General features: G+C 70.6%; 52 protein-coding genes, 1 tRNA gene and 1 riboswitch (2 of these 54 running past the window's edge). Of the genes, 28 read left to right on the top strand and 25 right to left on the bottom strand.

The genetic code is table 11. The features are described 5' to 3' along the window. The 5 genes from ACIBP6_RS36135 to ACIBP6_RS36115 all read right to left on the bottom strand — a co-directional run. On the bottom strand, positions 1 to 964 hold the 5' portion of the coding sequence (locus ACIBP6_RS36135; RefSeq protein WP_397058311.1) for a Gfo/Idh/MocA family protein. 317 nt of this gene lie to the left of the window's left edge; only the first 964 of its 1281 coding nucleotides appear in the window; it begins with the start codon at positions 962 to 964; its stop codon lies beyond the left edge, outside the window. 16 nt (positions 965 to 980) lie between these two features. Then, a complete protein-coding gene (locus ACIBP6_RS36130; RefSeq protein ID WP_397058309.1) occupies positions 981 to 2267 on the bottom strand; it encodes an extracellular solute-binding protein in 1287 nt (428 codons plus the stop codon). Positions 2268 to 2307: 40 nt separating this feature from the next. Beyond that, positions 2308 to 3174, bottom strand: a complete 867-nt coding sequence (locus ACIBP6_RS36125; protein ID WP_397058307.1) for a carbohydrate ABC transporter permease — start codon at positions 3172 to 3174, stop codon at positions 2308 to 2310. Then, positions 3158 to 4117, bottom strand: coding sequence for a carbohydrate ABC transporter permease (locus ACIBP6_RS36120; RefSeq protein WP_397058305.1), 960 nt, complete (start codon positions 4115 to 4117; stop codon positions 3158 to 3160). Before ACIBP6_RS36120 ends, ACIBP6_RS36125 begins: the two co-directional genes overlap by 17 nt. A gap of 212 nt (positions 4118 to 4329) precedes the next feature. Continuing rightward, complete coding sequence (locus ACIBP6_RS36115) at positions 4330 to 5283, bottom strand: LacI family DNA-binding transcriptional regulator (protein WP_397058303.1); 954 nt, start codon at positions 5281 to 5283, stop codon at positions 4330 to 4332. A gap of 192 nt (positions 5284 to 5475) precedes the next feature. On the opposite strand from ACIBP6_RS36115, the gene ACIBP6_RS36110 reads away from it, so the two are divergent. From ACIBP6_RS36110 to ACIBP6_RS36090, 5 genes are read left to right on the top strand one after another with little or no spacing between them, the layout of a single operon-like run. Further along, positions 5476 to 6369 (top strand): NAD-dependent epimerase/dehydratase family protein, encoded by an 894-nt coding sequence (locus ACIBP6_RS36110; RefSeq protein WP_397058301.1) that lies wholly within the window; start codon positions 5476 to 5478, stop codon positions 6367 to 6369. Next, on the top strand, positions 6366 to 7241 hold the full coding sequence (locus ACIBP6_RS36105) for a 5-dehydro-4-deoxyglucarate dehydratase (RefSeq protein ID WP_397058299.1): 876 nt from the start codon (positions 6366 to 6368) through the stop codon (positions 7239 to 7241). Before ACIBP6_RS36110 ends, ACIBP6_RS36105 begins: the two co-directional genes overlap by 4 nt. Further along, entirely contained in the window at positions 7231 to 8280 is a 1050-nt protein-coding gene (locus ACIBP6_RS36100; RefSeq protein WP_397058298.1) for a mandelate racemase/muconate lactonizing enzyme family protein, read from the top strand. Before ACIBP6_RS36105 ends, ACIBP6_RS36100 begins: the two co-directional genes overlap by 11 nt. Continuing rightward, positions 8280 to 10202, top strand: coding sequence for a DUF6807 family protein (locus tag ACIBP6_RS36095; protein WP_397058296.1), 1923 nt, complete (start codon positions 8280 to 8282; stop codon positions 10200 to 10202). The genes ACIBP6_RS36100 and ACIBP6_RS36095 overlap by 1 nt, the downstream gene beginning before the upstream one ends. Before the next feature lie 33 nt (positions 10203 to 10235). Continuing rightward, positions 10236 to 12185: a beta-galactosidase gene (locus ACIBP6_RS36090; RefSeq protein WP_397058294.1), complete on the top strand. Its 1950-nt coding sequence runs from the start codon at positions 10236 to 10238 to the stop codon at positions 12183 to 12185. On the opposite strand, the gene ACIBP6_RS36085 is transcribed toward ACIBP6_RS36090, so the two are convergent. From ACIBP6_RS36085 to ACIBP6_RS36070, 4 genes are read right to left on the bottom strand one after another with little or no spacing between them, the layout of a single operon-like run. Continuing rightward, complete coding sequence (locus ACIBP6_RS36085) at positions 12186 to 12953, bottom strand: amino acid ABC transporter ATP-binding protein (protein ID WP_397058293.1); 768 nt, start codon at positions 12951 to 12953, stop codon at positions 12186 to 12188. It abuts the gene before it with no gap. Further along, positions 12950 to 13873: an amino acid ABC transporter permease gene (locus ACIBP6_RS36080; RefSeq protein WP_397058291.1), complete on the bottom strand. Its 924-nt coding sequence runs from the start codon at positions 13871 to 13873 to the stop codon at positions 12950 to 12952. Before ACIBP6_RS36080 ends, ACIBP6_RS36085 begins: the two co-directional genes overlap by 4 nt. Before the next feature lie 6 nt (positions 13874 to 13879). Further along, the gene (locus ACIBP6_RS36075) at positions 13880 to 14827 is read right to left on the bottom strand and encodes a transporter substrate-binding domain-containing protein (protein WP_397058290.1); all 948 of its coding nucleotides are present in this window, start codon (positions 14825 to 14827) and stop codon (positions 13880 to 13882) included. 29 nt (positions 14828 to 14856) lie between these two features. Further along, on the bottom strand, positions 14857 to 16428 hold the full coding sequence (locus ACIBP6_RS36070; RefSeq protein WP_397058288.1) for an amidohydrolase: 1572 nt from the start codon (positions 16426 to 16428) through the stop codon (positions 14857 to 14859). A 104-nt stretch (positions 16429 to 16532) separates the two neighbouring features. On the opposite strand from ACIBP6_RS36070, the gene ACIBP6_RS36065 reads away from it, so the two are divergent. Next, positions 16533 to 17432 (top strand): LysR family transcriptional regulator, encoded by a 900-nt coding sequence (locus ACIBP6_RS36065; protein ID WP_397058286.1) that lies wholly within the window; start codon positions 16533 to 16535, stop codon positions 17430 to 17432. Here ACIBP6_RS36065 and ACIBP6_RS36060 read toward each other — a convergent pair. Beyond that, entirely contained in the window at positions 17379 to 18059 is a 681-nt protein-coding gene (locus ACIBP6_RS36060; RefSeq protein ID WP_397058284.1) for a TetR family transcriptional regulator, read from the bottom strand. The genes ACIBP6_RS36065 and ACIBP6_RS36060 overlap by 54 nt on opposite strands. Positions 18060 to 18179: 120 nt before the next feature. On the opposite strand from ACIBP6_RS36060, the gene ACIBP6_RS36055 reads away from it, so the two are divergent. From ACIBP6_RS36055 to ACIBP6_RS36035, 5 genes are read left to right on the top strand one after another with little or no spacing between them, the layout of a single operon-like run. After that, positions 18180 to 19805: an ABC transporter substrate-binding protein gene (locus ACIBP6_RS36055; RefSeq protein ID WP_397058283.1), complete on the top strand. Its 1626-nt coding sequence runs from the start codon at positions 18180 to 18182 to the stop codon at positions 19803 to 19805. Beyond that, positions 19802 to 20740, top strand: coding sequence for an ABC transporter permease (locus ACIBP6_RS36050; RefSeq protein WP_397058282.1), 939 nt, complete (start codon positions 19802 to 19804; stop codon positions 20738 to 20740). The genes ACIBP6_RS36055 and ACIBP6_RS36050 overlap by 4 nt, the downstream gene beginning before the upstream one ends. Next, positions 20733 to 22652 carry a dipeptide/oligopeptide/nickel ABC transporter permease/ATP-binding protein gene (locus ACIBP6_RS36045; protein WP_397058281.1) on the top strand — a complete coding sequence of 640 codons (1920 nt, stop codon included), beginning with the start codon at positions 20733 to 20735 and terminating at the stop codon, positions 22650 to 22652. Before ACIBP6_RS36050 ends, ACIBP6_RS36045 begins: the two co-directional genes overlap by 8 nt. After that, entirely contained in the window at positions 22642 to 23649 is a 1008-nt protein-coding gene (locus ACIBP6_RS36040; RefSeq protein WP_397058280.1) for an ABC transporter ATP-binding protein, read from the top strand. The genes ACIBP6_RS36045 and ACIBP6_RS36040 overlap by 11 nt, the downstream gene beginning before the upstream one ends. Before the next feature lie 35 nt (positions 23650 to 23684). Then, entirely contained in the window at positions 23685 to 24908 is a 1224-nt protein-coding gene (locus ACIBP6_RS36035) for an acyl-CoA dehydrogenase family protein (RefSeq protein WP_132612142.1), read from the top strand. Between the two features lie 184 nt (positions 24909 to 25092). Here ACIBP6_RS36035 and ACIBP6_RS36030 read toward each other — a convergent pair whose 3' ends face one another. From ACIBP6_RS36030 to ACIBP6_RS36005, 6 genes are all read right to left on the bottom strand, one after another. Then, the gene (locus ACIBP6_RS36030) at positions 25093 to 25662 is read right to left on the bottom strand and encodes a DUF6879 family protein (protein ID WP_397058279.1); all 570 of its coding nucleotides are present in this window, start codon (positions 25660 to 25662) and stop codon (positions 25093 to 25095) included. A 552-nt stretch (positions 25663 to 26214) separates the two neighbouring features. Further along, complete coding sequence (locus ACIBP6_RS36025) at positions 26215 to 27117, bottom strand: polyphosphate polymerase domain-containing protein (RefSeq protein ID WP_397058278.1); 903 nt, start codon at positions 27115 to 27117, stop codon at positions 26215 to 26217. Further along, the gene (locus ACIBP6_RS36020; protein WP_132612148.1) at positions 27114 to 27671 is read right to left on the bottom strand and encodes a DUF4956 domain-containing protein; all 558 of its coding nucleotides are present in this window, start codon (positions 27669 to 27671) and stop codon (positions 27114 to 27116) included. Before ACIBP6_RS36020 ends, ACIBP6_RS36025 begins: the two co-directional genes overlap by 4 nt. 70 nt (positions 27672 to 27741) lie before the next feature. After that, positions 27742 to 28404, bottom strand: a complete 663-nt coding sequence (locus ACIBP6_RS36015) for a response regulator transcription factor (RefSeq protein ID WP_397058277.1) — start codon at positions 28402 to 28404, stop codon at positions 27742 to 27744. Beyond that, positions 28401 to 29774 carry a sensor histidine kinase gene (locus ACIBP6_RS36010; RefSeq protein ID WP_397058276.1) on the bottom strand — a complete coding sequence of 458 codons (1374 nt, stop codon included), beginning with the start codon at positions 29772 to 29774 and terminating at the stop codon, positions 28401 to 28403. The genes ACIBP6_RS36015 and ACIBP6_RS36010 overlap by 4 nt, the downstream gene beginning before the upstream one ends. 48 nt (positions 29775 to 29822) lie before the next feature. Next, entirely contained in the window at positions 29823 to 30263 is a 441-nt protein-coding gene (locus ACIBP6_RS36005) for a hypothetical protein (protein ID WP_397058275.1), read from the bottom strand. 181 nt (positions 30264 to 30444) lie between these two features. Here ACIBP6_RS36005 and ACIBP6_RS36000 point away from each other — a divergent pair, with 181 nt between their 5' ends. Genes ACIBP6_RS36000 through ACIBP6_RS35980 form a run of 5 tightly spaced genes read left to right on the top strand, consistent with a single transcriptional unit; the run spans position 30445 to position 34916 of the window. Continuing rightward, positions 30445 to 31122: an ABC transporter permease gene (locus tag ACIBP6_RS36000; RefSeq protein ID WP_397058274.1), complete on the top strand. Its 678-nt coding sequence runs from the start codon at positions 30445 to 30447 to the stop codon at positions 31120 to 31122. After that, positions 31115 to 32299, top strand: a complete 1185-nt coding sequence (locus ACIBP6_RS35995; protein ID WP_397058273.1) for an ABC transporter ATP-binding protein — start codon at positions 31115 to 31117, stop codon at positions 32297 to 32299. Before ACIBP6_RS36000 ends, ACIBP6_RS35995 begins: the two co-directional genes overlap by 8 nt. Beyond that, entirely contained in the window at positions 32296 to 33072 is a 777-nt protein-coding gene (locus ACIBP6_RS35990) for an ABC transporter permease (RefSeq protein WP_397058272.1), read from the top strand. Before ACIBP6_RS35995 ends, ACIBP6_RS35990 begins: the two co-directional genes overlap by 4 nt. Continuing rightward, complete coding sequence (locus ACIBP6_RS35985) at positions 33069 to 34025, top strand: glycine betaine ABC transporter substrate-binding protein (protein WP_397058271.1); 957 nt, start codon at positions 33069 to 33071, stop codon at positions 34023 to 34025. The genes ACIBP6_RS35990 and ACIBP6_RS35985 overlap by 4 nt, the downstream gene beginning before the upstream one ends. 39 nt (positions 34026 to 34064) lie before the next feature. Next, on the top strand, positions 34065 to 34916 hold the full coding sequence (locus ACIBP6_RS35980) for an SDR family oxidoreductase (protein ID WP_132612162.1): 852 nt from the start codon (positions 34065 to 34067) through the stop codon (positions 34914 to 34916). A gap of 95 nt (positions 34917 to 35011) precedes the next feature. On the opposite strand, the gene thiC is transcribed toward ACIBP6_RS35980, so the two are convergent. Continuing rightward, positions 35012 to 36565 carry a phosphomethylpyrimidine synthase ThiC gene (thiC, locus tag ACIBP6_RS35975; protein ID WP_397058270.1) on the bottom strand — a complete coding sequence of 518 codons (1554 nt, stop codon included), beginning with the start codon at positions 36563 to 36565 and terminating at the stop codon, positions 35012 to 35014. After that, a riboswitch (TPP riboswitch) is annotated at positions 36558 to 36668 on the bottom strand. Its footprint overlaps the gene before it by 8 nt. Before the next feature lie 101 nt (positions 36669 to 36769). Between thiC and ACIBP6_RS35970 the strand changes: the two genes are divergently transcribed. After that, complete coding sequence (locus ACIBP6_RS35970; RefSeq protein ID WP_397058269.1) at positions 36770 to 37117, top strand: hypothetical protein; 348 nt, start codon at positions 36770 to 36772, stop codon at positions 37115 to 37117. A gap of 23 nt (positions 37118 to 37140) precedes the next feature. After that, on the top strand, positions 37141 to 37971 hold the full coding sequence (locus tag ACIBP6_RS35965) for a universal stress protein (protein ID WP_397058940.1): 831 nt from the start codon (positions 37141 to 37143) through the stop codon (positions 37969 to 37971). Here ACIBP6_RS35965 and ACIBP6_RS35960 read toward each other — a convergent pair. From ACIBP6_RS35960 to ACIBP6_RS35945, 4 genes are all read right to left on the bottom strand, one after another. After that, on the bottom strand, positions 37961 to 38455 hold the full coding sequence (locus ACIBP6_RS35960) for a YbaK/prolyl-tRNA synthetase associated domain-containing protein (RefSeq protein ID WP_397058268.1): 495 nt from the start codon (positions 38453 to 38455) through the stop codon (positions 37961 to 37963). The genes ACIBP6_RS35965 and ACIBP6_RS35960 overlap by 11 nt on opposite strands. Then, positions 38445 to 38747, bottom strand: coding sequence for an ArsR/SmtB family transcription factor (locus tag ACIBP6_RS35955; protein ID WP_397058267.1), 303 nt, complete (start codon positions 38745 to 38747; stop codon positions 38445 to 38447). Before ACIBP6_RS35955 ends, ACIBP6_RS35960 begins: the two co-directional genes overlap by 11 nt. Positions 38748 to 39151: 404 nt before the next feature. Next, a complete protein-coding gene (locus ACIBP6_RS35950) occupies positions 39152 to 39817 on the bottom strand; it encodes an AIM24 family protein (protein ID WP_187368154.1) in 666 nt (221 codons plus the stop codon). A 226-nt stretch (positions 39818 to 40043) separates the two neighbouring features. Next, on the bottom strand, positions 40044 to 40436 hold the full coding sequence (locus ACIBP6_RS35945) for a response regulator (protein ID WP_397058266.1): 393 nt from the start codon (positions 40434 to 40436) through the stop codon (positions 40044 to 40046). Between the two features lie 114 nt (positions 40437 to 40550). On the opposite strand from ACIBP6_RS35945, the gene ACIBP6_RS35940 reads away from it, so the two are divergent. Both ACIBP6_RS35940 and ACIBP6_RS35935 read left to right on the top strand, forming a co-directional pair. Further along, positions 40551 to 40622: transfer RNA gene (locus tag ACIBP6_RS35940), tRNA-Arg, on the top strand. A 556-nt stretch (positions 40623 to 41178) separates the two neighbouring features. Then, entirely contained in the window at positions 41179 to 42210 is a 1032-nt protein-coding gene (locus tag ACIBP6_RS35935) for a S8 family serine peptidase (protein WP_397058265.1), read from the top strand. Positions 42211 to 42506: 296 nt separating this feature from the next. On the opposite strand, the gene ACIBP6_RS35930 is transcribed toward ACIBP6_RS35935, so the two are convergent. Both ACIBP6_RS35930 and ACIBP6_RS35925 read right to left on the bottom strand, forming a co-directional pair. Then, on the bottom strand, positions 42507 to 43973 hold the full coding sequence (locus ACIBP6_RS35930) for a serine/threonine-protein kinase (protein WP_397058264.1): 1467 nt from the start codon (positions 43971 to 43973) through the stop codon (positions 42507 to 42509). Further along, positions 43963 to 45219, bottom strand: coding sequence for a DUF4407 domain-containing protein (locus ACIBP6_RS35925; RefSeq protein WP_397058263.1), 1257 nt, complete (start codon positions 45217 to 45219; stop codon positions 43963 to 43965). Before ACIBP6_RS35925 ends, ACIBP6_RS35930 begins: the two co-directional genes overlap by 11 nt. Positions 45220 to 45451: 232 nt before the next feature. On the opposite strand from ACIBP6_RS35925, the gene ACIBP6_RS35920 reads away from it, so the two are divergent. Genes ACIBP6_RS35920 through ACIBP6_RS35910 form a run of 3 tightly spaced genes read left to right on the top strand, consistent with a single transcriptional unit; the run spans position 45452 to position 49854 of the window. Further along, positions 45452 to 46807: a hypothetical protein gene (locus tag ACIBP6_RS35920; protein WP_397058262.1), complete on the top strand. Its 1356-nt coding sequence runs from the start codon at positions 45452 to 45454 to the stop codon at positions 46805 to 46807. 9 nt (positions 46808 to 46816) lie between these two features. Beyond that, complete coding sequence (locus tag ACIBP6_RS35915) at positions 46817 to 47773, top strand: hypothetical protein (RefSeq protein WP_397058261.1); 957 nt, start codon at positions 46817 to 46819, stop codon at positions 47771 to 47773. Then, a complete protein-coding gene (locus ACIBP6_RS35910; protein ID WP_397058260.1) occupies positions 47773 to 49854 on the top strand; it encodes a hypothetical protein in 2082 nt (693 codons plus the stop codon). The genes ACIBP6_RS35915 and ACIBP6_RS35910 overlap by 1 nt, the downstream gene beginning before the upstream one ends. Before the next feature lie 315 nt (positions 49855 to 50169). On the opposite strand, the gene ACIBP6_RS35905 is transcribed toward ACIBP6_RS35910, so the two are convergent. Both ACIBP6_RS35905 and ACIBP6_RS35900 read right to left on the bottom strand, forming a co-directional pair. Then, a complete protein-coding gene (locus ACIBP6_RS35905; RefSeq protein WP_397058259.1) occupies positions 50170 to 50403 on the bottom strand; it encodes a hypothetical protein in 234 nt (77 codons plus the stop codon). Positions 50404 to 50699: 296 nt separating this feature from the next. Continuing rightward, positions 50700 to 51317 (bottom strand): TetR/AcrR family transcriptional regulator, encoded by a 618-nt coding sequence (locus tag ACIBP6_RS35900; protein ID WP_397058258.1) that lies wholly within the window; start codon positions 51315 to 51317, stop codon positions 50700 to 50702. 27 nt (positions 51318 to 51344) lie between these two features. Here ACIBP6_RS35900 and ACIBP6_RS35895 point away from each other — a divergent pair, with 27 nt between their 5' ends. The 5 genes from ACIBP6_RS35895 to ACIBP6_RS35875 form a co-directional block, all read left to right on the top strand. After that, entirely contained in the window at positions 51345 to 52109 is a 765-nt protein-coding gene (locus ACIBP6_RS35895; protein WP_397058257.1) for an ABC transporter ATP-binding protein, read from the top strand. Next, on the top strand, positions 52094 to 53905 hold the full coding sequence (locus ACIBP6_RS35890) for a hypothetical protein (RefSeq protein WP_397058256.1): 1812 nt from the start codon (positions 52094 to 52096) through the stop codon (positions 53903 to 53905). The genes ACIBP6_RS35895 and ACIBP6_RS35890 overlap by 16 nt, the downstream gene beginning before the upstream one ends. Positions 53906 to 54018: 113 nt before the next feature. Beyond that, positions 54019 to 55125, top strand: a complete 1107-nt coding sequence (locus ACIBP6_RS35885) for a hypothetical protein (protein WP_397058255.1) — start codon at positions 54019 to 54021, stop codon at positions 55123 to 55125. Between the two features lie 64 nt (positions 55126 to 55189). Further along, positions 55190 to 56740 (top strand): hypothetical protein, encoded by a 1551-nt coding sequence (locus ACIBP6_RS35880; RefSeq protein WP_397058254.1) that lies wholly within the window; start codon positions 55190 to 55192, stop codon positions 56738 to 56740. Then, a protein-coding gene (locus ACIBP6_RS35875) for a hypothetical protein (RefSeq protein WP_397058253.1) crosses the window boundary here: on the top strand, positions 56703 to 56943 show its 5' portion. It continues 38 nt past the right edge of the window; only the first 241 of its 279 coding nucleotides appear in the window; its start codon is at positions 56703 to 56705; its stop codon lies beyond the right edge, outside the window. The genes ACIBP6_RS35880 and ACIBP6_RS35875 overlap by 38 nt, the downstream gene beginning before the upstream one ends.

Here is a 56943-nt window from a genome sequence, read left to right as displayed (position 1 = left end):
ACTCGCGCTCGACCACGTCGAGCTCCAGCCGGCCCTCGGTGCCGTTGAAGGCGACCCGGTAGCCCTCCCACGGCGCGTGCGCGTGCAGCGAGTACGTCAGGATCGCCCGGTTGGTGTAGCGGACGAGCACCGACATGTTGTCGTCGATGTCGATGCCCTCGCCGAAGACGTCCTGGTCGCGGAGGTAGCCGTCCTCGTGCTCGGCGTCCAGGTAGAGGCTCTTGAGCCGGGGGTCCTGGGAGATGTCGAGGATGAACGGGTCGCTGCCCAGGCCCGGCGCGCCCTGCCCGCGCGCGGGCCGCTCCTCCAGGCCGCGCTTCCTGGCGTTGCCGGCGCCGTAGAAGCGCAGGTCGGTCTGGGCGAAGACGAGCTCGGGCGCCGCGCCGAGCCACCAGTTGACCAGGTCGAAGTGGTGGGTGGACTTGTGCACGAGCAGGCCGCCGGAGTTGGCGCGCTCGCGGTGCCAGCGGCGGAAGTAGTCGGCGCCGTGGATCGTGTCCAGCGTCCACTCGAAGTGCACCGACGTCACCTCGCCGATCGCGCCCTCCATCAGCAGGCGGCGCACGGCCGAGTTGCGCGGCGAGTAGCGGTAGTTGAAGGTGACGACCAGCTTGCCGGCGCTGCGTTCGGCCGCCGCGGCGATGGCCGCGCAGCCCTCGGCGTCGGTCGTGAGGGGCTTCTCCACGATGACGTCGCGGCCGGCGTCGAGCGCCGCGCACACGTAGCGCGCGTGCGTGGCGTCGACGGTGGTGACGATGACCGCGTCGGCGAGCTCGAGCACCTTGTCGAACTCCGCGGGCCCGAAGCAGGGCACCTCGCCGCCGATCCGCTCGGCGTAGTAGGCCATGCGGGTCCGGTTCGTGTCGCACAGGGCGACGATGGTGCCGGCGTCGCGCCACTCCCCGAGCAGCGCGTCGACGTACATCTGCGCGCGGTGCCCCAGCCCGACGAACGCGTACTTCATGTCTCTCCTCTTGCTGTCAGCCCGCGATCGAGGCGTTGGCCTCGGCGATGAGTTTCGCCGCGGCGTCGTCCGGGGTCATCCGGCCGAACATGACCTCCTCGGAGTAGCGGGTGAGGATGTCCTCCATGGCGCTGGCGCCCTTCGGCGGGGCCGCCGGCGGGTCCTTCAGCTCGCTCTTGGCCTCGTCGAGGAAGGCCAGGGTCTTCTGGTCGGCTTCCGGCAGTTTGTCCCTGACCGCCGCCAGCACCTTGGCGTTGGCCGGCAGGCCGCGGTCGCTGAGGATGATCTGGCCCGCCTCCGGGTCGTTGATCATGAAGTCGATGAACTTGGCGGCCTCGGCCGCGTGCTCCGACTGCGACGAGGCGGCCAGGAACATCGCCGGCTGCATGAACATGCCGCCGGTCGTGGCGCCCTCCAGCTTCGGCATCCGCAGCAGCTCGAGGTTCTGCCCCGAGGCGCTCGCCGCCGCGCCGAGCTGGTTGCTCCACCACATGCCCATCGCGCCGGTGTTGGTGCCGAGCAGCGACTGGTCGACGCTGGTCGCGCCGACCTCGGCGCTCTTGGCCGCGTCGGGCGAGCCCTTGGTCTCGATCAGTTTCTGCATGATGGCCCACCATTCCTTGATGGTCTGGGGGGACATCGCGAGCTGGTTGCCCTGGTAGAAGGACTCGCCCTTCTGCGCGGCGTAGATCTCCAGGTACGCCGGGTTCCAGCTGAGCTGCGTGCCGGTGACCTTGCCGTCGCTCCCTGCGGTGATCTTGGAGGCCAGGTCGACGTAGTCGTCCCAGGTCCACGTGGTGTCGTCGGGCAGCTTCTGCCCGCTGCTCTCGACCAGGGCGGGGTTGACCATCAGGGAGAAGGCGTTGGCGCCGTTCGGGATGGCGAACTGCTTGCCGTCGATGGCGCCGGTGGCCAGCAGCTTGGCGTCGATGTCGGCGGCGTTGACCGAGCTGGACAGGTCGGCCAGGGTGCCGCGGTCGGCGTATTCGCGCAGGGCGCGGATCTCCAGCTGGATGACGTCGGGGGCGTCACTGGCCGCGACCTTCGTCGACAGTGATTCGTAGTAGCTGTCGAAGTCGGAGAACTCGCCCTCGACCTTGATGGTCGGGTTCTTCGCCTCGAACTTCGCGATGGCCTCTTCGGTCATCTTCTGCCGGGCGTCGCTGCCCCAGTAGGAGAAGCGCAGCGTGACCGTGCCGCCGGCGCCCTCGCCGCCGTCGCCTCCGCCGCCACAGGCCGCGGTGACCGCCAGCAGAGCGGCGGCGAGTAATGCCGCGGACCACTTTCTCTTGCCTGAGCTCACGGCTTGACCTCCTGTAGGGGGTTTCAGTTGGGGGGATGAGCTACTTCAGGCCCGTGGTGGAGATACCACGGATCAGGTATTTCTGGCCGGCCAGGAAGAACCCGAAGATGGGGCCGAGTGCGATGATCGACATGGCGAACATGGGCCCCCACGAGGAGTCGCTGCTGGCGTCCAAGAACGTGCGCAACGCTACCGGCACGGTGAAGTTGTCAGGATTGTTGAGGTACAGCAACTGGCTGAGGAAGTCGTTCCACGTCCAGATGAACGTGAAGATCGCCGTCGTGGCCAGCGCGGGCAGGCACAGCGGCATGACGACCCTGCTGAAGATCCGCCAGTAGCCGGCCCCGTCGATCTCCGCGGCCTCGTCCAGCTCGGTGGGCAGCGTCCGGATGAACTGCACCATGAGGAAGATGAAGAACGCGTCGGTGGCCAGCACCTTCGGCATGAGGAGCGGCCAGATCGTGTTGATCAGGTCGAGCTTCGAGAACATGATGTACTGCGGCACGATCGTCACGTGGTACGGCAGCATGATCCCGCCCAGCATGAGCGTGAACCACAGCTTCTTCAGCGGAAACTCCAGCCGCGCGAAGGCGTAGGCCGCCAGCGAGCAGGCCACCAGGTTCGCGACCACCGACAGCCCGGTGACGACCGCGGAGTTCCACAGGTAGTAGCCGAAGGAATGCTTGAGCGCCGTCCAGCCGGCGGTGTAGTTCTCCAGCGTGACCTGGCTGGGCCACAGCCCCGGCTCCCGGAAGATGAGATCCTCGGGCTTGAGGGAGCTGGAGATCATCCAGAGCAGCGGATAGATCATGACCAGGCCGAAGGCGATCAGCAGCGCGTGCTTGACGAGCCGTCCGCCCCTGATCGGGCGGAACAGGAACGGGATCGGCCTACTTGGTGTCGCCATAGAAGACCCAATACTTGGAAGCGAGGAAATTCACCGCGGTGAGCCCGGCGATGATCAGCATCAGGACCCAGGCCATCGCGGCCGCGTAGCCCATGTCGTAGTCCCTGAACCCTTGCAGGTAGAGGTAGAGCGTGTAGAAGAGCGTGGAGTCGGCCGGTCCGCCGCTGCCGTTGCTCACGATGAACGCCTGCGTGAACGACTGGAACGACTTGATGAGCTCCAGCACCAGGTTGAAGAAGATGATCGGCGTCAGCAGGGGCAGCGTGATCGCGCGGAACTGCCGCACCGGCCCGGCGCCGTCCACCGCGGCGGCCTCGTAGTAGCTGCTCGGGATCTGCCGCAGGCCCGCCAGGAAGATGATCATAGGGGCGCCGAACGTCCACACGTGCAGGAGGATCAGCGTGCCCAGCGCGTAGTCGGGGTGGGCGACCCAGCCGGTGCCCTGGATGCCGAAGATCGCCAGCACCGCGTTGACCAGCCCGTCGGCGCCGAACACCTTGCGCCACAGGATCGCGATCGCGACGCTGCCGCCGAGCAGCGAGGGCAGGTAGAAGATCGAGCGGTAGATCGGCAGGCCGCGTAACCCCCGGTCGAGCACCAGCGCCAGCGCGAGCGCGAAGGCCAGCTGCATCGGCACCGAGACGACCACGTACACCGTGGTCACCCAGAGGGAGTTGAGGAACCTCGGGTCCTGCGTGAACATCCGGACGTAGTTGTCCCAGCCGACCCACGTGGCCTCATCGAGCAGGCTGTAGTCAGTGAACGACAGGTACAGCGAGGCCACGATCGGGCCGATGGTGATGACGAGCAGGCCGGCGAACCAGGGCGCCAGGAAGAGGTAGGCGGCCCGCGCCTCGCGGCGGGAACGTTTGGTGGAGCGGTGGCCGCCGCGTGCGGGTTCGGTCACCGCGTCCCGGGGCTTCACCGCCACCGAGTCAGCCATGACGGAACTCATTCGTCATCACGGACCTTCCGGCGAGATGTGAATGGATAGCGCTTTCCTATAGCCGTCCGGAAAGTTCCGTCAACCCTTTGCAGACGTTACATAGCCGTTACCGATATATCGCCAGCACGTTTTCCCAGTTGAACGACGTGGCCAGCTGATAAGTCAGACGAATTTCGCTCCGGTTTAGTACAACCGTTTGCAGCAGCACGCTACCGTGGAGCCGCAGTGGAGTCTCTGACGACCAGGCGCGTCTCCAGCGAGGTGGTCGCGCTCACCTCCTGGATGAGCAGATCCACCGCCAGCCGCCCGGCGGCGGCCGTCGGCATGGCGACCGTGGTGAGCTTCGGGCGGTTCAGCCGTCCGGGCACGATGTCGTCGATCCCCACCACGCTGATGTCCTCCGGCACGCTCAGCCCCAGCTCCCCGAGCCCCTCGATGAGCCCGATGGCCACCAGGTCGTTGTAGGCCAGCACGCCGGTCACGCCGGAGTCGCGCACCCGCCGCGCCGCCGCGAAGCCGCCCCGCTCGATGGGCGCGTTGGGGCCGACGACGACCAGCTCCACGCCCGGCACCTGCTCGGCGGCCGTACGGATCTCGGCGCTCGTCCACGAGCCGGACGGGCCCGACACCAGGGCCACCCGGGTGTGCCCGAGCCCGGCGAGGTGCTCGACCGCGAGCTTCGCGCCGTGGCCGACGTCCATCAGCACCGTGGCCGCGCCGCGCAGCCGCCGGTTGATGACCACGAACGGCACCCGCTCGGCCAGCCGTTCCAGCGCCTTGTTGGACGAGCGCGGGCTGCACAGCACCACGCCGTCCACCTGCTTGGAGAACGCCTGCACGAGCTCCTCCTCGGCGGCCGGCTCCTCGTCGGTGTCGGCCACGAACAGGTGGTAGTCGCGCTGGCGGGCGGCCGCGTGGGCGGCCTTGATCAGCGGCGGGAAGAACGGGTTGGCGATGTCCGCCACGATGAGACCGAGGTTGTGCGTACGACCGGTCGTGAGCGCCCGCGCCGCCCGGTTGGGCCGGTAGCCCAGCTCCTCGGCCACCGCCAGGACCCGCGTGCGGGTGGTGGCGTTCACCATGTGGGGAGCGGAGAACGTCCGGGACACAGTGGACACATGCACGCCGGACGCCCGGGCCACATCACGAATCGTCACTGTCACAGTCGCCCACCATAACGCAACCGCTTGCAGAATCCCGGTCCGGCGTGAAAGCGCTTGCCCCTCAACCCCGCTTCTGCCCTCCTCGGGAACCCCCAGCTAGAGGGCCAGGCAGCAAATCACCTCTTGACGGCCCGGCCTTCCTGACACAAAGGTTTGGTGCAACTGTTTGCAGTCCTGAAGGAGCCCCTCACGGTGAGCAGAGTCCTCGTCACCGGAAGCGCCGGACGCCTCGGCCGCAGCGTGGTCACCACTCTCGCGGCGGCCGGGCACGAGGTCATCGGTGTCGACCGCGCCCCGGGCACCCCCGCCGAGGCCGCCGTCACGTTCCCGGCCGACCTGACCGACACCGGTGAGGCGTTCGAGGTGATGGCGAGGTTCCGGCCCGAGTCGGTGATCCACCTGGCCGCCATCGCGACGCCGTTCAGCGCCCCGGAGTCGGTCATCTTCAAGGTCAACACGCGGCTCGCTTTCAACGTGTGCGAGGCGTCGGTGGCCCTGAAGGTGGCGGGCGTGGTGGTGGCCAGCAGCCCCACCGTCATCGGGTACGGCGCGCCGGGCGGTTGGGCGCCGTCGTACCTGCCGATCGACGAGGAGCACCCGGTCCGGCCGTGGAACGCCTACAACCTGTCCAAGGTGGTGGCCGAGCAGACCATGAAGGCGTTCGCCGTGGCGGGGAGCACCCGCATGGCGGCGGTGCGGCCGTGCTTCGTCATCCCGCCCGAGGAGTGGGCGGGTGCGCCCACGCAGTCGGGTCACACCGTGCGCGAGCGGCTCGACCGGCCGGATCTGGGCGGGGTGTCGTTGTTCAACTACATCGACGCCCGCGACGCCGCCGAGCTGATCGCCGTGCTCGCCGAGGCCCTGCCCGACGTGCCGAACGGCGAGGTGTTCTTCGCCGGCGCGGCCGACGCGCTGGCCAGGAAACCCCTGGCCGACCTGCTCCCCCATGTCGTGCCCGGCACCGAGCCGTTCGCGGCCGGGCTCACCGGCACCCTGCCGGCCTTCTCGACCGCCAAGGCGACGCGCCTGCTCGGCTGGCGACCCCGGCGCAGCTGGCGTTCCGAACTCAAGGATGAGACCGAATGAATCTCAGCGGTGTGCTGTTCTTCCCGGTGACCCCGTTCGACGCGGGCGGCGCGCTCGCCGAGGACGTGCTGGCCGAGCACGTCCGGCAGGGCATGGAGCACGGTCCTGGCGGTGTGTTCGCGGCGTGCGGCACGGGCGAGTTCTCGGCCCTGTCGGAGGCGGAGCACGCGCGGGCCGTCCGGGTGGCCGCCGAGGCGGTGGGCGGCCGTGTCCCGGTGTTCGCGGGCGCGGGCGGGCCGCTGGGGACGGCGGTGAACCAGGCGCGGGCCGCCCGTGCGGCGGGCGCCGACGGGCTGCTGCTCATGCCGCCGTACCTGGCGCAGGGGCCGGGGCACGGGTTCACCGCGTACGTGCGCGCGGTCGCCGCGGAGCTGCCGGTGATCGTCTACCAGCGCGGCTCGGTGGTGCTCGACCCGGACGCCGTGGTGGAGCTGGCCGGCCTGCCGGGCGTCATCGGGCTCAAGGACGGCGTGGGCGACATCGACCGCATGCAGCGGACCGTGCTGGCGGTGCGCGAGCGGTATCCGGACTTCCTGTTCTTCAACGGCCTGCCGACGGCCGAGCTGACCATGCCGGCCTACCGCGGCCTCGGCGTGCGGCTGTACTCCAGCGCGGTGTTCGCCTTCGCCCCCGAGATCGCGCTGGCCTACCTGAACGGCGACGAGCGGCTGCTGACCGAGTTCTACGCACCGCTGGTCCGCCTGCGCGCCAAGGTCCCCGGCTACGCGGTCTCCCTGGTCAAGGCGGCCGTCCGGCTGCGCGGCCTGGACGTGGGCACCGTCCGGCCGCCGCTGGTCGAGCTCACCGACGAGCACCTGGGCGAGCTGGACGCGCTCGTCAAGACCGGCCTGGAGCTCGTTCATGATCGTTGATCTGCGGACGGAGTTGCGCACCGTCGCGCTGCCGAGGCCGTGGGGCGCGGACGTGCCGTACAACCACGTGGTCGTCACGCACGTCACGCTCAAGGACGGCCGCACCGGCACCGGGTTCGCGTGGACGCCGCAGATCGGCGCGCACGCCGTGCGGGCGCTGCTCGACCACGACCTGCGTGAGGCGCTGATCGGCCTGCCCGCGCACCCCGAGGTGGTGTGGGACCGGCTCTGGCGGCATCTGCGCGAGGCCGGCCCCGGCGGGATCACCACGATCGCGCTGGCCGGGATCGACCTCGCGCTGTGGGACCTGCGCTGCGGTGAGCGGGGCCTGGCCGACACGCTCGGGCGGCGGCGCGACGAGGTGCCGGTCTACGGCAGCGGCGTCAACCTGCACTACTCGCTGGACGAGCTGGTCGAGCAGGCCCGGCGCTGGGTGGCCGCCGGTTTCCACGGTGTCAAGATCAAGGTGGGCCGGCCGGACCTCGCGCGGGACGTCGAGCGGGTGGCCGCGGTGCGTGAGGTGATCGGCCCCGACCGGCTGCTGATGATCGACGCGAACCAGCGGTGGGACCTGCACCGGGCGCGGCGGGCGATCGCCGCGCTGCGCGAGTTCGATCTTCACTGGGTCGAGGAGCCGCTGCCGGCCGACGACGTGGCCGCGCACGTGGAGCTGCGCCGCTCGATCGACGTGCCGGTCGCGGTCGGCGAGAACGTCTACACCACCTACGGCTTCCGTGACCTGCTCGCGGCGGGCGCGTGTGACGTGGTGCAGCCCAACGTCGTGCGGGTCGGCGGGATCACGCCGTTCCTGCGGATCGCCGAGCTGGCCAGGACGTACGACGTGCCGGTCTACCCGCACCTGCTGAGCGAGCTGTCCGGGCAGCTGGCGCTGGCCCTGCCGCTGCCGGTCATGGTCGAGGACGTGGAGGACGCGTCGTTCGCCCGGCTGGGGCTGCTGGCTGAGCCGTACCCGGTGCGGATCGCCGCAGGCGTGCTGCGCGCGGGCGGGCACGCCGGGCTCGGGCTGAGGTGGTCGTGATGGCGCCGGTGAAGGTGGTGCTGGCCGGCGCGCAGGGGCACGGGCAGCACCACTTACGCAACCTGCGCAGGCTCACCGGCCTCGGCGTGGTCGAGCTGGCCGGGATCTGCGACCTGCGCCCGGTGGAGGTGGACTTCGCGGCGCCGCCGCAGTCGTCCGACCTGGGCGAGCTGATCGAGAAGACCGGCGCGGAGATCACGATCGTGTGCACGCCGATCCACACGCACGCCGACCTCGCGGTGACCGCGCTGCGCGCCGGCTCCCACGTGCTGCTGGAGAAGCCGCCCGCGGCCACGCCCGAGGCGCACCGGCGGATCGCCGAGGCGGCGGCGCGGACCGGGCGGGCCTGCCAGGTCGGGTTCCAGTCGCTGGGCTCGGCGGCCGTCCCCGCGCTGCGCGAACTGATCGCGAACGGGACTCTCGGGAAGGTGCGCGGCATCGGCGGCGCGGGCGCGTGGGTGCGGCCCGCGGCCTACTTCACCCGCTCGCCGTGGGCGGGCCGGCGCCGCCTCGACGGCGCGGACGTGGTGGACGGCGCCCTGACGAACCCGTTCGCGCACGCCGTCGCCACCGCGCTCGCGCTGGCCGACGGCCCCATCGCGCGGATCGAGACCGAGCTCTACCACGCCTTCCCGATCGAGTCGGACGACACCTCGTGCGTGCGCATCCGGATGGCGGACGGGCCGGTGATCACGATCGCGGTGACGCTCTGCGCCAAGGAGCGGCACGAGCCGTACCTGGTCGTGCACGGCGAGCGCGGCACGGCCACACTCGTCTACACCGAGGACCGGCTCACGGTCGAGCTCGCCGACGGCTCGCGCACGACGACCGTGTACGAGCGCACCGACCTGCTGGAGAACCTCGCCGACCACGTCCGCACGGGCGCGGACCTGCTGGTCCCGCTGCCGGCCACCGAGACCTTCACCCAGGTGCTGGACGCCGTGCGACTGGCCACCGAGCCGGTCCCGATCCCCGAGCGGCACCAGGTCGTGGAACGGGACGCCGCCGGCGAGGTCGTGGGCCGGGTGCTGCCCGGCGTGGCCGAGCTGACCGCGCGCAGCGCGCGGGAGCTGGCCCTCTACTCCGAGCTGGGCGCCCCCTGGACGCGGGTGGAACTGCTGGTGGCGGGTGAGCCGGTGGCGGCGTACGACTGGCGTCCCGACCTGCCGGCGACCGACTCGCCCCGGCCGTACCTGCACCACGTGCGCACGCGCGGGGGCGTGGAGGTCACCGAGGTCCGGCCGCCCGACCACGTGCACCACCTGGGCGTCGGCGTGGCGATCTCCGACCTCGGCGGCGCGAACTTCTGGGGCGGCCGCACGTACGTCAAGGACCGCGGCCCCGGCTGGCTGGACGACCACGGCACGCAGCGGCACGTGGCCTTCTCCCGGCTGGCGGACGACGGCTTCACCGAGCACCTGGAGTGGGTCGGCCCCGGCGGCCGGCCGATGGCCCGCGAGGAACGCACGGTCGCGGCGCGGCCGGTCGGTGACGCCTGGGCGCTGGACTTCGCGTTCACGCTGACGAACCTCACCGGCGCTCCCCTGGCCGTCCAGAGCTCGGCCACCAAGGGGCGGCCGGGCGCCGGCTACGGCGGCTTCTTCTGGCGCGCCCCCAGCACCTCCACCGCGCGCACCACGCTGCCCGGGGACGAGCGGGCGGTGCACGGCAGCCGGGGCCGGTGGGTGGCGATGTCCGGCACCACGCCGCAGGACAGGGACTGGACACTGATCTTCGTCCAGGCCGACGGCGACCCGTGGTTCGTCCGGGTGGCGGAGTATCCGGGGGTCGGGCAGGCGCTGGCCTGGGACGCGCCGCTGGTGGTGGAGAGCACGCTGACCAGGCGCGTCGTGACGATCGTGGCGGACGGGCGACTGGACGAGGAGGAGGTTTCCGCCCTGGCGGCCGACGTGAGACTCTAAATCGGGAAAAATCCTAAATTAATAGGAGTCGCGTTGATCGCCTACGGCGGTGACTACAACCCCGAGCAGTGGCCGGAGCAGACGTGGGCCGACGACGTCCGGCTGATGCGCGAGGCCGGCGTCACCCACGTCAGCCTCGGCATCTTCTCCTGGTCGCTGCTGGAGCCGGACGAGGGCGTGTACACCTTCGACTGGCTCGACCGCATCATGGACCTGCTGGCCGGCGGCGGCGTCAAGGTCTTCCTGGCGACGCCGACCGCCTCCCCGCCGCCGTGGTTCGGCCACCGTCACCCCGAGGCGCTGCCTGTCGACGCCGACGGCCGCCGGTGGTGGCACGGCAGCAGGCAGGCGTTCTGCCCCAGCTCGCCGATCTACCGGGAGAAGGCGCTGGCCATCGCCGAGCAGCTCGGCCGCCGCTACGCCGGCCACCCGGCGCTGGCGATGTGGCACGTCCACAACGAGTACGGCTGCCACAACGCCCGCTGCTACTGCGACGCCTCCGCCGCGGCCTTCCGCGCCTGGCTGATCGACCGCTACGGCACGCTCGACGCGCTCAACGACGCCTGGGGCACCGCGTTCTGGTCCCAGCACTACGGCGACTGGGAGCAGATCCTGCCGCCCCGGATCACCCCCAGCTTCGCCAACCCGGCCCAGCAGCTCGACTTCCGCCGGTTCAGCTCGGACGCGCTGTCGGCCCTCTACCGCGCCGAACGCGACCTGCTGCGCGAGCTCGCGCCCGGTGTCCCGGCGACCACGAACTTCATGGGCGGCTCCCACTGGGACATCGACTACTGGTCGTTCGCCCAGGAGGTGGACGTCGTCTCGACCGACCACTACCTGGCCGGCGCGGACCCGGAGCCCCACGTCGACCTGGCCTTCGCCGCCGACCTCACCCGCTCGCTCAAGCGCGACCGGCCGTGGCTGCTCATGGAGCACTCGACCGGCGCGGTCAACTGGCAGGGGCTCAACCGCGCCAAGCGGCCCGGCGAGATGCACCGCAACTCCGTGCAGCACCTGGCCAGGGGCGCCGACGGGATCATGTTCTTCCAGTGGCGGGCGTCGCGGGCGGGGGCCGAGAAGTGGCACTCGGCGATGCTGCCGCACGCGGGCACCGGCACCAAGATCTGGCGTGAGGTCGTCGCGCTCGGCGACCTGCTGCGGGAGGCGTCCGACGTGGCGGGCAGCACGGTCGAGGCGGACGTGGCGATCCTGCTCGACTGGTCGAGCGTCTGGGCCCAGGACCACCCGGCCCAGCCCACCGACCTGCTCAAGCCGGTCGAGGAGATCAAGCGCTGGCACGCCGAGCTGTGGCGGCAGGGCGTCACCTGCGACCTGGCCCACCCCGAGTCCGACCTGTCCGGCTACCGCCTGGTGCTGGTGCCCGCGCTCTACCTGGTCAGCGACGCGGACGCGGCGAACCTCGAACGCTTCGTCGAAGGCGGCGGGGTCGCGCTCGTCGGGCCGTACAGCGGGATCGTGGACGAGCACGACCGGGTCCGGCTGGGCGGCTACCCGGGGGCCTGGCGCGACCTGCTCGGGGTGACGGTCGAGGAGTTCTTCCCCCTGGAGGCAGGCGAGACGGTCCCGCTGGCGGGCGGCGGCGCGGGCACGGTGTGGAGCGAGGCCGCCCGCGCCACCACCGCCTCCGTGCTGGACGCGTACGCCACGGGCGAGCCGGCCTGGACCCGCAACGAGGCCGGGCGGGGCGCGGCCCACTACCTGACGACGCTGCTCGCCGGTGAGGCGCTGGCGCGCGTGCTGGCCGCGGTCTGCGCGGAGGCGGGCGTGGCCACCACCGACACGCCGGGCGTCGAGCTGGTACGCCGCTCCCACTCCGACGGCCGGTCGTTCCTGTTCGCCGTCAACCACACGGACGCGGACGCGGTCGTCAAGGCGACCGGCACGAGCCTCGACGGCACCCCGGTGGACGGCCGGCTGACCGTGCCCGCGGGCACGGCCAGGATCGTCCGCGAACGGCGCTGATCACAGCACGCTGGACAGGAACGCCCTGGTACGCGGCTGCTTGCAGGCGGCGAGCAGCTCGGCCGGGGCGCCCTGCTCGACGACCACGCCCTCGTCGAAGAACGTCAGCGTGTCGCCGACCTCACGGGCGAAGCCGATCTCGTGGGTCACCACGAGCATGGTCATGCCGTCGAGGGCGAGCTTCTTCATCACCTCCAGCACCTCGTCCACGAGCTCCGGGTCGAGCGCGGAGGTCGGCTCGTCGAAGAGCATGAGCGTGGGGTTCATGGCCAGCGCCCTGGCGATCGCGACCCGCTGCTGCTGCCCGCCGGACAGCTGGTGCGGGCGCTTGTGCGCGTGGTCGGCCAGCCCCACCCGGGCCAGGTGTTCCATGGCCAGCTCGCGGGCCTTGTCACCGGACATCCCTGCGACGTGGATCGGCGCGCAGGCGACGTTCTCCAGCGCGCTCTGGTGGGCGAAGAGGTTGAACCGCTGGAAGACCATGCCGATCTTCGTCCGGAAGGCCGCGAACCGCTTCGGCGACCAAGGATGGTACTTCCCGTCGCGCAGCGTGTGGCCGACCTCCTCCCCCAGCACCCGCAGGCTGCCGCCGAGCACCGGCTCCAGCCCGTTCACACAGCGCAGGAACGTGGACTTGCCCGACCCTGACGGACCGATGATGCAGCTCACCTCGCCGGGGGCGACGCTGAAGTCGACACCGTGCAGCACCTCGGTGTCGCCGTAGCTCATGCGGACGCCCGTGGCGAGCACGACGGGGTCGCCGGTCATCGGGTCACCTCCGGCTTCGGCTGGCGGGGCAGCACCCGGGCGGCCAGGCCGCCGCCGCGCACCAGCCGCACGGCGTCGGAGCCGAAGCGCCGCTCCAGCCTGCCCTGCAGGAACGTGGCGACGGCGGTCATCAGCATGTACCACAGGCTCGCCACGATCAGCAGCTCCATGATCAGGTTGTTGGCCTTGTAGATCTGGCTGGCGTTGGTCATCAGGTCGTGCCCGGCGACGACGTAGACCAGCGAGGTGGTCTTCAACATCGAGATGAACTCGTTGCCGGTGGGCGGAATGATGATCCGCAGCGCCTGCGGCAGCACGATGACCCGCATCCGCTTGCCGGGCGTCATGCCCAGCGCGTACGCGGCCTCGCTCTGACCCCGGTCGACGGCCTGGATGCCGGCGCGGACGGTCTCGGCGAAGTACGCCGCGAGGTTCAGCCCGAGGCCCAGCATCGCCGAGGTGAAGCCGGTCATCACCTGGTTGGTGTCCCACTTGAGCCCGATCATGGTGAACGGGATCTTCAGGATCAGCTCGGGGAACAGGAACGCCAGGTTGTACCAGAAGATGAGCTGCACCAGCACGGGCGTGCCGCGGAAGAACCAGATGTAGAGCGTGGCCAGCCACTGGAGCACCGGGTTGTGCGACAGCCGCATGACGGCCAGGAACACGCCGAGCACCAGGCCGAGCACGGTGGCCAGGATCGAGATCTCGATGGTGACCACGATCCCGCTGAGGATGAGCGGGTGGAACAGGTGGTCCCGCACCGCGCCCCAGTCGAGCCGGGGATTGGCCACGACGAGGCCGACCAGCCAGCCGCACACGGCCAGGGCGGCCAGCCCCGCGAGCCAGCGCCCCCAGTGCCACGTCCGCGTGACCGGGACGGCCTCGCCCGACGGGCCGATGATCGGTTCGGTACGCACGTCCGGCTACTCCCCGTTGACCAGGGCGGACTCGATCGCCAGCTGCTCCAGGTCCCACGCGGCGAGGATCTTGCCGTACTCGCCGCTCTGGATCAGCGCGTCGAGCGCGTCACGGACGGCCTCGATCAGCTCCTTGTTGTCCGGGTGCAGCGCGATGCCCCACAGCGCCTCGGTGCCGGCGATGGACAGCGCCTCCGCCCCGGTCTTCGGGTCACCCGCCTTGTAGGCGGCGGCGACGTAGTCGGTGATGTTGGCCTGCGCGCGGCCGTTGCTGACCTGGAGCAGCGCCTCCTGGTCGCCGGCGAACTTGAGGATGTCGAGCCCCTTCTCGCCGTTCTTCTCGCAGTCGGCGTGGGTCTGCTCGGCCAGCGCCAGCGACGAGCCGTTGTCGACCACGGAGACCGTCCTGCCGCACAGGTCGGCCGGGGTCTTGATGCCCTCGGGGTTGCCCTTCTGGACCAGCATCCCGGCGCCGGCCTTGACGTAGTCGACGAAGGTGACGTTCGTGCGCCGCTCGGCGGTGTCGGAGACCGATGACATGAGGATGTCGTAGCGGCCGGTGATGATGCCGGGGATCTGGGAGTTGAACTCCTCGTCGGTGATGTGCAGCGAGACGCCGAGCTTCCTCGCGAGGGCGCGGCCGAGCGACGGGTCGAGCCCGATGGCGGTCGTGCCGTCGGAGCCGATCATGTTCATCGGCGGGTAGCCGAGCGAGGTGGTCATCTTCAGGCCCTCGGCCCTGATGTCGGCGGGCAGCCTGGCGTTCAGCGCGGGGTCGGCGGCGATCGCGTTGATCACCGCGGCGGCCTTGTCCTCGGCGGGCGCCTGGACCTGCGCGGCCGGCTGGGCGCTCTTGCTCGCGGGGGCGGCCGGGTCGGCGCTGAGCGACTGGGCGCCGCACGCCGTACCGGCCAGGCAGGCGAGCAGCAGGGGGATGACGATCCTGATCTTCAAGGTGGGGGGTCTCCTTAGGGTGGATCGTTTCAGGTGGATCGCTGCCAGCGGATCTCGCCGCCGACGACGGTGGCCAGCACCTTGGTGCGGGCGATGGCGTCGAGGTCCGACGCGAAGGGGTCGGTGTCCACGGCGACGAGGTCGGCGAGCCGTCCGGGGGTGAGCAGGCCCTTGCGGCCCTCCTCCCCCGCCGCGTACGCCGCGCCGAGGGTGTGCGCGCGCAGCGCCTCGCCGACGCCGAGCCGCTGCTCCGGCTGCCAGCCGCCGGGCGGCGTGCCGTCCGGCCTGGTACGGGTCACCGCGGCGTGCAGCGCGGCGAACGGGTTCGGGTGCTCGACCGGCGCGTCGGAGCCGAACGCCAGCGGGACGCCCGCGTTCAGCATGGTGCGCCAGGCGTAGGAGGCCAGGTCCTGCCCGGCGAGCAGGGCGGAGACCAGGTCCATGTCGCTGGTGCAGTGGACCGGCTGCATGGACGCGACGACGCCGAGCCGGGCCATCCTGGTGATGTCCTCGCGCCGGACGTGCTGCGCGTGCTCGATGCGGAACCGCAGCCCCGGCGGCAGCCCGGCCTCCTCGTAGGCGTCGAGGACCAGCCGGTTGGCCCGGTCGCCGATGGCGTGCGTGGCCACCGCGATCCCGGCGCCCGCCGCCGTGCGGACCAGCTTCACCAGCTCGTCGTACGGCGTGACGGCGATGCCGTGGTTGCCCTCGTCGCCGGCGAACCCCTCGATCATGTGGCAGGTGTGCGAGCCGAGGGCCCCGTCGCTGAACAGCTTCACCGGGCCGGTGCGGAACCAGTCGTCGCCCTCCCCGGTGCGGCGGCCCTCCTCGACGGCGGCCTCCAGGTGTTCGGCCGGGATCGCCTTGTGCACCCGCAGCTTCAGCTCACCGGCGTCGTGCAGGCGCAGGTAGGCGGCGCGGCAGTCCTCGCCGTCGATGTCGTGCACGCTGGTCAGGCCGAGCGCCAGCAGGTCCGCCTGCGCGGCGCGCAGCTCGTCCACCAGGTCGCCCGCGGTCATCAGGTCGCGCAGCGGGTACGACGCCGACTCGCGCAGGATGCCGGTCGGCTCGCCGTGCTCGTCGCGGACGATCTGGCCGCCCACCGGGTCGGGGGTGGTGCGGTCGACGCCGACCATGCGCAGGGCGAGCGAGTTGGCCCACACGGTGTGTCCGTCCACGCTCGGCAGCGCGGCGGGCCGGTCGGGGCAGACCGAGTCGAGCGCGTGCCGGTCGGGCTGCACCGGGCGTTCCCACTGGTTGCTGTTCCACCGCCCGCCGAAGAGCCAGGCCCCGGGCGCGAGGCGGGCGGCGTGCGCGGCGATCGCGGCCAGCGCCTCGTCCAGCGAACGGGCGTGGCGCAGGTCGACCTGGCTGCGTTCGCGGGCGTAGTTGGCGGTGTGGATGTGGGCGTCGTACAGGCCGGGGATGACGGCGGCGCCGTCCAGGTCCACCAGCTCGGCGCCGACGCCGGCGGCGGCGCGCACCTCGGCCTCGGTGCCGACCGCGATGATCTCCTCGCCGTCCGCGGCCAGCGCCTCGGCCGGCGGGCGTACGGGATCACCGGTGTGGATTCTGGCGTTCCTGAAGACGCGGATGGTCATGCGGGCCTTTCGCTCGAACGGTGGCATCACTGTAAAGCGCCTCACACTAAAGTCTGAAGCGGGTGATATACGACATTTCATGCTCCTGAGGTGAAGGAATTCTTATGCTCAAGCCGGAACACCTGAGGACGCTGACCGAGGTGATCCGGCGCGGTTCCTTCGCCGCCGCCGCCAACCGGCTCGGCTACACCGCCTCCGCGGTCTCCCAGCAGATGGCCGTGCTGGAGCGCAAGACCGGGGTGCGGCTGTTCCACCGCTCGGCCCGCAGGGTGCTGCCGACCAGCGCGGCCGAGGTGATGGCGCGGCACGCCGCGATCGTGCTGGCCGACATGGACCGGATGCTCGCCGCCGTGGAGCGGGCGCACCGGAACACCGAGCAGGAGATCCGGCTCGGGGTCTTCCCCAGCTTCGGCCTGACCGTGCTGCCCGGCCTGCTGCGCGAGATGGAGCCGGAGGACCGCGCGGGCTTCAGGGTCTCGGTGGCCGAGCCGTCGCAGCTCATCCCCGGTCTCGGCGTCGGCGGCGAGCTGGACGCGGCGATCGTCTACCAGGTGGGCGACTCCGGCCTGTCCTGGCCGTCGTCGGTGCGGCGGCGCTGGCTCGGCGAGGACCCGTTCAAGGTCGTGCTGCCCCGCTCGTGGCCCAGCCTCGCGCCGTACGAGGTGGCGCAGCTCGTGGACCTGCCGTGGATCATGCACCACCCGGCCAGCAGCGACGCGTCCGTCCTCGACGGGGTCTTCGCCCGCTGGGACCTGCACCCGCGCGTGGTCGGCCACTCCGACGACCTCAGCGCGACGCTGGCGATGGTCGGCGCGTCACTGGGCGCGGCGCTCATCCCCGAGCTGGCGCTGCGCGGCCGGCCCGAGGACGTCGTCGTGGCCGACGTGCCGTGGCTGAACGTCAGCCGCAGCGTCTTCGCGCTCTACCTGCCCGACCGCGAGAGCGCCCGGCTACGCCTGCTGTTCGACGCCCTGGTCGGCGGCATGGTCGGCGCCTGCCCCTGACCGGGTGGACTTGAGCAGCCGCAGCGCGCCGCGCGACAGGGCCACCAGGATGTCGGCGGCCTCGTCGAGGTCGGGGTAGCGGCCTTCCAGGTGACCCATCGCAAGTGCGTTGGTGGCCGCGTTGATGCCGTCGGCGATCATCTCCAGGCGGCGCCGGTCGCGCTCGTTGTCGGCGGTGTAGCCGAGCGCGGCCAGGTCGGCGGCGTGGTGCTCGCGGTAGGCCGCGGCCGTCTCGGCGGCGAACTGGCGCAACGAGGACGACGGGTCGTGCCGGGCCCTGACCTGGATGCGCAGCAGCTCGGGATGCCGGCAGATGGCCTCCAGCGGGATGCGGAACGTCTCGCGGTGGCGTTCGAGGTCGTCGGGGTGCTCGCGGGCCTGGCGCCGCGCCTCCCGCATCGACTTGCGCAGCCGCTCCCCGCCCTCCTCGGCGAGCACCCGCAGCAGCTCCTGCCGGTCCTTGAAGTGCACGTAGAAGCTGGACTGCGCGATGCCGGCGGCCTTGGCGACCTTGACCGTCGTCAGGCCCGCCTCGCCCTCGGCGTCGAGGATCGAGAGGGCGGCGCGGATGAGCCTGCGCCTGGTCAGGTCCTTGGCCTCGCTCCTGCTGAGCTGTGTGCTGGTCACGGCAGTCCTCTCCCTACATCGACCCCCGGATAACGATTGTCCCGCGACACTTGTGCGCTTTTTCACCGATAGTACTATCGGTGAAATTGCTCTCGGGGGATCTACCGGGAGGAGGCGTGGATGAGACGCTGGAGGACTCCGGCCGTTCTGCTGCTAACCGCCACGGTGATGCTGGCGTGCAGCGGGCAACGGCCGACCGAGACCCCGCAGGCCGGCACGGCGCCCGGCGCTACGGGACCGACTCAGGGCGGACGCCTGGTGTACGGGCTCAGCGCCGACGGCAACGGATTCAACCCGATCACCGACCAGTTCGCCGTACAGAGCTACAGCATGACAACTCCGATCATCGAACCCCTGGTGAGCGTGGACGCAGGCGGCGACTGGAAGCCGTACCTGGCCGAGTCGCTCACTCCCAACGAGACGTACGACGAGTGGACGATCAAGGTCAGGCCGGGCATCACCTTCTCCGACGGCACCGCCCTGACCGGTGAGATCGTCAAGAACAACCTGGAGGCGCAGAAGGCCTCGCCGCTCACCGCGGCGGCGCTGGCGCCGGTGACCGCGATCGAGCTGGCCGACCCGAGCACCGTGCGGGTCAAGCTGCGTCAGCCCTGGGTCGCCTTCCCCTACCAACTGTCCGCCCAGATCGGCATGATCGTGCCGCCGTCCTCGCTGGCCGACCCCAAGGCGGCCAGTCTCAAGCCGGTGGGCACCGGGCCGTTCGTCTTCAAGGAGTACGTGCCGGACAACCGCATGGTCGTCACGCGCAACCCCGACTACTGGCGGCAGGGCCTGCCATACCTGGACGAGATCGAGTTCCGCATCCTGCCCGACAGCCAGACCCGGGCGCAGACCCTCGAATCCGGCGGCATCGACGCCATGGGCACCAACCGCGACGAGGACGTCACCAAGTTCGGCGCCCTGCAGGACGCCTACACCGTGCACCGCGCGGAGGGCATGTCGGTGGCCGAGTACGTCTTCCTGCTCAACACCGCCGCGGCCCCGCTCGACGACGTGCGGGTGCGCCGGGCGCTGGCCCACGCCCTCGACCGCGACACCATCATCAAGACCCTGCGCGGCGGCCTCAACGAACCCGCCGACGGGCCGTGGTCGAAGGACTCCGAGTGGTACGTCGAAGGCGGCTACCCAGGCTACGACCTGGCCAAGGCCACCGCGCTCGTCCAGGAGGTCGAGGCCGCCAAGGGCCCCATCCGCTTCGAGACGATCTCCACCCCCGACCCCAACACCATGCAGCTCGTCGAGCTGTGCCAGGACATGTGGCGCAAGGCCGGCATCGAGGTGTCGATCCGGCAGGCCGACCAGGCCGACCTGATCAACCGGGCGCTCACCGGCGACTTCCGCGCCACCGTCTGGACGTCGTTCTCCGCCGCCGACCCCGACGGCGAGTACAACGCGCTGCACCAGGCGTTCTCCCGGCCGCTCGGCGAGATCTCGCTCAACCCCACCAGACTCAAGGACAAGGAGCTCAGCGACGCTCTCGACGCCGGCCGGGTCACCCCGGACGAGGCCGCGCGCAAGGAGGCGTACGCGACCGTGCAGCGGCGGCTGCGCGACCAGATGCCGATCCTGTTCATCGACCACCTCGACACCGGGTCCGTGATCGCCAGGAGCAAGGTGCGCGGCATCGGCGAGCACACGCTGCCCGACGGCGAGAAGGGCCGGCCGCTGACCGGCTCGCCGATCCCGTACCACCCGTTCACCCAGATCTGGGTCAGCGAACGATGATCATCCTCCACCGGCTGGTCCGGCTCGTGGTGGTGCTGCTCGTGGTGACCTTCCTGTCGTACGCGCTGCTCAACCTGCTGCCCGGCGACCCGGTCACGCAGATCCTGGGCATGTCGGCGACGGAGGAGAGCCGCGAGCAGCTCCGCCGGGAGCTGGGGCTGGACCAGCCCCTCTTCGTGCGCTACCTCGACTGGCTCGGCGGGCTCCTCACCGGCGACTTCGGCGAGTCGTACATCACCCGGATGTCCGTCGGCGCCGAGCTGGCCGAACGCCTGCCGGTCACCCTGGAACTGCTGATCGCCGCGGAGATCGTCGCGCTGGGCCTGGCCGTCCCGCTGGGCCTGGCCGCCGCCCGCCGCGCCGGCCGCGCCCTGGACCAGGCGCTCACCGCACTCAGCTTCGCGCTGCTGTCGACCCCCGTGTTCGTGCTCGGCGTGCTGCTGATCCTCATCTTCGCGGTCACCTGGAACGTGCTGCCCGCGACCGGCTGGACGTCCCTCTCCGTCGACCTCGGCTGGAACCTCACCTCGGTCATCCTGCCCGCGATCACGCTCGGCTGCGGCCAGCTCGCGGTGTACGCGCGGCTGCTGCGTACCGACCTGATCGCGACCCTGCAGGAGGACTACATCATCCTCGCCCGCGCCCGCGGCCTGTCGCCCCGCCGCATCATGTGGCGGCACGCCCTGCGCCCGTCCGCGATCAGCCTGATCACCGCCATCGGGCTCAACATGGGCGCGCTCATCGGCGGCACCGTGATCATCGAGACGCTGTTCGGCCTGCCGGGCATCGGGCGGCTCATCGTCGACTCCATCTTTTCCCGCGACTACCTGACGGTTCAGGGAGGCGTCGTGCTCATCTCGGTCGGCTACGTGCTGGTCAACTTCGCGGTGGACGTGGTGTACGCCGCCGTCGATCCCAGGATCCGACGTGCGTAGGCGGTTCGGGATCGGCTTCTGGCTCGCCGTCGGCTGGGTCGGGGTGGTGCTCCTCGCCGCCCTCCTGGCCGACCTGCTGCCGCTGTACCGCTACGACGAGACGCTGGCCGGGCCGCCGCAGACGGGGCCGAGCTGGTCCCACCCGCTCGGCACCGACGGCCTCGGCCGCGACGTGCTGAGCCGGATCGTGTACGGAGCCCGCGTCTCGCTCGGCGTCGGCGTCGGCGCCGTCCTGCTCGGCCTGCTCATCGGCGCCCCGCTCGGCATCCTGGCCGGCTACCGGCGGCGGGCCGCCGACGCGATCATCATGGCGGTCAACGACGTGGCGCTGGCGTTCCCCGCGCTGGTGTTCGCCCTCGCCGTGGTGGCCTTCGCCGGGGCGAGCCTGCGCAACGTGCTCATCGTGCTCGCGGTGCTCGGGGTGCCGGCATGGGTCCGGCTCATCCGGGGCGCCACCCTTTCCTTCGCCGAACGGGAGTTCGTGCTGGCCGCGCGCGTGCTCGGCACCCGCGACCGGCGCATCCTGTGGCGGGAGATCGTGCCGAACGTCGCGATGCCGGCGGCGTCGTACGCGTTCATCGGCATGGCCGTGGTCGTCGTCGCAGAAGGGAGCCTGGCGTTCCTCGGCCTGTCGGTGCAGGCGCCCACGCCCACCTGGGGCGGCCTGATCAACGAGGGCCGCACGCTCATGGAGACCGCGCCGCACGTCGTGCTCGTCCCCTCGGTGGTCATGTTCCTGACCGTGCTCTCGTTCAACCTGGTGGGCGACCGGCTGCGCGCGCTGACCGACGTACGGGAGAGCGGCCTGGAGCCGGTGCGGCAGGTGACCGTCTCCCCGATGCCGGTGGCGGAGCACCAGGTCCGCGACACGCTGCTGCAGGCCGAGGACGTGCGCACCCACTTCGTCACCCCGCGCGGCCTCGTCAAGGCCGTGGACGGCGTCTCCTTCACCCTCGAACGCGGCAGGACCCTGGCCATCGTCGGCGAGTCGGGGTCGGGCAAGTCCATGCTGATCCGCTCGATCCTCGGCCTGCTGCCCGGCAGCGCCGTCAGAGGCGGCAAGGTCTACCTGTCGGGCGACGACCTGACCGCGCGCACCCCCGCCGAGATGCGCTCGGTGCTCGGGCCCCGGCTCGGCACCGTGTTCCAGGACCCGATGACCGCGCTGAACCCGGTGCGCACCATCGGCACGCAGGTCACCGAGCCGCTACGGGTGCACCGCGGCCTGGGCCGCAAGGAGGCCCACGCCGAGGCCGTGCGGCTGCTGGCCTCGGTGGGCATCGCCGATCCCGTACGCATGCTGCGCCGCTACCCGCACCAGCTGTCGGGCGGCATGCGGCAGCGGGTGACGATCGCGATGGCGCTGTCGTGCGGGCCCGACGTGCTCTTCGCCGACGAGCCGACCACCGCGCTGGACGTCACCATCCAGGACCAGGTGCTGCGGCTGCTGCACCAGCTGCGCGAGGAGCACCACATGGCCGTGGTGCTGGTCAGCCACGACCTGTCCGTGGTGGCCCGCTGGGCGGACGAGGTCATCGTCATGTACGCCGGCAAGGTCGTCGAACGCGGGCCGGCCGCCGAGGTGTTCCGCCGGCCGCGGATGCCGTACACACAGGCCCTGCTGCAGGCGGCGCCGCGGCTGAGCGACCCGGTGCACCACCGGCTGCGGGAGATCCCTGGCCGGCCGCCGGACCTCGTCGACCTGCCGCCGGGGTGCTCCTTCCGCCCGCGGTGCGCGTACGCGCAGGACCGGTGCGGGCAGGAGGCGCCGCCGCTGGTCGGCGGCGCCCCGGCCAACGGCGCCCCGGTCAACGGCGCCCCGGTCAACGGCAGCGGCCACCAGTACGCCTGCTGGTACCCGCGTCCCATCGAGACGGCCATCGCGGAAGGGGCTGAGAGCAGTGGCAGGTAGCGGGAAGGCCCACCTGCGTCCCCGTGACGAGGTGCTGCTGCGCGTGGAGGACCTGGTCGTGGAGTTCCCCGCGGGCCGCGGCCGCACCGTGCGCGCGGTCTCCGCGGTGAGCTTCGACCTCGCACGCGGCGAGACGCTCGGCATCGTCGGCGAGTCGGGCTGCGGCAAGTCGAGCGCGGCGCGGGCGCTCGTCCAGCTCCCGCCGCCCCGCTCGGGCTCGGTACGGCTCGACGGCCAGGAGCTGACCGCGCTGCGCGGTGAGGCCCTGCGCCGAACCCGCCGACAGCTCCAGATGATCTTCCAGGACCCGATCTCCTCCCTCAACCCCCGCCGCCGCGTCCGCGAGATCGTCGGCGAGGGCCCCCGCGTGTGGAACCTGCCCGGCGACCGCGTGGACGAGGTGCTGGAGGCGGTCGGCCTCGACCCCGCGACCGCCGCGGTACGCCGGCCGCACGAGTTCTCCGGCGGTCAGTGCCAGCGCATCTCCATCGCGCGGGCGCTGATCCTCGACCCGGAGGTGGTGATCTGCGACGAGCCGGTCTCCGCGCTGGACGTCTCGGTGCAGGCCCAGATCCTCGGCCTGCTGGAGGACCTCAAGGCGCGCTACCGGCTCACGCTCGTCTTCATCGCCCACGACCTGGCCGTGGTCAAGAACGTCAGCGACCGCATCATGGTCATGTACCTGGGCAAGGTGTGCGAGCTGGCGCCGAGCGCCGACCTGATCAGCCGTCCCGCCCACCCGTACACGCGGGCCCTGATCGCCTCGATCCCCGACGGCGGGCTCGATCTGCCGCCGTCGGACACGCTGATCAGCGGCGAGCCGCCGTCGCCGGTCGATCCGCCGTCGGGCTGCCGGTTCCGTACGCGCTGCCCGCGCGCGCGGGAGCGGTGCGCCGCCGAGGAGCCCCAGATCCGGCAGGTCGGCGCGGACCACTGGCTGGCCTGCCACTATCCGGCCCTGCCGGACGCGGAACCACCCGTTCAACCCGCGACATAGCAACCGTGATACAGCAACAGGGAGTGACCACCAGCATGGCCATCGATTTCACCCTCGCCCCGGAGCACGAAGAGATCCGCAAGCGGGTCCGCGCCTTCATCCAGGGCACCGTCGTCCCCGCCATGGAGGAGGTCGAGGAGGGCGACCGCGAGGCGTACCTCAAGACCATCTTCGGCCTGCGCAAGCAGGCCAAGGCCGAGGGCCTGTGGCTGCCGCACATGCCGAAGGAGTGGGGCGGCATGGGCCTGGGCCACGTCGAGCTGGCCATGGTGCAGTCGGAGGCGGCCAAGACCCGCATCGGGCCGTGGGTGTTCAACTGCCAGGCCCCCGACGAGGGCAACATGCATACCCTGCTGCACTGGGCGACGGACGAACAGAAGGAGAAGTACCTGCGTCCCCTCCTGGAGGGGACGAAGTCGTCCTGCTTCGCCATGACCGAGCCCGAGGTGGCGGGCTCCGACCCCACCCTGATCCGCACGGAGGCCGTCCGCGACGGCGACGAGTGGATCATCAACGGCCACAAGTGGTTCATCTCCAACGCCCGCCGGGCGAGCTTCGCCATCCTCATCGCCAGGACCGAGCAGGACGTGCCGGAGGGCTCGCGCGGCGCCAACACCGCCTTCCTCGTGGACCTGCCCTCCGAGGGCTGGAACGACGTCCGCGAGGTGGAGACGATGCACGGCTCCACCGGCCACAGCGAGATCGTCATCAAGGACCTGCGCCTGCCCGACAGCCAGGTCCTGGGCGGCCGGGGCAACGGCCACCGCCTCGGGCAGTACCGCCTCGGCCCGGCCCGCCTGGCCCACTGCATGCGGTGGATCTCGCAGGCGGAGACGGCCCTCGACATGATGGTCGACCGGGCGCTCAACCGTTACAGCCACGGCTCCCTGCTGGCCGAGAAGCAGGGCATCCAGTGGTTGATCGCCGACTCGGCGATGGAGCTCTACCAGTGCAAGCTGATGGTGCTGCACGCCGCGTCCAAGATCGACAAGGGCGAGGACTTCCGTACGGAGGTCTCGATGGCCAAGCACTTCGTCGCCAACAGCCTCAACCGGATCGTCGACCGGGCGATCCAGGTGCACGGCGCCCTCGGCTACTCGACGGACACGCCGCTGGCGAACATGTTCCAGCACGCCCGCTGGGCCCGCTTCGCCGACGGCGCCGACGAGATCCACCAGATGCGCATCGCCGAGCGCACCATCGCCGCCTACCGCGCCACCGGCTCCACCAGCTCCGCCACCGGCGACCTCCCCCTGTAACCGGAGCGGTGTCCCCCGGCCGGCGCGCCACCGGGGGACCCGCACCTGGGCCCGCGTGGAGATCAGCGACAAGAGGTCGTCGATCTCCCGCTCCTGCGGAACCACGGCAGGGCGTGTCGAGGGCAGGACACGGCCTGCCTGGCCGGCGACGAATCGGCCGCGTCACGCCCCGGCGCGTCTCGGGTCAGACGAGCGTCCGGGGTGCGGGCAGCGGGACGATCTCGCGTTCGTAGTACGCCCGCAGGTCCTCGCCCACCGCGAACAGCTTGTCCAGCTCGCCGCAGCAGGCGTCGATCACCTCGGGATCGTCGATCCGCCGCGCTCCGCTGTGGGCGCCGCCGGAGTCGTACGTCACCTCGTACATGACCGTGGTGCCCAGCACGACCAGCTCCGGCAGGCGACGGCTGCCCTCCAGGTCGAGCACCTCGGCGGCGTCGAGCACGCGCACCTGCTCGGCGGTCGTCCTGCGCAGCGCCAGGACGTGCATCTCCCACTGCAAGTAGGGCGTGACCGGCTGCTCGACGACGCGGATGCGCCGACACGGAAAGGGCCGCACCGGGCGCACGCCGTCGACCAGCTTGGCGGACCGGTCCCAGTCGCTCTCCCGCCTGGCGATACGGCTCTCGTGAAAGCCCTGGACGCGCTCCAGCCGCCAGAACACGCCATCGATTTTCCGGAAATTGGGCCAGAAATCACCGAGATATTCATCCGCACTCAGCAAGACAGCAGATATCTCGTGAATGCGCTCAAGCATCTGGAATATCCCTCGTCGGCCACGAGCGGCCCGGACGCTTCGGCCGCTCATCCTCGCAGGTCAACCTCTGACTATCACCGCAAAGTCACTATTGTCGAGCCACCTGGGTCACACCGGCCGCATTCGCTTCGACCATCGCCAAGCCCGAGCGTCGATTCCCCATATTCCCGGCGTTCCGCTTTCCCATTCCCCGCGAAAATGACAGACAGAACACGTCAATCCCCCCTCAAACCCCGGAACCCCCGTAAGCCCCGAGGCCAGGAAATCCCCTCAAACCTCTCAAATCCCACCGCTCACCGACGAACGAGGAGATCATCGCCGGCCGCCGCATACCGCGCCGCGGTCTCCTCCGGCTCCGGCCGTCGCGAGCGACGGCCGGGCGGCTCTCCTCCCGCGCGAGGCACGGCTCCTCCCGCGCGAAGTGCGGCTGTGCGAGACGCGGCGCGAACTCCTGCCACGGGAAGTGCGGCTGCGCCAGGTGCGGCGCGGACTTCCGCGGCGTCCCCGTTCCGTACGTTCGGACTGCCCGATCGGCGCTGCGCCGGCGTGCGGTCACCGGGCCGGCCCGGGGCGGCATTCCGCCGCGAGCCGGTGCTCCGGCCACGGGCGGGAGCCCGGCAGGCGGCCCGTGCCCGTCCAGCCGACCTCTACCCAGCGGCCGTCGTGCGCTCGGCGGCGCCCTGGACGGTGGTCGAGGTAGCGGTGGAGCACCGGGCGCCAACGGTTGGCGGGCAGGCCGCGGAGCGCCGCGACCGCGATGCAGTATTTGCTCACGCTGACCGGCCGCACCCCCAGCCCGCGCAGCACCTTGTCGATCAGCCCCTTGCCGTCGACCGACTTCGACTCCAGCAGCACCAGGTCGCCGCGCGCCGGCCTGCTGTCGTAACCGTCACGGCACACCAGCCCGGTGTCGCAGGTGACGCGCGCGCCACCTGCCCGGTCGATCAGGGTCACGCGCTTGTAGTCGGTGGCCAGCACCGGCCCCAGCGTCTCGGGCGCGACGAGGTGGAGCCTGCTCAGCAGGGTGTCGCGGACGAAGTCGAGCGCCTCGGGGGTCAGCGTCGCGCTGGGCACCCCGTCGTACGGGATGCGGTGTTTGTCGGTGCTGCCCCGCGCGCCGCTGAGCTTCAGCTCCAGCCACTGTCCGCCGCCGTCGAGATAGGTCCGCGTACGGAGCTTGAACCGGCGGCGCCGATCCTGCCGGTGCTGGTGGAAGGTGAGCAGCTCGGGGGTGTCGAAGTAGGTGGAGGTGTAGCGGAACTGCCGCCGCCCCTCGATGCGCAGCACGTGGAACCGGTCGCCCATCTCGGCCGCGACCCGCGTCATGATGGTGGTCGTCACGATGTACTTGCGGTCGACCCGGCTCATCAGCTCCGGCACCTCGTCGAGCCCGACGCCCGGCGTCGAGGCGGCGATGCCGGCCAGCAGCGCGTCGGCGTACGGCCCGGCGCTCATCGCACACCCACCCGCGCGTTGTCCACGTAGCGGACGTCGACCACGGTCACGTCGCGCACGTAGTCGATCTGGGTGACGACGTGGTAGAGCACCTTGGCCCGCAGCCGGTTCTCCAGGTCGACCTTCAGCATGTCGGCGTCGGTGTGCACGACGTCGAGGGTGACGATCTGCTGGCGGGTGCGGCCGAACAGCTTGGGGTGGTCGGCGGCGTACATCACGACCAGCAGGATGCCGTTGAGCAGCAGCGCGGTCAGCGGCCACGTGCCGCCGGCGATGCCGTTGACCAGGCCGAGGGCGATGGCGATGAAGTAGTACGCGATCTCCTGCTGCGTGATCTCGCTCGACCGGAGACGGATGATCGACAGGACGCCGAACAGCCCGAAGCCGACGGCGATGTCGACCCGCTGCACCAGCAGCAGCGACACCACCGCGAAGATCCCGACGTTGAGCGCGATGTACGCGAACAGCAGATCCCTGCGGTGGTGCCGCCGATAGTAGAGGCCGTAGGCGAGCACCACGATCGCCACGAGGTCCATCAACAGTCCGGTCGCCATGACCGCTCCTTCCGTAGTGCCTTCTGTGAACAGCTTGAAGGTGCGGAGTGAAGCGCCGGTGAGCTGATGATTAGGCGGCTCTCATGCGGTAGCCGGTGCCTCTCACGGTCTCGATGCGGTCGGAGCCGATCTTGCGCCGCAGATAACGGACATAGACGTCGACCACGTTGGAGCCGGGATCGAAGTCGAACCCCCACACGTGGCTCAGCAGCTGCTCGCGCGTCAGCACCTGGTCGGGATGGCGGCAGAAGATCTCGGCCAGCGCGAACTCCCGGGTCGACAGGTCGACCGCCCGGTCGCCCACGTACGCCCGCCGCGTCCGCAGATCCAGCGACAGGTCCGACACCCGCAGCACGGTCACCTCGGGCGTGCGGTCGGCGCGCAGCCGCAGCCGCACCCGGGCCAGCAGCTCCTCGAAGGCGAAGGGCTTGGCGATGTAGTCGTCGGCGCCCCCCTCCAGGCCGGCCACCGTGTCGCTCACGCTGTCGCGCGCGGTCAGGATGATCACAGGGATGGTCACCATCGACCCGCGCAGCCGCCGCAGCACCGTGAACCCGTCGCTCAGCGGCAGCCCGATGTCGAGGATCAGCAGGTCGAACCCGCCCGTGGCGGCCAGGTCGAAGGCCGCCACCCCGTCGCCGACCACGGCCGTCACGAACCCGTTGGCCCGCAGCCCCTTCTCGACGAAGGAAGCGATGCGGGCCTCGTCTTCCGCGATCAGAATCCGGTTCAATTCAACCTCCAGAGCTCCCACAGCGGAAGGGATATGACGAAGCAGGCGCCGCCCCCGGGGCCGTCCATCACCTGCACGGTGCCTCCGTGGGCCTGGGCGATGGACTTGACGATGGCGAGGCCCAGCCCGGCGCCTTCCTGGGCGCTGGTGCGGCCCTCGCCGCGGACGAACCGCCCGAAGATGCGCTCACGATCGGCGGGCGGGACGCCGGGGCCGCTGTCGCGCACCCACAGGTCGACGCGGCCGTCGCGGACGGCGGAGCCGACGGCGATCAGATCGTCGTCGGTGGTGTGGCGCACGGCGTTGGCCAGCAGCTGCATCATGGCCTGCGTGAGCCGCTGGCGGTCGGCGGGCAGGCGGGCCTCGGCCACCTCGTCGACGCGCCACTTGCGCTCGCCCAGCCCACGGGCCTTGGCCACCACGCTGACCGTGAGGTCGGCCAGCTCGACGTTGTCGAGATTGAGGAAGCCGGGCTGCTCGGCCTTGGCGAGGGTGAGCAGGTCGTCGACGATGCGGTTCATCCGGTCGAGCTCGTCGGTGACCAGCGCGAGGGTCTCGGCGCGGTCGTCGGGGTCATCGCCCATGAGCTCCAGGTGACCGCGGATGACCGTGATCGGCGTGCGCAGCTCGTGACCGGCGTCGTCCATGAAGTGCCGTTGCACGACGAAGGCGTGTTCGAGCCGGTCGAGCATGTGGTTGAAGGTCGCCGCGAGCGCCGCCACGTCGTCGTTGCCCGGCACGTCGAGCCGGCGGGTCAGGTCGGCGGAGTCGCTGATCTGCTCGGCGGTCTGCCGGACGAGCCGGACCGGCGCCAGCACCCGGCCCGCCACGAGCCACCCAGCGCCGCCCGCTAACGCCATCGCCGCCGCCGCGGACAGGACGAGCGTGCGTACGGCGTCGTCGATCTCGTCGCGGTGCAGGTCGGAGAAGACCGCCGCGACGAAGTGGCCGGTGCGCGGGTCGCCGGCCACGGTGACCGGGAAGATCGCGTACTGGACCTCTCCGCGGGGGGTGTCCATCTCCTTCCGGACGGCCCTGGTCTCCTTCGCCATCTCCGCCAGCAGCTGGAGGTCGGTGTCCAGGCGCACCGGCGGCGGGACGAACGTAATCTTGTGGGGCCCACCGTCGACGATGGAGAAGAACGTCTCCCACCGGTCGGGCGTGTTGACCTGCAGGTAGTTCTGGAGCAGATCGCCGACGTCGGTCACCGTGCGCCCGGTGCGCGGGTCGAGCGCGTTGGCGGCGTACCGCTTGAGCTTGTCGTACTCGTTGTCCAGCTCGAGGTTGATCCGGTTGTCGAGCCTGGTGGACAGGGCCATCCAGGTGGCGAAGATGGCGACACCGAGGGCGAGACCGACGACGAAGAGCATCCAGCCCACGATCCGGGCGCGGGCACTCACCCGCGTGTGCCTTCCCGGTCAGTCGTCGTCATCATCGCCTCCGTCGTCGTCATCATCGCCTCCGTCGTCGTCATCATCGTCTCCGCCGCCAGGTCTGGGTGACGGCGGCTTGACCGGCTCCGCCCGGGGCTCCCGGGTCGCGGCGCGTTCGCCCTGGGTCTGCGTGGGGGACGCGGGCGTCGCCGAGCGTCCCGGCCCCTGACCGGACTCCGAGCCGGGCTCTTGACCGGGCCCTTGCCCGGGCCCGGCCGTCTCGGTCGTCGCCCTGGTCGGCCCGTCGCCGGCGCGCGCGCTCTCGCCCGCGCTCGGCGTCGGCTCGGCCGTGACCTGCCCGCTGAGCTGGGCCCGCGGCGTGACCACCACGGGGCCGCCCAGGTCGGGCTCCTGCTCCGCCGCCTGGACGAAGCCCATCGCCGTGATCCCCGCCACTGCCAGTGCCAGGACAAGGAGAATCACCATTGCCCGGTGTTTCATGAGTCGACCCTCTCGCTCTTCGAGGAGACCACGCTGAGGCCAAGATGAGAAACCTCTCATCTGAGCTCTCCGGACGCCAACCACGGCAACTCCCGGGAATGGAGCTGCGCAAGAGGCGGAGAGGTACGTCGGTTTCGGCGCGGCAAGCTCGGTTACTAGCTGGTTGATGAATCTGTGGGAGTACGTCGAGGATCGCTGGGACCTCATCCTCTTCGAGACGGCGCAGCACGCCAGCATGGTCGCCCAATGCGTTCTGGTGGCGGCCGTCCTGGGCGTGCTCGTCGGCGTGGCCACCTACCGGCACCCCCGGATGGCCTCGTTGGCCACGTCGTCGGCGGGCGTGCTGTTCACCGTCCCGTCGCTGGCCCTGCTGGGCCTGATGATCCCGCTGCTCGGGCTCGGCGTGGCGCCGAGCGTGACCGCGATCGTCATCTACGCGCTGCTGCCCATCGTCCGCAACACCGTCGTCGGCCTGCAAGGCGTCGACCCGCTGCTGGTGGACGCCGCGCGCGGCATCGGCATGAGCCGGCGCAGGACACTGGCCAGGATCGAGCTGCCGCTGGCCTGGCCGGTGATCCTCACCGGCATCCGGGTCTCCACGCAGCTGGCCATGGGGATCGGCGCGGTGGCCGCGTACGTCTCCGGGCCGGGGCTCGGCGAGCAGATCTTCTCCGGCCTGGCCAGGCTGGGCGGCGCCAACGCGGTCAACGCCACGCTGACCGGGACGATCGGGGTGGCCGTCCTCGCGCTGCTCTTCGACGCCTGCTACGTGCTGCTCGGGCGGCTCACGGCGCCCGACGGGCCGCTGCGGCGGCTCGTGACCGCGAGGAGCGCCCATGTCTGAACCGAGCACGCGCGGCGTCCCGATCGAGCTGCGGAAGGTGACCAAGGCGTTCCCCGGCGGCCGGGCGCCCGCCGTGCAGGAGCTCGACCTCACCATCGCGGCCGGCGAGATCGTGGTCCTCGTCGGGCCGTCCGGCTGCGGCAAGACCACCACCATGCGCATGATCAACCGGCTGATCGAGCCCACCTCGGGCGACATCCTCATCGACGGCCGCAGCTCCCGCGACATCGACCCCGACCGGCTCAGACGCCACATCGGGTACGTGATCCAGCAGGCGGGGCTGTTCCCGCACATGACCGTGGCCTCGAACATCGCGCAGGTGCCCAAGCTGCTCGGCTGGGACCGCCGCCGCATCGCCGAACGCGTCGACGAGCTGCTCACGCTCGTGGGCCTGGAGCCGTCCACGTTCCGCGACACGTTCCCGCGCCGGCTCTCCGGCGGGCAGCAGCAGCGCGTCGGCGTCGCCCGCGCGCTGGCCGCCGACCCGCCCGTGCTGCTCATGGACGAGCCGTTCGGCGCGCTCGACCCGATCAGCCGCCAGCGCCTGCAGGACGAGCTGCTCAGGCTCCAGGACGACCTGTCCAAGACGATCGTCTTCGTCACCCACGACATCGACGAGGCGCTCAAGCTCGGCGACCACATCGCGATCATGCAGCGCCCCGGCCACATCGTGCAGTACGCCAGGCCCGCGGAGATCCTGACGAACCCGGCCGACGAGTACGTCGAGCAGTTCCTCGGCGCCGGCTCGTCGATGCGGCTGCTGAGCCTGACCAAGGTGGGCGACATCGAGCTGGACCAGGTGCCGTACGCGGCCGAGGACGCCGACGCGCGCGAGGTGCTCGCCGAGATGGAGCGCGACGGCCGCGGGTACACGCTGGTCCTCGACGGCATGCGGCGTCCGCTGCGCTGGGTCACGACCGCCCACCTCAAGGGACGGGAAGGGCCGGTCGGCACGACGGGTGACGAGATCAGCGGCGCCATCGGCCGCAGGAAGACCCTGCAGGACGCCCTGGAGGAGCTGCTCAACGCCGACACCGACATCGTCCCCGTGACGGGCAGGCACCAGGCGTACGAGGGGGCGCTGTCGCTGGCCACGGTGCAGAACGCCATCCAGTCGATCAAGGCCAGGGAACGCGGGCGCCGCATGCTCCGCCTCGGCCGGGAGGAGGGCGGATGAGCCTGTCCACCGCCGCCGCCGAGCGGGAGACGATTCCCGAGCCGCGGATCGGCCGCTCCTGGCATGTGGTGCTGCCGCCGCTGTGCTACCTCGCCGTGGCCGTCGCCATGATCGCCTACACGCAGATGGTGCCGCTGGACGGCATCGAACGCGGCTCGCTCAACCTGCCGTTCGTGCTGCGGCGCACCTGGGAGCACATCCGGCTGGTGTTCTTCTCCACGGTGCTGGTGCTGGCGGTGGCGCTGCCGCTGGGCATCGTGCTCACCCGGCCGGGCCTGCGCCGGGTGACGCCGTACGCGCTGGCGCTGGCGAACCTGGGCCAGGCGATCCCCGCGGTGGGCATGGTCGTGCTGCTGGCGGTGCTGTTCAGGATCGGGTTCTGGACGGCGGTGGCGGCGTTGTTCGCCTACAGCCTGCTGCCCACGCTGCGCAACACGATGGTCGGGCTGGAACAGGTGGACCCGCGGCTGGTGGACGCGGGCCGCGGGATCGGCATGTCGGCGGTCGGCGTGCTGGCCAAGGTGGAGCTGCCGATGGCGGTGCCGGTCATCCTGTCGGGCGTCAGGACCACGCTGGTGCTGAACGTCGGCACGGCCGGCATCGCGGCGTTCATCGGGGCGGGCGGGCTCGGAGACCTGATCACCGCCGGGGTGAGCACCCAGCGCAACCTGGTCCTCATCACCGGATGCGTGCTCATCGCGGTGCTGGCGCTGATCCTCGACTGGCTGGGCGGGCTCGCGCAGCGTCTGCTCTCGCCGAAGGGCCTGTCGTGAGAGCGCTCGTGGCGCTGCTGCTCGTGCTGGTCCTGGCGGGGTGCGGGCTGGAGCGGGCAGGGTCGTTCGTCCCGCCGGTCGAGCCGGCCGGCATCCGGCCGGTGGCCTCCCTGGAGGGCACGACCGTGCGGGTGACGTCCAAGGAGTTCACCGAGCAGCTCGTGCTCGGCAAGATCGCGGTGCTGGCGCTGTCCGCCGCGGGCGCCGACGTGGTGGACCAGACCAACGTCCAGGGCAGCGTGAACGCCCGCGCCTCCCTGACCCGGGGCGACGCCGACCTGATGTGGGAGTACACCGGCACCGGCTGGATCACCTACCTCGGCCGGCGCCGGCCGATCCCCGACCCGTGGCGGCAGTACGTGGCCGTGCGCGACCTGGACCTGCGCCGCAACGGCATCGTCTGGCTGCCGCCCGCACCGCTGAACAACACCTACGCCGTCGGCGTCACCAAGGCCACCGCCCAGCGGTGGGGCCTGCGGACGATCTCCGACATCAGGAAGATCCCGGTGCGGCAGCGTACGTTCTGCGTCGACCACGAGACCTTCGGCAGGGACGACGGTTTCCTCGGCATGCTCAGGGCCTACGGCCTGCGCTACGGCACCGACATCCCCGGACAGGGCGTGCGCCGGGTGTCGGTCGGTGTGCTCTACGACTCCGTCGCGAGCGACAGGTGCGCTCTCGGCATGGTGACCACGACGGACGGCCGGGTCGAGGCGCTCGACCTGACGCTCCTGCAGGACGACAAGAAGTTCTTCCCCCTCTACAACGCGTCGGTGACCATGCGGCGCGAGCTCGCCGACGCCCACCCGGAGATCGCCCGGATCTTCGCGCCCATCAGCGCCAAGCTGACCGACAAGGTGATGCGCGACCTCAACGCCCAGGTGGACGTGGACGGCGACGTGCCCGCCCTGGTCGCCCGCGACTGGCTCAGAGCCGAGGGTTTCGTCCGGTGATGGCGTTAGCCATACCGGGCCACGGGCAGGCCGCCTGATATGTCGGAAACACCACCACCACAGAAGCAGCCGTACCCGGGTCAGACCGGCGAAATGGCCCCCGAGCCGCGCGACGAGATGCGCGGCTACCAGGGCAGGGGCCTGCTGCAGGACAAGAAGTGCCTGATCACCGGCGGCGACTCGGGCATCGGCAGGGCGGTCGCCGTGGCCTTCGCCAAGGAGGGGGCCGACGTCGCGATCGCGTACCTGAACGAGCACGAGGACGCCGCGCACACCCGCAAGCTGGTCGAGGCCACCGGCCGGCGCTGCGTGCCGCTGCCCGGCGACCTGGGCGACCGCGCCCACTGCGCCTCGGTCGTCGAGCAGGCCGTCTCCGAGCTGGGCGGCCTGGACGTCCTGGTCAACAACGTGGCGTACCAGGCGCCGGTGAGCGGCCTGGAGGAGCTGACCGACGAGCAGTGGGAGCACACGTTCGCGGTCAACATCCACAGCTACTTCCGCGTGACCAAGGCCGCCCTGCCCCACCTGCGGGAGGGCGGCGCGATCATCAACACCTCCTCGATCAACGGCCTGCGCGGCAACAAGTCGCTCATCGACTACGCCGCCACGAAGGGCGCCATCAACGCCTTCACCTACTCCATGGCGCAGAACCTGGTCGAACGCGGCATCCGGGTCAACGCCGTGGCACCGGGCCCGGTGTGGACGCCGCTGATCCCGGCGACCATGCCCGAGGAGAAGGTGGGCAAATTCGGTCAGCAGGTGCCGATGCAGCGGGCCGCCGACCCGGACGAGATCGCCCCTTCGTACGTCTTCTTCGCCTCCGGGCTGATGTCGTCGTACTACACGGGCGAGGTCCTCGCCCCGATCGGCGGCGAGACGCTGCCTGGATGAGCGGAGGCGGCCACCGGTCAGGTTTCCGGCGTGGTGGCCGTTCCCCGATCGTGGGCAAGGAGGCCGGCGCCGCCGCCGGCCTCCTCATTCACCGGCTAGTCGACGTAGATCTCGCCGCCGAGGCGGCGGAACTCGGCGGCCTTCTCGGCGTACCCCTGCTCGCGGATCTCGTGGCTGATGCGCATCGAGCAGAACTTCGGGCCGCACATCGAGCAGAAGTGGGCCGTCTTGGCCGGCGCGGCGGGCAGCGTCTCGTCGTGGAAGGACCGGGCCGTGTCAGGGTCGAGCGACAGGTCGAACTGGTCCTCCCAGCGGAACTCGAACCGCGCGTCCGACAGCGCGTCGTCCCACGCCTGGGCCTGCGGATGCCCCTTGGCCAGGTCCGCGGCGTGGGCGGCGATCTTGTACGTGATCACGCCGGTCTTGACGTCGTCCTTGTCCGGCAGGCCGAGATGCTCCTTCGGGGTGACGTAACAGAGCATCGCGGTGCCGAACCAGCCGATCATGGCGGCCCCGATGCCCGAGGTGATGTGGTCGTAGCCAGGGGCGATGTCGGTCACGAGCGGGCCGAGCGTGTAGAACGGCGCGTCGTCGCAGAGCTCCTGCTGCAGCTCGACGTTCTCCTTGATCTTGTGCATGGGCACGTGGCCCGGGCCCTCGATCATGACCTGCACGTCGTACTCTCGCGCGATCGTGGTCAGCTCCCCGAGCGTGCGCAGCTCGGCGAACTGGGCCTCGTCGTTCGCGTCCGCGATCGAGCCGGGGCGCAGGCCGTCACCGAGCGAGAACGACACGTCGTAGCGGGCCAGGATCTCGCACATCTCGGCGAAGTTCTCGTACAGGAAGCTCTCGCGGTGGTGCGCCAGGCACCAGGCGGCCATGATCGAGCCCCCGCGCGAGACGATGCCGGTCTTGCGGCCGGCGGTCAGCGGCACGTACGACAGCCGCACGCCCGCGTGCACGGTCACGTAGTCGACGCCCTGCTCGCACTGCTCGATCAGGGTGTCGCGGTAGACCTCCCACGACAGCGCCTCGGGGCGCCCCTTGACCTTCTCCAGTGCCTGGTAGATCGGCACGGTCCCGACCGGCACCGGCGAGTTGCGCAGGATCCACTCGCGCGTCTCGTGGATGTCGTCGCCGGTGGACAGGTCCATGATCGTGTCGGCGCCCCACCGGGTGGCCCAGGTCATCTTCTCGACCTCCTCCTCGATGGAGGAGGTCACGGCGGAGTTGCCGATGTTGGCGTTGATCTTGACGAGGAAGTTCCTGCCGATGATCATCGGCTCGGACTCGGGGTGGTTGACGTTCGCGGGGATGATGGCCCGTCCGGCCGCCACCTCCTGCCGGACGAATTCGGGGGTGACCCCCTCGCGCACGGCGATGAACTCCATCTCCTTGGTCACGATCCCGCGCCGGGCGCAGCCGACCTGGGTGACCGGCTCTCCCTTCTCGCGGCGCTCGGCAACCCAGGGCTCGCGCAGCCGCGGCAGACCACGCCGCAGGTCAGGCTCGTACGAGGGGTCGGTGTACGGGCCCGAGGTGTCGTACAGCGTCACCGCCGATCCGTTGGACAGGTGCACCTGCCGCATCGGCACGCGCAGGTCACCGGTGTAGATCTTGGAGAATCGGGGCTGGTGCGCGTCAGTCATCGCGCAAACTCCCTTCGCCGGCATTACCCGGAGCAGGTTCTGGCGGTCGGCGGCTTTCAGCCGTCCTCTCAGCCCGATGTGCAGGGCTCCCGCGTTGGACGGCGGTGATCGTACCCACGCCCGGCATCGCCTGAAACATGGTGCGTTTGTGTGAATTGATGTTTGGTGACCCTCCTGGGCGGTACGGACCACTTCGGGGGGACTATGAAGAAGATCGTCGCTGTCGCCGGACTCGTGGTGCTGGCCGCGGTCGGCGCCACCGCAGCCGCTGGGGACGGTAGCGACCAGCGCGAAGTGAGCCAGGAACAGTACGACACGCTGATCGCCCAGTGTCGCTACGCGGACACCGGACCCGCGAGGTGCCGCGCGGAGGTCAGACGGACGTACCGCGTCGGCAACGAGGACACGGAGCTCGACTGCCGCGCGTACGCCGGCGTGGCCGTGTGCGGCGAGCTCAAACTCAGCAAGACCGAGCGCCGGTGCGTGCGCGAGTCCACCGAGCAGGGATTGTCCCTCCGCCGCGCCGAAGTGGAGTGCTACACGCGATCGTGAGGAGCTGACATCGGTTGATCATCGTGGGCGTGGACGGCTCCCGTACCGGCCTTGACGCCGCCGGCTGGGCCGCCACCGAGGCGAAGCTGCGGGGGGCGCCGCTCACCGTGGCCTACGCCGTGCCGAAGTGGTTGTGCGAGCAGGAGGCCCTCCACTACGCCGAGGTGGCCCGGTGGATGCGCGACTCCGCCCACACCGTGCTGACCGCGGCGCAGGACCGCGCCCGCCGCGAGTGGCCGCAGGTCAGCGTGGAAGGCGTGCTGCTGCCCGGCGACCCTCGATCGGCCCTGGTCAAGGCGTCGGAACGGGCCGAGCTGCTGGTCGTCGGCAACCGCGGCGTCGGCGGCGTACGCGGGCTGCTCATCGGCTCGGCCGCGCACGGGGTCGCCACGCACGCCCGGACGAACGTCGTGCTCGTCCAGCACCAGCCGGCCGTCTCACGCGGCGAGATCGTGGCCGGGACCGACAACTCCCCCGGCGCCGAGCGCGCGATCGAGTTCGCCTTCCGCGAAGCAGGGCTGCGGGGCGCCCGGCTGCGCGTCGTGTACGCCTGGGCCTGGCCCCGGTCCACCGGCTTCGAGCCTGCCGACCGCGACAGCGAACAGGACGCGCTGGACCTGCTGAAAGACCGGCTGACCGGCCACCGCGACCGGCACCCCGCGGTCGACGTGGTTCCCGAGGTCGTGCACGGGCACCCGCTGGAGGTGCTGAAAGAGGCCGCGGTGGGCGCGGACCTGCTGGTCGTCGGCTCGCGCGGGCACGGGCAGCTCGCGGGCATGCTGCTCGGCTCCATCAGCCAGGCCCTGCTGCACCACGCGCCCTGCCCCCTGGCCGTGGTCCGCACTAGTTCATGACGATGGGCGCCATCCGCGGCTTGGCCAGCCGTACGTAGTCGTCCGTGGCCAGCGCCACCGAGCGGTCGAGGCGGGCGGCGTTGAAGTACAGCTCGGGCTGCCCCAGCAGCGACGGGTCGGCGACCAGCTCCAGCCGCGGGTCGTAGCTGAACGGCAGCACCGTCCCGCTGACGCTGCCCGCCAGCTCCTCGGCCTTGTCCTTGCCGGCGAAGCCGACGTACGTGCCGTCGAGCAGCTCCTTGACGGCCTGCAGGTCGAGCCGGGCGTCGCCGGGCACGACGGCCAGCACGTGCCGCGTCTGCTTCTTGCCGATCTTGACCATCACGATCAGGCACTTGGCCGCCTGCGACACGTCGTGCCCGCGCAACGCGCTGACCTCGTCCGTACGCCCCTCGGGAGCGTGGTCGATCAGCCGGTAGCGCGCTCCTGCCGCGTCCATGTCGGCGATCAGCCGCTCGTAGGCGGCGTACGGCTCACCAGTCACTGCTCAGCATCTCCTTCACCGCGGCGATCCGGTCCTCGTCGCGCCGGTAGAACACCCACTGTTTGATCTTCCTGCCGCGGATCAGGCCCGCCTTCGCGAGCACCTTGAGATGCTCGCCGCAGGTCGGCTGGCTCACGCCCAGCTTCTCGGCGATGAACAGCGAGCAGACGCCGTCGCGCACGAGGTCGCCCTCGCGCTGCGGCGAGAAGTGGCGCGCGGGGTCGCGCAGCCATTCCAGGATCCGCAGCCGCTTGTCATTGGCCAACGCCTTGACCAGGTCGACATCCAGCACCACGGCATTATGGCAATTAGCTAATTCCCTGTCTATGGGGGCGCCCTCCACTTGGCTCAGCACCCTGGAGTGGGCCACCTACACGGCCCTTCACCCCGGCACCGGCGCTCGTGGCCGCCGAAGCGACGTTCTCCCACCCACGGAGAGAACCGCCGACGGCGACCTCGCGCAGCGGACGATCAGGAGGACGCCTCCACAACGGGCGGCCCTTTCGCTGACCGGCGCCAGCACGCCCCCCGCCAGGAGCACGGGAGGACCTTCGCCGGCCTTCACCAACACGCCCCTGTCAGGAGGACGCCTTCACCACAGAAGGACCTTCGCCGGCCTACACCAACACGCAGCCCGTCAGGAGGACGCCTTCACCACAGAAGGACCTTCGCCGGCCTACACCAACACGCAGCCCGTCAGGAGGACGCCTTCACCACAGGAGGACCTTCGCTGGCCTGCACCAACACGAAGCCCTGCCCCCGGAACGCCAACTGCATGGCCTCGCCGCTCCCCCGCCCGATCAGCGCGCCCGCCTTCATCGTCCGGTTGACGCCGACCTGCAACCCCGCACTCCAGCAGACCGCCGCCTGCCCATCGACGAACGTCGGCATGCGCGCCACGTCGAGCAACACCGGCGTGCCATGAGTGGTCACCGCGACCCATCCGGTGCCGGTGACCGTGGTGTTGAACAACCCACCGGCCGCCACCCCGGCCCCCTGGACCCGCTGGATGTCCCAGGTCATCTGCGGCTGGAACGCCAGCAGATTACGCCCGTTGACCGTGATCCCCTCGTTCTCCAGATAGAACAGGTGGATGTCGTCGGCATTGTCGGCCAGATAGAGCACCCCCTGCCCGCGCACCCGCATCAGCGAGGCACCCTCACCCGTCACTGCCTTCTTCAGCAGCTTGCCGAGCCCGCCGGCGCCCTCGTAGTCGAAGTCCATCTGCCCCTGAAAGGCGACCATCGACCCCTGCTTGGCCAGTACCTCGGGGAGCTGCACGCGCAACATCTTGCCGTTCTCCAGCGCAAAGCCAGGAGGCAACTGCCGAGGATCGAAATTCCCGAAAATCGAGCTACGCACGGTCCAGCCTTTCGCGGGGGAACTGACACCGCCACCCTACGAAGAACCCCACCACCGCGCGCGTCCGAACCCCGGCCACCCGCGCCCATCAGCCCTTACCAAGGCCAAGCCCCACCCCAGCAGCTCGCCCGAAGCCTCATACCGGACGCCATTGAGCAGAGCCCAGGACCGGTCAGCGCCTTCCAGCGGAACCCTCGATCAGCCGGCACCCCTGCCAAAGCCTCGCTCAGCCGCGCGCGCCCGCACCCGCAGCCAGATCCCGCACGACCTGAATCAACTCCGCCGGGTCGAACGGCTTGGTCAGGTAGGCGTCCACCCCGATGCCCCGGCCCCGCTTCTTGTCGTCGTCCTGCGCCCTGGCCGTGACGAGCACGACCTTGATGTGCCGCGTGGCCTCCTCGGTACGCAACCGCTCCGCCGTCGTCCACCCGTCCAGGCACGGCATCATCACGTCAAGCGTGATGACATCAGGCATGACGTCGAGCACGCGATCAAGGCAGTCCTGCCCATCGGTGGCGGTCACGACCTCGAACCCCTCAAGGTTCAGGTTGACCGCGATGAGCTGCCGGATCACCTCGTCGTCGTCCACGACCAGCACTTTCCCAAGAACCTCGCCCACGGCCGCAAAGGTACCCGCGCCGGCCCGATCACGTGCGGTTTCACACGAACTGTTCGCCGACCTTTATCTGGTGCCGAGTGGTGCTCAGATGCTGATAGCCTTGTCACGCATCGAGCCCCCTTAGCTCAGGGGATAGAGCACCGGCCTCCGGAGCCGGGTGCGTAGGTTCGAATCCTACAGGGGGCACTCGATCTCGATCAGCGGCTTAGCCAGCTGACCAGGGCGAACATCGTACGAACGGGCGGGCCTCCAGTCTCACGGAGTCCCGCCCGTTCTCGTTGTAGCTCGCTAGTTGTGGGCCAGTTGTTGGCCGGCGACGGAGTTGCCCTCCAGCCCTGACGGCGGGCCGGCCACAGATCACCTTTGCTTCCTCCGATGCGATCGAGGTCGCGTGCGGGTCAGTAGGCCCTTCGCATCAACGGTGCACCGATCAAGTATCGGCGGCTGCGATCTCGCGTGCTGTTTAAGTCCAATTGATAGCCGAAATCCCCAAGCTAACCATTTGTCCCCGAATCGGTGGGCCTTGTACTCGTCCAACCCGGCCCGCCACTCCGTCCCGGCTCGGCCCCTGAATGAAGCGCACTTTCTGCGTGGACAATGCCATTGGTCAGGAACGGCCATCCTCGGTGGCGTACGATCCTAAGCCGTTTCGCGAAGGGCAGTTCCGGCAGAGGAGAGGGTTTTGCGAAGGCTGGTACGACTGGCGTCCGCCGGGTTGACGGTGGCTCTGACCATCGGTCCCGTGACCGTCGCCGAGGCGTCCCCCTTGAGCGAGAAACAGTGGTGGTTCGACACCTGGAACATCGAGGAAACGGTCTGGCCGCGGACCAAGGGCGCGGGTGTGACCGTGGCGGTGATCGACACCGGCGTGAACGCGACGCTGCCCGACATGCGCGCCGCCGTGGTTCCCGGCAAGAGTTTTCAGGGCAGCAGCAGCCGGGACGGTCGCCGCGACACCCAAGAGGGCTTCGGACACGGCACCGGTATGGCGAGTCTGATCGCCTCGCGGGGCAACACGACCGGCTTCACCGGTGTGGCGCCGAAGGCCAAGATCCTGCCGCTGGTGGCACCCAATGTGGGCACCTCGACGACCGCGCCGGCGATCCGGTACGCGGCCGACCACGGTGCCAAGGTCATCAACATCTCGCAGGGCTCTCCGGCATTCGGTGGCAAGGCCTGCCCGGACGAGGTTTTCGAAGCGGTGGCCTATGCCGTGAAGAAGGACGCCATCGTCGTGGCCGCGAGCGGCAACGAGGGCGACACCACCAACGAGGTGACCTATCCGGCGTCGTGCCCTGGCGTCGTGGCGATCGGCGCGATGGACAACCAGGGCAGGCCCTGGGAGAAGACCCAGCGACAGGATTACGTCGCCTTGGGCGCGCCCGGTGTGAACATTCCCGCACTGAGCCAGGACGGCAGGGTATGGCCCAACGGTGCCGGTACCAGCCACGCCTCCGCGCTGGCCGCAGGTGCGTTCGCCTTGTTGCGTGCGGAGTACCCGAAGATGTCGGCCCGGCGGATCGTGCAGTTGGCCACCGACACGGCCAAAGACCTCGGTCCCAAGGGAAAGGACAACCGGTTCGGCCACGGGGTGATCAGCCTCCGTACCGCGTTGAGCCGAAGGTTCCGGCGAGTGCGCCCAACCCCGTGTACGAGCGGTTGGACCAGGCGCTGGCCGAACCGGACCAGAAGAGCGAGCCCCCCTCGGCCGCTCCTGCCGCCGAGGAGAGATCGAGCAACACGGGCGCGTTCATCGGCATCGCGGCGGTCGTGATCGTCCTGGCACTGATCAGCGGTGCTTTCGTCACGATGCGTTCCAAGCGGGGTCGTTCGCAGGGGCCCGGATCCTCGTCACCGCCTGCGGGATGGGAGCAGGGGAGCGCCGGGGCCATCCAGGGGGCCGCGCCTCCGCCGCCAGGACACCAGAGAACCTGGCCACCTTCGCCGTACGGTCCGTCTCCTCAGGGACGACCTGGTCCGACGCCCGGGCATTCCCCGGGACCTCCCCAGGGGCCACCGCCTGGAACTTGGGAATAGCCTCGTGGCGACATCCGGAGACCGAACTCCCGGTCAGCCCGTGAGCCTGCGTTTGACGGCTTCGCGGGTGGTGGCGGGGAGGCGGGACAGGAGGTGGTCGCGGGTGGAGTGGGGGCAGTGAGTGAGGACGTTCGCGATGGTGGCCGGTGATAGACGGTTCAGGGCGCGTACGGCCGGGTCCTCCGGCATGGCGGCGACCGCGAGGCCTGTCCGGCGGGGATCGGTGGCGGCCATCGCGTCGATGGCGGCGGCGGAGTTCCTGTCGTGCATGCCGCCGAGGATGTGACCGCGGTGGCGGGTGTCCATCGCCAGTACCACCCCCGCGACCAGGGCAGGGTCGCGGACCTGATCCAGCAGCCGGCACGCGCGGCGGGGAAGCAGCATCTGCAGGATCTTGGCGCTCTTGGCCGCCTGCCTGCACATCTCCTCCACCGCGTCGGCGGTGAACTCCTGCCACCGTTCTCCGAGCGCCGACGCGGCGTCGGCGGCGGGGAGCGCGAGAAGCTTCTCCCCTTGGTGCGCAACCGACCGCCGCGCATTCCCCACGGCGAGACCCCTTGGGGGCGGCACACCCCTCCGGACCGCCCCGCCTCCGCCCTGATTGCTCCCGGCCCGATCTGCCGGCGGATCACGCCTGACCGGTCCGCCTCCGGCAGGATTTCGCCCGGATCGAGGAGGACGGTCCCCGTTCCGGGGAGGGCGGGGCGGTTCGAGGAGACGGTTCAGGTCGTGGGCCAGTTCGGCGGCCGTCATGCGGGTGCCGGGATTCTTGTCCAGCAGGCGGCCGATCGTCGCGGCGAGCCTGTGGGAGCGGAGCAAGGGGTCGGGATCGGCACGGAGGATCGCGAACCTGACGGCCGCGTCGTTGCTCCTGCGGAACGGCGGCCGCCCCTCCAGCGCCGTGTAGAGCGTGGCGCCGAGCGACCACAGATCGGCCGCCGCTCCGGCCGGGTCGCCATGAAGCCGCTCGGGCGCCATGAAGTCAGGGGTCCCGACCAGCCGCCCGAGCGTGGTGAGCGAGGACTGGCCCTCGATGGCGGCGATCCCGAAGTCCACCAGCACCACCTCGCCGGAGGTGGTGATGAGGATGTTGTCCGGCTTCACGTCGCGGTGGTACACCCCCACCGCGTGCGCGGCCGTGAGCGCGTCGAGCACGCGGGCACCGACCCTGGCCGCTTCGAGCTCCGGCAGCGGTGAGCGGTCGATCAGCGTGCCGAGCGCGTCGCCGCGGACGTAGTCCATCACGATCCACGGCCCGTCCTGGGTGTCCAGGATGTCGTGCACTCTGACGATGCCGGAATGGTCGACCCTGGCCAGTGCCTGCGCCTCCCGCCTGGCCCGCGCCGCCAGTTCGGGCACTGGCCCCATGTCGGGGCGGATCTGTTTGAGCGCCACCGTCCGGTCGAGTGTGCGGTCCCTGGCACGCCAGACCCGCCCCATGCCGCCCCTGCCCAGGGGCGCTTCGATGACGAACCGGCCGGCGACGCGGTCACCAATCATCGTTCAGCTGCCCGGCATGCTCGTAATGCCCGCCGCCGGATCGGGTGTCGCGCAGGGTGCGCAGCGCGTCGTCCTCGGAACTGTGCGTCCCGTAGCTCTCCGTGGGGTAGGAGCCGGGATCGTCGTGGTCGGGCACCTCGTGGAAGGAGGTGAAGCGCCGCGTCTGGCCGGGCCCGTCGCGGATGTCGTCGAGCGCGTCACGCAGCCGCTTCGCGTCCAGCTTCTCTTCGATCGTGTCGTACGACCCCGGCCGCTGCATCAGCTTGACCAGCACCGGCAGGCACTCCATGACCAGGATGAACAGGAAGAGCAGGAGGCGCGCCATGTTGAGCGTGGCATTCTCCTGGGAGACCCGGCTCAGCGCCTCGAGCCGGAGCAGCAGGCCGTCGGAGTCGTGGTTCTCCTGGACGAACTGGTCGCGAAGGTCGGTTTGCTGGCCGGTCAGCCGCTCCAGCTCGGCCCGCACCTTCGGCAGCTCGTCCTGCGCCGTTTCGAGCCGCCTGGCCCGCCCGGTGGCCTGGGTGCTGGCGAGCTGGTCGCGGCGCTGCTGGATCTGCCGGTCGATGTCGTTCACCCGGGTGGCGGCCCGCTGGTAGGCGTGTTCGGCCGCCCGGGACAGCGGTCCTGGACCCTTTTTCGCGCATTTCGGCGGACCCACGTAAAGCTGGCACTGCCATTCGTCGTAGAACGTGTCCCGCTGTTTCACCGCCTCCTTGCGGGACTTCTCCAGCTCCTGGATCCGCCGGTCGGAGGCCGGGTCGAGCGCTGTCTCCCCTCGGGAGGCGATCACGGCTTCGAGCTCCGTCACCGTTTTCTCCAGGGCGTCCACGCGCTTGCCCGTCTCGCCGGTCTGCTGCGCGCGGGTGAAGACGTCGAGCCGTTCCTGCTTGATGTCGAGAATGGTGGCGTCGATCTCCGGCTTGAAGATCTGCAGAACCAGCGGTGTGGAGATGACAGCGCCGAGGAGGAGCGCCAGGAGGACGCGGGGCAGGGCGAGCCAGAACCGCCGCCGGCCCTTGACCGGCAGCGAGGTGGCGAGCCAGCGGTCCAGGCCCAGGATCACCACGCCCCAGACCAGGCCGATGGCTATGGCGAGCGGCAGGAAGACCTTGAGCGCCGAGGACAGCGCGAACGTCATGGCGAGCGCGGCGAGGCAGGCGGTGGTGAGGATGGCCCCGCCCAGGCCCACGAACCTGGCGCGTTCGCCGTCGTATTTCTCCAGAACGTCCTGTCGGGCGCCGGACAAGATGATCAACCATTTACCGATCACTTGCCGCTCCCGGAAGTCCCGCCGCTACCCTCTCGGCAGCGTACTTATTAGCATCAACAGTCGGCAACAACGAAGTAACGAACACCATCAACAAGATAAGTCTCAACCGCGTCTGACACCTTGACCCGTCACCGCGACACGAGATAACAAATATGTATGAAACGGACGTAATATTGACAAATCCCACCAACCTTTACGTTTTCGGTCAATGAACGCGTCCATCCACGACCTCATCGCGTCGTTCGTGGAGCGGCTGACCGTCGTGGAGATCGACGTCGCCGGCATCCGGTTCTTCGAGGTCCGCGCGGACGAGATCGGCACGCCGTACGTCATCCGCCGGGCCGCCGCCAAGTGGTCCACCCTGACCGCCACCGGCGACGAGGTGGCGGACGCGGTGGGCCGGATCGCCCGCGAGCTGGTCTCCCCCGACGGCCCGGACCCGGTCGTCGTGCTGCACACCGCCGTCGGGCCCGAACAGGAGGCGAGCCTGCGCGCGCTCACCGCGTGGTGCCCAGCCGCCCGGGTCGCGCGCCCACCGGGGGTCAAGGTGGATGACCTGCTGCGCGACCTGGCCGCCCGGGTGCCGCTGCGGCACTCCTACGACCTGGTCGTGGCCAGGGAACGGGCCGGGGACGGGCGGCTGGAACTGGCGGGGCAGCCGCTCTTCGGCGCGGGCGCGCTGCCGGGCCAGGACGCCCACGTCACCGTGACCTGCACCGACCCCGGCGGCATGCTGCTGGCGGTCTCGGCGTGGGCGGGCCCGCTCGAACCCTCGGGCCTGGTCTCGGTCGACCACGCGCCGCTGCCCGCGGGCCGGCACACGCTCAGGGCGGTGCTGGAGCGCCCCGGCCAGGTCCGCTTCCCCGGCGTCGTGGGCCTGCGCCCGCACACCGGCTCCTGGACGGAGGTGGTCGCCGACCTCCCCGTACGGCTCCGTCCCGCTTCTCCCCGCCCCGCCCACCTGATCTGCGCCATCGAGACCACCGGCGCCCAGGACGAGCTGGAGGCCCGCTGCCACTGGCCCGCGTACCTCATCGACCTGCTGGCCGAGACCCCCACGCAGATCTCGATCATGAGCTATGGCACCCACGTCTTCGGCGAACGCCACCCGATCCACCTCCCGCCCAGGGTGGCACTCTGGGCCGGCTCGGCGGCCCAGGCGAGGCTGGCGCTGGATTCGCTGCGCCCCGCTCCGCCGACGTACCCGAACGCCGCCCAGGTGGAGGACGTCCTGGCCGAGCTGCGCGGCCGGCTCAGGCACGACGGCGCCCGTACCGCCCTGCTCACGGTCGGCGCGCGCCCGCCGCACCCCCGCAGGGTCGGCAGGGACCGCGTGCCGCCCTGCCCGCTCCGGCACGACTGGCAGATCCTGCTGCAGGAGCTGGAGCAGCGCCACGGCGTGAAGTGCGCGGCCATCTGCGACGGCACCTCACCGGTCTGGGAGCGGCTCGGCCCGGCGGCGCTGTACCAGGTGGACGCGGTGGACGTCGAGGAGCTCGCCGCCCGCCTCGACCTGACGTCCACCGGGGGCACGCTCACCCTTCCCTTCGTCAGCTGGAAATGAGGACCGCGCGTGACCGAGACCGAACCGGCGCCCGACATCGCGATGTGGGGCGCCTCGGGTAGCGGCAAGACCGCCTTCCTCGCGGCGCTGAGCATCGCGTTGAACAAGGCCGAGACGAACTGGAAGCTGGTCGGCGAGAACCAGGCCTCAGGGGTCGAGCTGATCAAGCTCCGCAACAGGCTGCTGGACGATCGCAGGTTCCCCGACTCGACCGAGTCCCTGACGTACTACAACTGGCTGCTGATCGGCCCGGCGGAGGATCAGCGGCAGTGGTGGCGGCCATGGCGGACGCAGCCGGGCAAGGCCCCGAGGATCAGGCTCGACTTCCTGGACCCGCGCGGCGGCCTGTTCGCCGACCCGCAGGCAAGCGTCGACAAGGAGGCCCTGGTGTCCAGCCTGGTCAGGAGCCGCGGGCTGATCTACATGTTCGACCCCGACCGAGAGAGCCGGGTCGGCGACGCCTTCAAGCACCTTGACTCGGCGCTGAACGAGGTGGCCGCGCAGATGCTGGCGGGCAACGCGTACGCCGACGGCAAGCTCCCGCACCACATCGCCGTCTGCATCACGAAATATGACGACCCGCGGGTGCTGACGCTCGCGGACCGGTGGGGGTTCACCGAGCCCGACCTCAGTGACGAGCTGCGCATCCCGCGTGTGGCCGAGGACCGCGCCAGGGAGTTCTTCCACCGGCTCTGCCGGCACGGGCGCAACCACAACGCGGAGATGATCCTCGACCTGATCGAGACGTACTTCCACAAGGACCGCGTGAAGTTCTTCGTGACCTCGTCGGTGGGGATGTACATCGACGAGCGTTACGGCCGGTTCGACCCGGACGACTTCCTCAACGTCATCGACGACCCCGACGGAGGCCTCATGATCCGCGGCCCCGTCCGCCCCATCAACGTCATGGAGCCGGTGATCTGGCTCGGCGGCATGCTGAGGCCGCGCTCGATGAGGAGCGGGTGATGGTGGCGCGGCCGACCGCTCACTGGGCCGTCCTGGGCAAGACGCCGCAGAGCTTGGACGACTACGACGTGATCAGCTCCAGCACGGGAGCCTTGAGCAAGGCGGAGTTCTCCGACTGGCTCAAGTCGTTTTCCTCAGGCACCGTGGAGCCCAAGGCGCTGCCGCGCGTGGCGGCCAGCCACTTCGGCCGACGCGGCGAGTCCTGGCTCGGTCTGTCCCTGCAGACGAAGCCGGAGTCCCAGGACGGTTTTCACCGTCCGTACACGATGACCTGGCACGTCTGCCTGCGCTGGGAACAGGCCTCGAAGACCCCGATCTCCTACCGCGCCCTGTACGAGGCGCTGCTGAGGAAGGACTTCTCCGGCGAGAGCCCGTTCCGGCTCAGCCTGCGCGACTACGACCCACCCAGGCTGTCCGGCGTCGCGAACGCGACGGCGCGCCGGGCGGCAGCGCTCCTGCTCACCGGCAGGCCCGTCTGTGTGGTCCGCTCGGAGCTCCCGATGGAGCAGCGGCTCGACTTCCTCGACGCCGTCGCTGCGCTCCTCCCGTACGGCATGCGCAGCGGACTCGCCGTCTCCACCTGGACCAACAGCGCCTCCAGGCACCGCATCCGGCTCTCCTTCGCCGATGTCGCGCCCGCCCACGGCGCCTGGGAGCTGCCCTGGGAGAAGGACGTTCCGTACGATCTCCCCCCGGAGGCCCGCCGCTACGAGCAGGAACTCGCGCAGTACGAGCACGACGGCCTGGCCCGCCTGATCCGCCGCCTGGCCGCCCTCGACCGTCCGCTGGACCTCGACAGCGAGACCGATCGCGCCGAGGCCCTCGTGCGAGTACGCGAGCACACCGCGATCAGCTTGGCCTCCTCCGTGAAGCGGCTGCTCCCCGAGTCCCTCGACAGCCTCGCCGGCGCCGACGAGGCGCGGCTCCACGAGCTCAACGTCCACCTGTCGCAGGCCCTCGACCGCGTCACCGACGACGACCGCCGGGCCTATCGCGACATCGTCAGACGGAACCTGACCCGGCTGCCCGACCGGCTGGCCGGCTCCCCCACCACGGAGACCTTCTTCGAGATCCTCCTGCGCCTCCTGTACGGCCCCGCTCTCCACCGCCACGACGTCGAGAACCTCAGCCACGACCTCGCCGGCCTCATCGAGGTCCCCCGCCCCCTCGCCAAGGCGCTCAAGGCGGCATCCGCCCACTGCGAGCCGCTGGTCAAGCTGCTGATCGCCTTCTACATAGGCGACGCCAGGATGCGACAGCAGGTCGTCTCGACCATGACCGTCGACGAGCTGCTCCACCTGATCGGGCGCTCCCGCGACACCACCGTGCTGAACAGCGTCCTGCGCGAGCTCACCGGCCGCGACGGGAAGGAGGTCGGCCAGCAGCTCCGCCGCCACCGCTACCTGGTCAAGCCGATCTCCGCCTGCCTCGGCGACGCCGGCCTGGAGCATCACCGCAGCATCCTGCGGCTCGGCCGCGACCGCCTGCTCCTCCCCGCGGACGTCGCACAGATCTTCGAGGCCCTGGACGAGGCCCCTCCCCAGCCGTTCATGCTCGCGATCATGGCGGAGAGCGGCCAGGGAACGGGTACGGCGCTGCTGGCGGGGCTGACCGCGCACGCGTTGAGACAGGAGGGTCTGGAAGGCCCGATCAAGCGGGAGATCGAGGACGGGCTCACCAGGATGACCGCCCCCGCGCTCACCCGCGCGCTGCGGAGCCCGCGCAGGCTCTTCGGCGGCTGGACCCGGGTGACGGCGTCCTCCCAGACCGACAGGATCCGCAAGCTCCAGGGCGCGATCCGACAGCAGTTCCCCACCCCGCTCACCGAATGTGACGTGAAAGCGGCGCTCAACCGGCTCGACCACCCCGCCCGGCTCACGGACCTCCTCGCGATCATTGCGGAGAGCGGCCCTGGAACGGCTCGGGCGCTGATCTACTGGCTCGCCCAGCGCGCGGTCAACCAGCTGGGCTCACGCCTCACCGCGGAGTCCGTCGCCGACATCAACCAGGGCCTGCAGCGGATGACCGGCCCCCGCCGCGCCCTGCCCCTGCCATGGCGCTCCACCCGAGGCCAGGCCTGACCTGTCTCGCCCGTTGGCAGCGGAGCTGGTCACGCAGTCGTGCACGTTCGCGGACGAACCGGCTGCGGCCTCCGCTCGTCGCGTACGCCGTCACCCGCGGGATCGCGCCGCGCGCCCGCGCCCAGGTCGCCGTGACCGCCGCGAGCGCCATCGCCTCGGCGTGCACGACCGCCGGCCGCTCGCCGGGGCCGGGCAGCAGGGCGAGGGCTGAGGGGTCTGGGGATGCAGTACCAGGGCGGCTTCCGGAAACTTCGGACACGTGGAACCGGGCGCGAGTGCGGTCGACCGGGCGGCGGTGTGTGACCGGCTCGGCCCTCATTCGGTGATCTCGTGGAGCAGCCTCGCCCAGAACGCCGCCAGCTCGTCGCCGGTATACCGCCGGTAGTGGATGCGGACATGCCCGCCGCCGTCACCCGCCCGGTAGACGGACACCTCCGTGTACGGGGTGCCGTCGTCGACGAACCCGGTATAGAGGTGGGTCCAGTCGCCGGCTTGCGGCGCCCAGATCGGAAAGGCGAGCCGGGCGGCGCGGTCCTGCAACGCACTCACCCATTTGTCTTCGCTGGATGCGGCCACACTCAACGGTGCCAGGACGTGCGCCAAGAGCAGGCAAAACGAAGTGGTCGGCGTCCGCCCTGGGACACGTAGGTGCGGCCGTTCGACGCAACGCGCCAGGGCTGCCGCAGCAACCGCCCGGGTGTGCCGAGGCGAGCCGCTTGGTCGGGGTGTGCGAGCGGGCTCGGAGGGCCGGCCTCACAGGTGAGGTGTAGGCGCGCCGCCCGGCCAAGGCGGCTGAGTCAGCGCCGGGCGTCGGGTGATGGGGCGGGGTCGGGCGGTCGTCACGATCACCGGGTCGCCTTGTTGAAGATCGTCACCAGCTCGTCGGCATACGAGTCGAGATTGATGCCCTCGGAGGAGCCCTTCAACTGATGGGCGCCGTCGATGGCCTGCAGGATCGCCAGCGCCATGGCCGAGGAGGAGAACGGGCGGAAGCAACCGCTCTGCTGGCCCCATTCGAGGATGCGTGTCAGGCCATCGAGGCGTGGCTGCGCAGCGCTCGCTTCGGGCTTGGCGGTAAGGCTCCGGGTCCTGGCATGCACGACGATGCTCAGGACGGCGGCCATGTCCTGCCGGTGCTCGCCGATGAAGGCGAGGTTGCCCCGGATGAAGGATTCCAGCATGTCAGGGGGCGTCTTCGCCTCGGCGATCTTGGCTGTCATGTAGTCGGCAGCGCGGGTGTAGACCGAGGTCAGCACCTCGGCCACGAGCTCGTCCCGCCCGGCGAAGTGGTAGGAGATCAGGCTGCGGCTGATCCCCGCCCGGCGGGCGATCTCTTCGAACGATGCCTTGGCGTACCCGACGTCGGCGATCGTCTCGATCGCGTACCGCACGATCTGTGCGCGGCGGGCCGTCTCAGTGAACGTGCGCCCTTTCTGACCGGATGGTCGACTCTTTGACGGCATGGTCAAAACACTAGCAAAGGTGTCAGCATGGGTCTCATGGAGCTGGCGCTGGAATTAGACGAGCTACGGATGTCCTTCGCCGATCGCACCGTGGTCCATGGACTCGGGTTGCAGGTGCCGAGCGGCACGTTCTTCGGGCTGGTGGGGCCGAACGGCGCGGGCAAGACGACGTCGCTGTCCATGGCGACAGGTCTGCTGCGGCCGGACGCGGGCACCGTGCGCGTCTTCGGCGTCGACCTCTGGCGCGATCCCGCGCGTGCCAAGGCGATGCTGGGAGTGCTTCCCGACGATCTGGCGCTGCCTGAGCGCCTGACCGGGCGTGAGGTGCTGACCTATCTCGGCCTGCTGTACGGACTGACCGAGCAGGTCGTGGCCGAGCGGGCACAAGAACTGCTCGCGCTGCTGGGCCTGCTGGAGGCCGAACGTACACCGGTGGCAGGCTACTCGGCGGGCATGCGCAAGAAGATCGGGCTGGCGACGGCGCTCCTGCACGGACCCCGTCTGCTCGTACTCGACGAGCCCTTCGAGGCCGTCGACCCGATATCCGCCGCGACGATCAGGACGATCCTGCGGCGTTTCGTCGACACCGGCGGCTCGGTGGTGGTGTCGAGTCACGAGATGGCACTGGTCGAGCGGTTGTGCGAGCACGTGGCGGTCATCGTCGACGGAAGGGTCGCCGCCGCGGGCCCGCTGCGGGAGGTACGCGGTGCGGGAAGCCTTGAGGAGGCCTTCGTCCGCCTGGCCGGCGCAGAGAACACGGTGACGGAAGGGCTGTCGTGGTTGTCGTCCTGACCCGCATGCGGCTGGTGCTGCTGTGGCGCACCACGAACGTGCTGCTGATCGTCGGCGTGACGATGAGGCTCCTGCTCGCGCTGGCCACCTTGATCTTCGGAGTTTCCGCGGGCATCCTCGCCGTGGCGTTCGCCGGGTGGACGATCGGCTGGCTGCTCGGGCCGCTGTTCACCGGAGGCGGCGATGGCGGCCTGCGCCCCGAGTACTTCACCCGGCTGCCGATGACAGCGCGCGAACTCGCCACCGGGCTGCTGGCCGCCGCGTTCGCGGGCCCTGGAGCGGTGATCACCGCTGTGGCGTTCGCCTCGCTCGTCGTCTTCGGCGCCCGTCACGGCGTGCCCGCCGGGCTGGTCGCGGTGCCCGCCGCCGCCGCGCAGGTCGTGCTGGTGACCCTCGCCTCGCGGGTGGTCGTGGGCCTGCTCGGCGAGGTGCTGCGCACCAGGCTCGGCGCCGCGCTCGTGGCGCTGCCGTGGGCGGCGGCCGTCGCCGCGGCGTCCAACATCGGCATCGTCGCGATCGCACTCACCCGCTATGACCTGCACGTGACCGACTGGCTGCTGTTCCTGCCGTCGAGCTGGGGAATCGTCGCGGTGCAGGCCGCCGCCGACTCCGACTGGGCGCTGTGCCTCACCGCCCTGATCGGCCTCGTGGTCCTGGTCGTCGCGCTGCTGGCCGCCTGGGCGCGGCTGCTCGATCGGCGCGTGAGCGGCGTTCTCGCGCGCCGGACGCGGCACCCGTCCGGCGACGGGCTCCTGGTACGGCACCTGCCCACGACCCCGCTCGGCGCGGTCATGGCCAAGGAGTTGCGCAACTGGTCACGGGACACGCTGCGCTCCTACCACTGGTACTTCGCGATCGCGTTCGGCCTGTTCATGTGCCTGATGCCGCTGGTCGTCGATCTCACCTGGTACCTGCCGTGGACCGGCGCCGTGGTGACCTGGATGGCGGCGGCCGGCGCCGCGACGCTCTTCAGCACCGACGGCACCGCCCTGTGGCTGACCCTGATGCGCCCCGGCGCCGAGCGGGTGGACGTGCGAGGCCGCCAGTTCGCCTGGCTGCTGAAGGTGGCTCCGCTGACCGTCGCGTTCACCATCGCGGGGACCGGCCTGTCCGGGCTCACCTGGGCCTGGCCTGGAGCGCTGGCCCTGCAGGCCGTCGCGCTCGGAGCCGGCGCCGGCCTGATGGTGCTGCTGTCGGTGATGGCGCCGATCCGGATGCCGGACGCGCATCGCCGTAGCGGCAACGCCGCTGTCGACGGCCCGAACATCGTCGGGCTGGTCTGGGCGATGATCGGCCTCATCGCCGTATGCGCACTGCCGTCGGCCGCCGTCGTCGTCGCCGGCCTCGTCCTCGACGTGATCGCGGTGCAGTGGGCCGGGGTGGCACTCGCCGCCGTGACCGGAGCCGGCTACGCGTGGCTGTTCGGCCGGATCGCCTACCGCCGGCTGCAGACAGCGGGCCCGGAACTACTGCTCCGGTTGCGAACCGGCCAGTCCGCCGTGGCCCGGCAACGCGCGGCCCCGGTGCCGGGCCAAGGACGCCGCAGGCTCGTGATCGGTCTCTGCCTGGGGATCGCCTGGTCGCCGCTGTTGTCCGCGACGTTGTCTCTCATCAGCCTGGTGACCCGGACGCCAAGCCGCACCTTCTGGACGTTCCCGCTCTGGCTTGCGCCCGCGTTCCGCGTTCCCACCGTCATCGCTCTCGTCGCGCTCTCACTGCTGCTGTACACGATTGCGATCCGCACGCTGATGGCACTCGTACGTACGCGTGTCGTGCCGGCGGTCCCGCCCCGCTGAGCGGTCACCCTTGCGCAATTCGAGAGCCGGCCCTTCCGGAGATCATCGGCGCGCGATACTGGAGGGCGACGCGAGCGTCCCCTCCGCGGCTCTCTCCTACTCGAGGTGGCAATATGTCCGGCGACACGATGGAAGCGCCCGTACGACCTGATCGGACCGACGGGAACGCCCCTGCCTTCGCCGACCGCCTCGCCGAGACACTGGCACGGGGATATCGGCAGGCCTTGATCGTGTGGCTCGCGCGGCGGGTGGCCGTGCTCCTGTCGCGTACGCGGACCAACTGGTTCACCGCGAGCGTGTCCGTGCTGGCGATGGCCTCCTGGCCGTACCTCGTGGACCTGGTGCTCGTGTTCGTCGCGCCCGACCAGGCGTTCCACAACACGCGGACCACCCTGTACACCGTGGCGGCCACGCTCGTCTGCGTGACCGCGCTCGCCCTCGCCTGGGGCGCCTGGAAGCACGCCGAGAAGCTCGTGGCCCCGCTCGCCGATCTGGTCGCCGACTCGCCGGAGAGAGAGGACCTGATCCGCTGGCTCGACCGGCGGCTGAGGCTGCGCCGGCAACTGCTGTGCGCGTTCGCGGGGGTCGTCGTCTCGGCGCCGATCCTGGTGCTCACCGCCGTCCAACCTGGCGACGTCATCGAGCCGAACGCGGCCGTGTACGTGCACACCTGCTGGCTCGGCTTCCTGGGCGGCATCACGCTCTACTGGCTCATCACGGTGGCCGACCTGCCGTTGCGCCTGCGCAAGTACACCGGCCTGCGGCTGGCGTGGATCGACCCCGCCCGTACGTTCGCGATCGTGCGGTTGTGCCACTGCTACGCGCTGGTCTCCGTTGCCATGGCGCTGGGCGTCGTCACCATCGAGGCGGCCGCGATCGTGCTGGGCTACCAGAATCCTGGGCCGTACCTCCATGCCTTCCTCCTCGGTTTCCCGGTGGTGGCCGCCGGCATCGCGCTGTACGTGGGCGTCCAGCCGTACGTGACTCTCTCTCGCATGGTCCGCCGCCACCTCGACGAGGTCATCTCACCGCTGATGGCGCCGAGTGACACCCCGTCCGACGCGCTCACCCGTCACGGCGATTCCGAGGCCGACGTCACGGCGTACACCTATTTCGCCGCGCTGCGAACGCTGCCGATCAGAACGTCGGCGATCCTGCAGTACGTCGCCGGCATCCTGGCCTCACTGATCGTCTACTTCGTGCAGCAGACCATCTCCTGAGGCTCGTCCGTCCTGGCCGACCCTCTGGCGGGGACCGCATGACCATTGCCGCAGACTTGGGCGGATGGAGACGGCGGACGTACAGGCGCGGCTACGACGCCCCCGCCTTCTGCGGGATGCCGTACGGGAGTCAGGCCGGCGTCCGGCGCGGTTGACGACGCACGCGGTGATGGTGTTCGGGCCGCTGGGCGTGGTCATGTCGGTGACGGGCGCCCTGTTGGCCGGCGACTCGGGGGCGGCGCTGGTCAACGGGTGGGTCGTGCTGCTCGGCGAGCTCTCGACGCCACTTCTGGGCTGGTCGGCGGTGGCGTCGGTGGTATCGGCGGCCGCGCTGGTCATCGTGCTGTCCGCAACGGTGATCGCGGCCGCGGGGCTCGGGGTGGCCCGGCTGAGCGGTCGCCTGTGGCCGGCGATCGTGGTCACGGCTGTCCCGGTGCTGGTCGTGCTGCCGGCGCTGCTGGTCGTGCCCGCCGTCGTCCTGGAGCGACGTACGGCGTGGAACGCGCTCCACCGCGCCCGCCTGCTGCTCTCCGAGAACCGGTGGCGCGGCGCGTTCACGCTGACCGTCGGCGCGGCCGTGGTCCCCGCGGCTGCCGCGTTGTCGCTGTACGGGCTCGTCGACCTGGTGCCGACGAGCCTCGCGTCCGTGGTCATCGGCATCGGCGGCGCCGTGCTGGCGGTAGGCGTCCCGGCCCTCCAGGCGGTCGTCTCGGCGCGGACGTTCCTCTTCCTGCTGGCCTACCACCACGGGGAGCCGGCGTTCGAGGAGGTCGCGCGCACGCTCCCGGACGTCCCGGCGCACCGGTCGCGGACGACGCCGGTGGTGGTGGCGCTGTTGCTGCCCGGTCTTCGTCACTGGGGCGGTGTCCAGGCCGACCCGCTCGGCTGGCCGAGGACCGAGGAGTCGGACGTGGCCCCCGGCCTGACGTCCGACACCGGCCGGCCCCTGTTCAGCCGGGCGGACCTGCGGGATCTACGGGCGTGGCAGGGCCCGAACGGCCTCGTGGTCGTGGGCGACAGGATGTCCGGCACCTCGCTGCTCGCCTGCGACGGCGATCCCTGCCGCGCCATCTCGTCGGCGTGGGGCCTGCCGAATCGCGAGTGGGGGCCCACGGCGAGCGCCCGGCTGGCCGATGGACGCCTGGTCATGACCGGCTGGGCACGCGACCGCAGACGGTGGCCTGGACGCCTACCGGCTGGTGCTGCTGATCTCCAACCTGGAGAGCTGCGATCGCGCGCCGGGGCGGGGGCCGTTCCCCGCGATCAACGGGTTGCCGTCGGACACCTCCGTCGCGCTGGCCGTACGCCCGGACGGCGGCCTGGTGCTCGCGCTGGCGCAAGAACGTACGACGGCGGAGGGCCGCGAGTCGGTCTCCATCACCTCGTGCGCCGATCCGGCCTGCGCCCGTCCCGAGGCCACGAGGCCGCTGCTGCTGCCCGGCCGCTCCGCGGGCACGGGGCACGGACTCGCGGTGGCGGCCGGCCCCGACGGACGGCCGGTCGCGGCGCGGATCGACGCCCTGTCCGGCAGCGTCTCCGTGCTCTCGTGCGACGATCCGGCCTGCCGGCGGGCGCGCGTGACGACGCCCGTGAACGGCCGCGCCGCGGAGCATGAGCGGCCCTCGGGCGTGTCCGTGGCCGTACGCGAGGACACGAGGCCGGTGATCGCGTACCGCCGGCTACGCGACGCGGCGCTCGCCTTGCTCGACTGCCGATCGGCGGACTGCGCACGGGCGGACGAAGTGCCTCTTACCGGCCGCGGCCACACACGGACGCGTCCCGCGCTGGTGCTGGACCGGGGCGGGGGCGGGCACTGGT

The sequence above is a fragment of the Nonomuraea terrae genome, from assembly GCF_044465245.1.
Lineage (GTDB): Bacteria > Actinomycetota > Actinomycetes > Streptosporangiales > Streptosporangiaceae > Nonomuraea > Nonomuraea terrae.
Note: the sequence above shows the minus strand (reverse complement) of the source record. Positions and strands in the feature narration are given on the sequence as shown.

Excerpts from the sequence above, each read along its gene's own strand:
- thiC (WP_397058270.1), bottom strand. The coding sequence starts at position 36,565 with ATGACTGACGCGCACCAGCCCCGATTCTCCAAGATCTACACCGGTGAC.
- ACIBP6_RS36100 (WP_397058298.1), top strand. The coding sequence starts at position 7,231 with ATGATCGTTGATCTGCGGACGGAGTTGCGCACCGTCGCGCTGCCGAGG.
- ACIBP6_RS36020 (WP_132612148.1), bottom strand. The coding sequence starts at position 27,671 with ATGGCGACCGGACTGTTGATGGACCTCGTGGCGATCGTGGTGCTCGCC.
- ACIBP6_RS36010 (WP_397058276.1), bottom strand. The coding sequence starts at position 29,774 with ATGCTCTTCGTCGTCGGTCTCGCCCTCGGTGTCGCCATCTTCGCCACC.
- ACIBP6_RS36025 (WP_397058278.1), bottom strand. The coding sequence starts at position 27,117 with ATGAGCGCCGGGCCGTACGCCGACGCGCTGCTGGCCGGCATCGCCGCC.
- ACIBP6_RS35895 (WP_397058257.1), top strand. The coding sequence starts at position 51,345 with ATGGGTCTCATGGAGCTGGCGCTGGAATTAGACGAGCTACGGATGTCC.
- ACIBP6_RS36055 (WP_397058283.1), top strand. The coding sequence starts at position 18,180 with ATGAGACGCTGGAGGACTCCGGCCGTTCTGCTGCTAACCGCCACGGTG.
- ACIBP6_RS36000 (WP_397058274.1), top strand. The coding sequence starts at position 30,445 with ATGAATCTGTGGGAGTACGTCGAGGATCGCTGGGACCTCATCCTCTTC.
- ACIBP6_RS35980 (WP_132612162.1), top strand. The coding sequence starts at position 34,065 with ATGTCGGAAACACCACCACCACAGAAGCAGCCGTACCCGGGTCAGACC.
- ACIBP6_RS35880 (WP_397058254.1), top strand. The coding sequence starts at position 55,190 with ATGGAGACGGCGGACGTACAGGCGCGGCTACGACGCCCCCGCCTTCTG.
- ACIBP6_RS36035 (WP_132612142.1), top strand. The coding sequence starts at position 23,685 with ATGGCCATCGATTTCACCCTCGCCCCGGAGCACGAAGAGATCCGCAAG.
- ACIBP6_RS36095 (WP_397058296.1), top strand. The coding sequence starts at position 8,280 with ATGGCGCCGGTGAAGGTGGTGCTGGCCGGCGCGCAGGGGCACGGGCAG.
- ACIBP6_RS36065 (WP_397058286.1), top strand. The coding sequence starts at position 16,533 with ATGCTCAAGCCGGAACACCTGAGGACGCTGACCGAGGTGATCCGGCGC.
- ACIBP6_RS36005 (WP_397058275.1), bottom strand. The coding sequence starts at position 30,263 with ATGGTGATTCTCCTTGTCCTGGCACTGGCAGTGGCGGGGATCACGGCG.
- ACIBP6_RS36120 (WP_397058305.1), bottom strand. The coding sequence starts at position 4,117 with ATGGCTGACTCGGTGGCGGTGAAGCCCCGGGACGCGGTGACCGAACCC.
- ACIBP6_RS35900 (WP_397058258.1), bottom strand. The coding sequence starts at position 51,317 with ATGCCGTCAAAGAGTCGACCATCCGGTCAGAAAGGGCGCACGTTCACT.
- ACIBP6_RS35885 (WP_397058255.1), top strand. The coding sequence starts at position 54,019 with ATGTCCGGCGACACGATGGAAGCGCCCGTACGACCTGATCGGACCGAC.
- ACIBP6_RS35970 (WP_397058269.1), top strand. The coding sequence starts at position 36,770 with ATGAAGAAGATCGTCGCTGTCGCCGGACTCGTGGTGCTGGCCGCGGTC.
- ACIBP6_RS36085 (WP_397058293.1), bottom strand. The coding sequence starts at position 12,953 with ATGACCGGCGACCCCGTCGTGCTCGCCACGGGCGTCCGCATGAGCTAC.
- ACIBP6_RS36105 (WP_397058299.1), top strand. The coding sequence starts at position 6,366 with ATGAATCTCAGCGGTGTGCTGTTCTTCCCGGTGACCCCGTTCGACGCG.
- ACIBP6_RS35995 (WP_397058273.1), top strand. The coding sequence starts at position 31,115 with ATGTCTGAACCGAGCACGCGCGGCGTCCCGATCGAGCTGCGGAAGGTG.
- ACIBP6_RS36070 (WP_397058288.1), bottom strand. The coding sequence starts at position 16,428 with ATGACCATCCGCGTCTTCAGGAACGCCAGAATCCACACCGGTGATCCC.
- ACIBP6_RS35990 (WP_397058272.1), top strand. The coding sequence starts at position 32,296 with ATGAGCCTGTCCACCGCCGCCGCCGAGCGGGAGACGATTCCCGAGCCG.
- ACIBP6_RS35930 (WP_397058264.1), bottom strand. The coding sequence starts at position 43,973 with ATGATTGGTGACCGCGTCGCCGGCCGGTTCGTCATCGAAGCGCCCCTG.
- ACIBP6_RS36050 (WP_397058282.1), top strand. The coding sequence starts at position 19,802 with ATGATCATCCTCCACCGGCTGGTCCGGCTCGTGGTGGTGCTGCTCGTG.
- ACIBP6_RS36125 (WP_397058307.1), bottom strand. The coding sequence starts at position 3,174 with ATGGCGACACCAAGTAGGCCGATCCCGTTCCTGTTCCGCCCGATCAGG.
- ACIBP6_RS35910 (WP_397058260.1), top strand. The coding sequence starts at position 47,773 with ATGGTGGCGCGGCCGACCGCTCACTGGGCCGTCCTGGGCAAGACGCCG.
- ACIBP6_RS35920 (WP_397058262.1), top strand. The coding sequence starts at position 45,452 with ATGAACGCGTCCATCCACGACCTCATCGCGTCGTTCGTGGAGCGGCTG.
- ACIBP6_RS36030 (WP_397058279.1), bottom strand. The coding sequence starts at position 25,662 with ATGCTTGAGCGCATTCACGAGATATCTGCTGTCTTGCTGAGTGCGGAT.